This is a genomic window from Lysobacter sp. TAF61, assembly GCF_052113485.1.
Lineage (GTDB): Bacteria > Pseudomonadota > Gammaproteobacteria > Xanthomonadales > Xanthomonadaceae > Lysobacter_J.
This window is the reverse complement of sequence record NZ_JBFRDH010000008.1, coordinates 54,307-105,128: the sequence shown is the minus strand read 5'-3', so window position 1 is coordinate 105,128 and position 50,822 is coordinate 54,307. Positions and strand designations below refer to the sequence as shown.

At 68.2% G+C, this 50,822-nt stretch carries 42 protein-coding genes and 2 pseudogenes (1 of these 44 running past the window's edge); 25 read left to right on the top strand and 19 right to left on the bottom strand.

The window, feature by feature from the left end; translation table 11 throughout:
- Nucleotides 1–154: 154 nt before the first annotated feature.
- From AB4Y64_RS16985 to AB4Y64_RS16940, 10 genes are all read right to left on the bottom strand, one after another.
- Nucleotides 155–1,114 (bottom strand): carbon-nitrogen hydrolase family protein, encoded by a 960-nt coding sequence (locus tag AB4Y64_RS16985; protein ID WP_441817646.1) that lies wholly within the window; start codon nt 1,112–1,114, stop codon nt 155–157.
- Between the two features lie 34 nt (nt 1,115–1,148).
- Entirely contained in the window at nt 1,149–2,075 is a 927-nt protein-coding gene (locus AB4Y64_RS16980; protein WP_441817645.1) for an NmrA family NAD(P)-binding protein, read from the bottom strand.
- Nucleotides 2,076–2,162: 87 nt separating this feature from the next.
- Nucleotides 2,163–2,633, bottom strand: coding sequence for a MarR family winged helix-turn-helix transcriptional regulator (locus AB4Y64_RS16975; RefSeq protein WP_441817644.1), 471 nt, complete (start codon nt 2,631–2,633; stop codon nt 2,163–2,165).
- A 71-nt stretch (nt 2,634–2,704) separates the two neighbouring features.
- Nucleotides 2,705–3,937, bottom strand: a complete 1,233-nt coding sequence (locus tag AB4Y64_RS16970) for an MFS transporter (protein ID WP_441817643.1) — start codon at nt 3,935–3,937, stop codon at nt 2,705–2,707.
- A 103-nt stretch (nt 3,938–4,040) separates the two neighbouring features.
- Nucleotides 4,041–4,481, bottom strand: coding sequence for a carboxymuconolactone decarboxylase family protein (locus AB4Y64_RS16965; protein ID WP_441817642.1), 441 nt, complete (start codon nt 4,479–4,481; stop codon nt 4,041–4,043).
- A 92-nt stretch (nt 4,482–4,573) separates the two neighbouring features.
- Nucleotides 4,574–5,323: an SDR family oxidoreductase gene (locus AB4Y64_RS16960; RefSeq protein ID WP_441817641.1), complete on the bottom strand. Its 750-nt coding sequence runs from the start codon at nt 5,321–5,323 to the stop codon at nt 4,574–4,576.
- Between the two features lie 120 nt (nt 5,324–5,443).
- The gene (locus AB4Y64_RS16955; protein ID WP_441817640.1) at nt 5,444–5,905 is read right to left on the bottom strand and encodes a GFA family protein; all 462 of its coding nucleotides are present in this window, start codon (nt 5,903–5,905) and stop codon (nt 5,444–5,446) included.
- A gap of 22 nt (nt 5,906–5,927) precedes the next feature.
- Nucleotides 5,928–6,335 (bottom strand): GFA family protein, encoded by a 408-nt coding sequence (locus AB4Y64_RS16950; RefSeq protein WP_441817639.1) that lies wholly within the window; start codon nt 6,333–6,335, stop codon nt 5,928–5,930.
- Nucleotides 6,336–6,430: 95 nt separating this feature from the next.
- Nucleotides 6,431–8,245: a DNA helicase RecQ gene (gene recQ, locus AB4Y64_RS16945; protein ID WP_441817638.1), complete on the bottom strand. Its 1,815-nt coding sequence runs from the start codon at nt 8,243–8,245 to the stop codon at nt 6,431–6,433.
- Nucleotides 8,246–8,345: 100 nt separating this feature from the next.
- Nucleotides 8,346–8,879 (bottom strand): Dps family protein, encoded by a 534-nt coding sequence (locus tag AB4Y64_RS16940; protein WP_441817637.1) that lies wholly within the window; start codon nt 8,877–8,879, stop codon nt 8,346–8,348.
- A 96-nt stretch (nt 8,880–8,975) separates the two neighbouring features.
- On the opposite strand from AB4Y64_RS16940, the gene hrpA reads away from it, so the two are divergent.
- On the top strand, nt 8,976–12,935 hold the full coding sequence (hrpA, locus tag AB4Y64_RS16935) for an ATP-dependent RNA helicase HrpA (protein WP_441817651.1): 3,960 nt from the start codon (nt 8,976–8,978) through the stop codon (nt 12,933–12,935).
- Between the two features lie 21 nt (nt 12,936–12,956).
- On the opposite strand, the gene AB4Y64_RS16930 is transcribed toward hrpA, so the two are convergent.
- Both AB4Y64_RS16930 and AB4Y64_RS16925 read right to left on the bottom strand, forming a co-directional pair.
- Entirely contained in the window at nt 12,957–13,433 is a 477-nt protein-coding gene (locus tag AB4Y64_RS16930; RefSeq protein ID WP_441817636.1) for a hypothetical protein, read from the bottom strand.
- 50 nt (nt 13,434–13,483) lie between these two features.
- The gene (locus tag AB4Y64_RS16925; protein WP_441817635.1) at nt 13,484–13,984 is read right to left on the bottom strand and encodes a hypothetical protein; all 501 of its coding nucleotides are present in this window, start codon (nt 13,982–13,984) and stop codon (nt 13,484–13,486) included.
- Nucleotides 13,985–14,058: 74 nt separating this feature from the next.
- Between AB4Y64_RS16925 and AB4Y64_RS16920 the strand changes: the two genes are divergently transcribed.
- Nucleotides 14,059–16,236: a RelA/SpoT family protein gene (locus tag AB4Y64_RS16920; RefSeq protein WP_441817634.1), complete on the top strand. Its 2,178-nt coding sequence runs from the start codon at nt 14,059–14,061 to the stop codon at nt 16,234–16,236.
- Nucleotides 16,237–16,291: 55 nt separating this feature from the next.
- A complete protein-coding gene (locus AB4Y64_RS16915) occupies nt 16,292–17,971 on the top strand; it encodes a hypothetical protein (protein WP_441817633.1) in 1,680 nt (559 codons plus the stop codon).
- A gap of 29 nt (nt 17,972–18,000) precedes the next feature.
- On the opposite strand, the gene AB4Y64_RS16910 is transcribed toward AB4Y64_RS16915, so the two are convergent.
- Complete coding sequence (locus AB4Y64_RS16910) at nt 18,001–20,106, bottom strand: glycosyltransferase (protein ID WP_441817632.1); 2,106 nt, start codon at nt 20,104–20,106, stop codon at nt 18,001–18,003.
- Between the two features lie 134 nt (nt 20,107–20,240).
- Between AB4Y64_RS16910 and mrcB the strand changes: the two genes are divergently transcribed.
- The 7 genes from mrcB (at nt 20,241) to tsaB (ending at nt 28,843) form a co-directional block, all read left to right on the top strand.
- Entirely contained in the window at nt 20,241–22,655 is a 2,415-nt protein-coding gene (mrcB, locus tag AB4Y64_RS16905; RefSeq protein ID WP_441817631.1) for a penicillin-binding protein 1B, read from the top strand.
- A complete protein-coding gene (locus tag AB4Y64_RS16900) occupies nt 22,652–23,194 on the top strand; it encodes a tetratricopeptide repeat protein (protein WP_441817630.1) in 543 nt (180 codons plus the stop codon). The genes mrcB and AB4Y64_RS16900 overlap by 4 nt, the downstream gene beginning before the upstream one ends.
- Nucleotides 23,195–23,314: 120 nt before the next feature.
- Entirely contained in the window at nt 23,315–25,414 is a 2,100-nt protein-coding gene (locus AB4Y64_RS16895; RefSeq protein WP_441817629.1) for an ATP-dependent DNA helicase, read from the top strand.
- A gap of 268 nt (nt 25,415–25,682) precedes the next feature.
- On the top strand, nt 25,683–26,705 hold the full coding sequence (locus AB4Y64_RS16890) for a TauD/TfdA family dioxygenase (protein ID WP_441817628.1): 1,023 nt from the start codon (nt 25,683–25,685) through the stop codon (nt 26,703–26,705).
- A complete protein-coding gene (locus AB4Y64_RS16885; protein ID WP_441817627.1) occupies nt 26,702–27,619 on the top strand; it encodes an AEC family transporter in 918 nt (305 codons plus the stop codon). Before AB4Y64_RS16890 ends, AB4Y64_RS16885 begins: the two co-directional genes overlap by 4 nt.
- A complete protein-coding gene (locus AB4Y64_RS16880) occupies nt 27,620–28,021 on the top strand; it encodes a hypothetical protein (protein ID WP_441817626.1) in 402 nt (133 codons plus the stop codon). It abuts the gene before it with no gap.
- Between the two features lie 99 nt (nt 28,022–28,120).
- Complete coding sequence (tsaB, locus tag AB4Y64_RS16875; protein WP_441817625.1) at nt 28,121–28,843, top strand: tRNA (adenosine(37)-N6)-threonylcarbamoyltransferase complex dimerization subunit type 1 TsaB; 723 nt, start codon at nt 28,121–28,123, stop codon at nt 28,841–28,843.
- 68 nt (nt 28,844–28,911) lie between these two features.
- Here tsaB and AB4Y64_RS16870 read toward each other — a convergent pair whose 3' ends face one another.
- Both AB4Y64_RS16870 and gshB read right to left on the bottom strand, forming a co-directional pair.
- Entirely contained in the window at nt 28,912–29,790 is an 879-nt protein-coding gene (locus AB4Y64_RS16870; protein WP_441817624.1) for a TonB family protein, read from the bottom strand.
- Entirely contained in the window at nt 29,787–30,737 is a 951-nt protein-coding gene (gene gshB / locus AB4Y64_RS16865) for a glutathione synthase (protein WP_441817623.1), read from the bottom strand. The genes AB4Y64_RS16870 and gshB overlap by 4 nt, the downstream gene beginning before the upstream one ends.
- Nucleotides 30,738–31,110: 373 nt before the next feature.
- Between gshB and pilG the strand changes: the two genes are divergently transcribed.
- The 5 genes and pseudogenes from pilG to AB4Y64_RS16840 all read left to right on the top strand — a co-directional run.
- Nucleotides 31,111–31,509, top strand: coding sequence for a twitching motility response regulator PilG (gene pilG / locus AB4Y64_RS16860; protein WP_115843698.1), 399 nt, complete (start codon nt 31,111–31,113; stop codon nt 31,507–31,509).
- Between the two features lie 19 nt (nt 31,510–31,528).
- A complete protein-coding gene (locus AB4Y64_RS16855) occupies nt 31,529–31,894 on the top strand; it encodes a response regulator (RefSeq protein WP_115843696.1) in 366 nt (121 codons plus the stop codon).
- 8 nt (nt 31,895–31,902) lie between these two features.
- Nucleotides 31,903–32,463, top strand: a pseudogene (locus tag AB4Y64_RS16850) (chemotaxis protein CheW); the annotation flags it as partial.
- A gap of 68 nt (nt 32,464–32,531) precedes the next feature.
- On the top strand, nt 32,532–34,556 hold the full coding sequence (locus tag AB4Y64_RS16845) for a methyl-accepting chemotaxis protein (protein ID WP_441817622.1): 2,025 nt from the start codon (nt 32,532–32,534) through the stop codon (nt 34,554–34,556).
- A 103-nt stretch (nt 34,557–34,659) separates the two neighbouring features.
- Nucleotides 34,660–36,891, top strand: a pseudogene (locus AB4Y64_RS16840) (Hpt domain-containing protein); the annotation flags it as partial.
- A 784-nt stretch (nt 36,892–37,675) separates the two neighbouring features.
- Here AB4Y64_RS16840 and AB4Y64_RS16835 read toward each other — a convergent pair.
- Nucleotides 37,676–38,308, bottom strand: coding sequence for a pentapeptide repeat-containing protein (locus tag AB4Y64_RS16835; protein ID WP_441817650.1), 633 nt, complete (start codon nt 38,306–38,308; stop codon nt 37,676–37,678).
- Nucleotides 38,309–38,484: 176 nt separating this feature from the next.
- Here AB4Y64_RS16835 and AB4Y64_RS16830 point away from each other — a divergent pair, with 176 nt between their 5' ends.
- Genes AB4Y64_RS16830 through AB4Y64_RS16815 form a run of 4 tightly spaced genes read left to right on the top strand, consistent with a single transcriptional unit; the run spans nt 38,485 to nt 44,068 of the window.
- A complete protein-coding gene (locus tag AB4Y64_RS16830) occupies nt 38,485–40,860 on the top strand; it encodes a response regulator (protein WP_441817649.1) in 2,376 nt (791 codons plus the stop codon).
- Complete coding sequence (locus AB4Y64_RS16825) at nt 40,853–42,442, top strand: chemotaxis protein CheB (RefSeq protein WP_441817621.1); 1,590 nt, start codon at nt 40,853–40,855, stop codon at nt 42,440–42,442. Before AB4Y64_RS16830 ends, AB4Y64_RS16825 begins: the two co-directional genes overlap by 8 nt.
- 22 nt (nt 42,443–42,464) lie before the next feature.
- Nucleotides 42,465–42,986, top strand: a complete 522-nt coding sequence (locus tag AB4Y64_RS16820) for a chemotaxis protein CheW (protein ID WP_441817620.1) — start codon at nt 42,465–42,467, stop codon at nt 42,984–42,986.
- Nucleotides 42,983–44,068, top strand: coding sequence for an acyltransferase family protein (locus AB4Y64_RS16815; RefSeq protein ID WP_441817619.1), 1,086 nt, complete (start codon nt 42,983–42,985; stop codon nt 44,066–44,068). The genes AB4Y64_RS16820 and AB4Y64_RS16815 overlap by 4 nt, the downstream gene beginning before the upstream one ends.
- A gap of 47 nt (nt 44,069–44,115) precedes the next feature.
- Here the strand turns inward: AB4Y64_RS16815 and AB4Y64_RS16810 are convergent, their stop codons facing one another.
- On the bottom strand, nt 44,116–44,853 hold the full coding sequence (locus AB4Y64_RS16810; protein WP_441817618.1) for a 16S rRNA (uracil(1498)-N(3))-methyltransferase: 738 nt from the start codon (nt 44,851–44,853) through the stop codon (nt 44,116–44,118).
- Nucleotides 44,844–46,277, bottom strand: a complete 1,434-nt coding sequence (gene bioA / locus AB4Y64_RS16805; RefSeq protein WP_441817617.1) for an adenosylmethionine--8-amino-7-oxononanoate transaminase — start codon at nt 46,275–46,277, stop codon at nt 44,844–44,846. Before bioA ends, AB4Y64_RS16810 begins: the two co-directional genes overlap by 10 nt.
- A 68-nt stretch (nt 46,278–46,345) precedes the next feature.
- On the opposite strand from bioA, the gene nudE reads away from it, so the two are divergent.
- From nudE to AB4Y64_RS16785, 4 genes are all read left to right on the top strand, one after another.
- Nucleotides 46,346–46,897, top strand: coding sequence for an ADP compounds hydrolase NudE (nudE, locus tag AB4Y64_RS16800; RefSeq protein WP_441817616.1), 552 nt, complete (start codon nt 46,346–46,348; stop codon nt 46,895–46,897).
- Complete coding sequence (gene cysQ, locus AB4Y64_RS16795; RefSeq protein WP_441817615.1) at nt 46,894–47,715, top strand: 3'(2'),5'-bisphosphate nucleotidase CysQ; 822 nt, start codon at nt 46,894–46,896, stop codon at nt 47,713–47,715. Before nudE ends, cysQ begins: the two co-directional genes overlap by 4 nt.
- Nucleotides 47,712–48,590, top strand: coding sequence for a nucleoside triphosphate pyrophosphohydrolase (gene mazG, locus AB4Y64_RS16790; protein WP_441817614.1), 879 nt, complete (start codon nt 47,712–47,714; stop codon nt 48,588–48,590). Before cysQ ends, mazG begins: the two co-directional genes overlap by 4 nt.
- A gap of 111 nt (nt 48,591–48,701) precedes the next feature.
- Nucleotides 48,702–49,004: an Mpo1-like protein gene (locus tag AB4Y64_RS16785; protein WP_441817613.1), complete on the top strand. Its 303-nt coding sequence runs from the start codon at nt 48,702–48,704 to the stop codon at nt 49,002–49,004.
- Nucleotides 49,005–49,016: 12 nt separating this feature from the next.
- On the opposite strand, the gene AB4Y64_RS16780 is transcribed toward AB4Y64_RS16785, so the two are convergent.
- Nucleotides 49,017–49,358 carry a DMT family protein gene (locus tag AB4Y64_RS16780; RefSeq protein WP_441817612.1) on the bottom strand — a complete coding sequence of 114 codons (342 nt, stop codon included), beginning with the start codon at nt 49,356–49,358 and terminating at the stop codon, nt 49,017–49,019.
- 109 nt (nt 49,359–49,467) lie between these two features.
- Between AB4Y64_RS16780 and AB4Y64_RS16775 the strand changes: the two genes are divergently transcribed.
- Nucleotides 49,468–50,184, top strand: a complete 717-nt coding sequence (locus AB4Y64_RS16775; protein ID WP_158733290.1) for a response regulator transcription factor — start codon at nt 49,468–49,470, stop codon at nt 50,182–50,184.
- Between the two features lie 12 nt (nt 50,185–50,196).
- On the top strand, nt 50,197–50,822 hold the beginning of the coding sequence (locus AB4Y64_RS16770) for a sensor histidine kinase (RefSeq protein WP_441817611.1). The gene runs 646 nt beyond the window's last position; the window shows 626 of its 1,272 coding nt (coding positions 1–626); its start codon is at nt 50,197–50,199; the stop codon falls past the right edge of the window.

The window sequence follows — 50,822 nt, the reverse complement described above, 5'->3', positions numbered from 1 at the left end:
TTGTCGTCGATGATGCAAATCGACACGGAGCGCAGCGAGACATCCAAACCGGTGTAGTAGGTCATCTCATCTCTCCTGCCAAAGCCGGGGCTTTAGATTCTAGGGAGAGCTCGACCAAGCCTGGTCCGCCCGATTACCGATGCTTTTGGTGGTATCAGCTCGCCAGCGCCCCCGGTTGCCTCACCCGCTCGTGCACATTCGCAGCCGGCGTGCGATCGATTACCAGGCTCAGCAGCTCCGGCCGGTTGTAGTGCCCGGCAGCGTCCATCAGCATCTTGCGCTTGTCGATCAGGCTGAAGTCGAGGTCGGCGATGACTTCACCCTCGCCGGAGCGCAACGGTTCGCCAATCAGCATGCCGTCGGGGGCGACGATGGCCGTGAAGCTGCCGCCCGATATCGGGCCGATGTCGCAGCCGGTGTCCTTCATGATCTGCGCCTGCTGGTCCGCATCCAGCCAGGCGGTTGCGTTGACCACGAATGCCCCGGACTCCATGGCGTGCTGGCGGATGTTGATCTCCATCCGCTGCGCGAACGGTTCGCCGAAGGCCGATCCCGGGTACATCGACGAATGGATCTGTTCGCCGTCGGCCATCATCGCGTAGCGCGCCAGCGGGTTGTTGTGCTCGTAGCAGGCCAGCTGCCCGATCCGGCCGACGGCGCTGTCGACGGCGCGCAGACCCGATCCGTCGCCCTGGCCCCAGACCATCTTCTCGAAATGGGTGGGCGAGATCTTGCGCCGGCGCTGGATCAGCGTGCCGTCGGCGTCGAACAGAAGTTGCGTGTTGTAGAGCGTGCCGCCGTCGCGTTCGTTGACGCCGATCGACACGACCATGCCGGCTTCGCGGGCGGCATCGCCGATCGCGTCGGTCGCGGCGGAGGGCACCGTCACTGCCTGGTCGAGGAGCTTGAGGAACTCCGTTCCGCCCAGTATCTGTATCGGCGTTTGCACGGCCGAGAAGTAGGGGTAATAGGGCATGACGGTCTCGGGGAAAGTGGCGAACTGGACGCCCTTGAGGCCCAGCTCGCGGATCTTGCGCACGACTTTGTCGACGGTGGCTTCGCGGCTGTACAGCACGGGGCTGATCTGTACGGCGGCGGCTTTGATGATGGTCATGGTGGGGGTTGCCTGGAAGGTGCTGACGGGTCGGTTACGCGGCTTGTGCCCGCGCGAACTCGCTGGAATGAAGCTTCACGAACTCGACCATGCTGGTGGGCCGCTCGCCGGTGAGCTTGAGCAGATCGTCGGTCATGCGGTCATAGCTGCCTTGCTTGTGCAGGGTGGCCATCGTCGCGAGGTGGCTGAGGACGTGTTGCGGGACGCCGGCCTTCGCCAGTGCGTCGGTCCAGGCATCGAGTGGCACATCGCGGTAGGCGATGGTGCGGCCCAGCGCCTCCGAGAATGCGCGTGCGTAGTGCTCGACATCGGTGGATTCGTGACCGGTGAGGTTGTAGACCTGACCGATGTGCGGGGTGGGATCGTCGAGGATCGCCGCTACCGCGCGCGCCACGTCGAGCGACGAGATCGGCGAGGTGCGGCTGTTGCCCAGCGGCAGCGCCAGTTCGTCGCGTTCGCGCACGCCGTTTGCGGCAAGGCGCAGGAAGAAGCCTTCGAGGAAGACGGTGGGGCGCACGGTAACGACCGGCAGCCCTGACCATGCCAGCGCCTGTTCGGCCAGCCAGTGCAGCTTGTGCTGCGGGCTGTCGGTGGTCTGCGTGGCGCTCATCTGCGTGACTGTCATCTGCGACATGTTCACGAATGCCTGGACGCCGTGGTGGCGCGCGACGGCGGCGACGTTCACCGTTGCTTCCAGATAGGCCGGCGAGATGGACATGCCGAAGTAGAGCCGCGAGACGCCTTCGATGGCGCGGTGCATCGAGTCGAGGTCGGTCAGGTCGCCCAGCACCACCTCGGCGCCGAGCGCGCGCAGGGCCTGGGCCCGCTCGTCCTCGCGCCGGACGAGGGCGCGCACCTTGTGGCCCCGGGCGAGCAGGTCTGCGGTGACGGTGCGGCCGATGGCGCCGATGTCTCCGGCGGCTCCGGTGACGAGGATCGGGTTTTCGTTGGAAGTGTTCATGGTCGTGGGGTTCGGGGAGGGTCCAGTGGGGGAGGGAGTGCTCAGTGTCGGTGTATATACAACAATAAAAAACCTTGGCAGCCGGACTCAGCCCGACTCGACCGGCAGGTTTGCCGCGAGATCGACGATGGCGGTCGCGCCGTCATCGCCAAGGATGCGCCGGGCTTTGGCCTGGGCCGAGCGCCAGGCAGGCATCGCCGCAGCCAGCAGATCGCGACCGGCCTGCGAAATCAGGATCGGCCGGCTGCGGCCTTTGTCGGGCACGATTTCCTCGGCCCATCCCTGGTCCAGCACCAGCTGCAGGTTGCGGGTGGAGGTCGAGCGTTCCTGATGGTTGGCGCGACCCAGCTCGGCGCGGCTGGCGCCGCCCTTGCCGGCAATCAGCACCAGCAGCGAGAACTGCGAGGCGCTCACGCCGAACGGCCGTAATTCCTGGTCGAACAGGCTGGTGATCACGCGCGAGATGCGACGGGTCCGGGTCATCAGGCAAGCGCGTGTGACTTCCTCGACCAGTCCGGCGGCCACGGGATCAGTGCGATGGGGGGCTTTGGTCTTCATGGGGCCTACTATGGTGCATATACACCATCATGTCAACTCCCCCGGAACGCGCACCCCTGCCATCCGCGCCCTCACTCCTGCAAAACCGGCCTCAATCCGTCCCGGTCGCGCTGCCCGCGCGCGGTCGGGAACAGCATCGCGATCGCCGCGGCGGCCAGGCCCACGGCCATCGAGCCGACGTACAGCCATGTGTAGCTACCGAAGCGGTCGTACAGCCAGCCGCCCAGCAGCGGGCCGATCGCCATGCCGAAGCCGGACAGCAGGCTGGCCGCGCCCAGGACGGTGCCGAGGATGGCGGGGCTGAATGCGTCGCGCGCGAGAGAGGCATACAAGGGCATCGTGCCGCCGTAAGCCATGCCGAACACAATTGCGACGGCATAGAAGCCGTCGAGCTGGTTCACCTGCAGGTAGCTGACCGCCGCCACGGCCTGGATCAGCAACCCGGCGACCAGCACCGGCTTGGCGCCGACCTTGTCGGCGAGGACGCCGAACAGCAGTCGACCGCCGAGCCCTGCCGCGCCTTCCATGCTGTAGATGGTCACCGCAGCGGTAACGCTGAGGCCACAGCCGACGGCGTAGCTGACGGTGTGGAAGATCGGCCCGGAGTGCGCCGCGCAGCAGGCGAAGAAGGCGAGCCCGAGGACGATGAAAGCCTTCGATCGCAATGCCTGTTGCGCGGTCATCTGCTGAGTCGGGGCGACGACTTCATCGTGGCTGGCAATCGTAACGGGACGCACGAACCACACCGCCGGCAACGTCAGCGCCCAGGCCAGCAGCCCGACGATGAGCAGCGTGGTGCGCCAGTCGTAGTGGCTGATCAGCCACGCCACCAGCGGCGACATCGTCATCGGGGCGACACCGACGCCGGCGGAGACCAGCGATATCGCCAGGTTGCGGCGGCGCTCGAACGCCGCTGCCGTGGTCGCGATCACCGGCGCGAAGAAGCTCGCGGCGGCCACGCCCAGCAGCACGCCGTAGGCGAGCTGGAACTGCAGCAGGCTGGCGGCGCGGCTGGCCAGCACGCACGACAGGCCCAGCAGCAGCGAACCGGCCAGCACGACGATGCGTGGCCCGTAGCGATCGCTCAGCATGCCCCAGCCAAAACCGGCGAAGCCGCTGCTGATGAAGGCCAGGGTCATGGCGCTCGACAGGCCGGCCCGCGACCAGCCCGTGGCAGTGCCCATCGGCGTGAGCAGCACCGCCAGCGAAAAGATCGTGCCGATCGCGACACAGCCCATCAGTGCGCCAGCAGCCACGAGGGGCCAGTTGCGGTCGATGGAACGGGTGGAGGCAGGGCTGTTCATCGGTTGGAATCTCCCGGGACCTGCTTCGATGACGAAGCAGGGCGGGAGGAATCGACATCCGGTCGTGAAGCAGGGCGACCGCGGTGGCGGCCCTGCCGGCGGCTCAGGCCGGGGGGACGGACCGGAAGCCGATCGCCAGGCGGTTCCAGCCGTTGATGGCGTTGATCGCCACCGTCAGGTCGACCCGCTCGCGCTCGTCGAACTGCTGGCACAGCCATTCGTAGTCGGCATCGGGGGCGTGCGTGTGCGAGATCAGCGTGAGCGCTTCAGTCCAGGCCAGCGCGGCACGCTCGCGGTCGGTGAAGAACGGGGCTTCGCGCCACACCGAGACTGAGTAGAGGCGACGTTCGGTTTCACCGCGCTTGCGTGCGTCGCTGCTGTGCATGTCGACGCAGAAGGCGCAGCCGTTGATCTGCGAAGCGCGCAGCTTGATCAGGTCGAGCAGGCCGGGATCGATGCCCAGTTTGCCGACGGCGCCCTCCAGGGCAATCATCGCCTTGGCGGCATTGGGAGAGGCCTTGTAGAAGTCGAGACGGGGTTCCATTGCGGTACACCTGAAGTGAGGGACTCGGGTCGGGAAAGGTTACTGCGACGCCTTGCCGGGGAACGTGACAACTGCAGGGATGGACTGTTCCCTCAAAGTTGGCTCATGCCGCCGTCGGCGATGATCTCGGTGCCAACGATGAAGGCCGATTCCGGCGACGCCAGGTGCAACACGGTGGAGGCGATCTCGTCGGGAGTGCCGAAGCGTCCCAGCGGGATCTGTTCCTGGATCTGCGCGGCGGTGGTCTCCAGCGTTGCCGCGTCCAGGCCCAGCTTGCCGTAGATCGGCGTCGACACCGGGCCCGGGCTGACGACGTTGACGCGAACGCCGACGGGCAGCAGTTCGGCCGAGAGTGTCTTGGCCAGCGAAATCAGCGCGGCCTTGCTCGCGGCGTACACCGAGGTCTGCGGCATGCCGATGCGGGCATTGATGGAGCCGTTGATGACGATCGACGCACCCGGGTTCAGCAGCGGCAGCAGCGACTGGACCTGGAAGTAGGCGCCCTTGACGTTGGTGTCGAAGATCTGGTCCCACAGCGTTTCGTCGACGTCCTTGAAGGCGGCGAACTTGGCCGCGCCGGCGTTGACGAACACGGCGTCGAGGCGACGGCCGCTGTCGGCGATGGCGGTGGCCAGCGTGCGGGCGTCGGCGATGTTGCCCGAGTCGATGCGCAGCGCGGTGGCAGCCGAACCCAGCGTTGCCGATGCCTGTTCCAGCGTGGCTGCATCGCGGCCGGTGATGAAGACATGGGCGCCCTCGGCGACGAACGCCCTGGCTGCGGCCAAGCCGATGCCACTGGTGCCGCCGGTAACGAGAACAGATTTGCCGGTGAAGCGGTTCATGGTGATTCCTTCGGGAGCAGCCGATTGCTGCAGGGCCATACTGGTCGCGACCGCGGCGCTTTCCGTACCACCTTCCCGGCCAACTCGTTCGATGTCTTCGAACGTCTTCCGCAGAGCCTGTCAGGGGCGGTCGGGCTCCTCGGGGCCCTGCGCCAGGCTTGGCACCGCGTCGCTGCTGGCGGCGAATCGCGGCAGCTCGTCGCGCGTGTCGAACCAGGGCAGTCGCGATTGTGTCCATACATGGTCGTCGATACGCACCCGCGCCGGCGCGTCCAGGCTGCCAACCGCCACCTGCACGCGATCGCCGAGCACGTCCTCGCGCATTCCCAGCGTGCTGCCGCAGGTGGCGCAGAACGCGCGTTCTGCAAACTGCGACGAACGGAACCAGTCCGGCTGCCTGCCAGTCCAGGCGAACGATGCTGCGGGAAAGTGGACGAACGCCAGCGCCGGCGCGCCGGAATGGCGGCGGCAGATGTCGCAGTGGCAGATCACGCCGCGCAGCGGCTCGGCCGTCGCCCGGTAGCGGACCGCACCGCACAGGCAGCCACCTTCGTGGATCGAGTGTTCCGTGACGTCGGGCATCGGGTCGTCCTCAAGCGTTCGGTCAGGCGCCCACGCTGCTGCGCGGGTAATGCTTCGTTTCGGGGCTCAGCGTCTCCCAGGCGATCTTGTGCTCGATCCAGATCTCCTTGGTCGGCGCGTAGTCGTCGGGTGCCTCGAGCGTCGCCGTGGTGACGTCGATGGTGCTGCTGTCATTCCTGCGCTGGTAGGTCAGCGGCGTCCCGCACTGGCCGCAGAAGGTGCGTTCGATTCCAGGCGACGACTCGAACGCCACCGGCTGGCCCCGGGTGAAGCTGAAATCGCGCGTGCGCAGGACCACCCACGCCACCGTGGGCGCACCGCTTGCCTTGCGGCAACTGCGGCAATGGCAAAGGCTGCGCGCCCGCGGTTCGCCGGTGGCGCGGTAACGCACCGCGCCGCACAGGCAACCGCCGTCGATGGGATTGGCCATGGTGCCTCCGCTGAGGGGCAGAAGGGAGGTATAGCGGCGCCAGTGTGTGCCCGGTGTCGCCGCGGCACAAACGTCCCGTCAATCCGTGCGGGGCATCACGGCGCGCTGTCGAACAGGTGCTGCAGAACCGCCTCGCCATAGCGGTCCAGCTTGCTGCTGCCGATGCCGGGGATGCGCCCCAGTTCGTCGAGGTCGTCGGGTGCGGCTTCCGCGATTGCGCGCAGCGTGCTGTCGTGGAAGATCACGTAGGCCGGCACGTTCTGTTCGCGCGCGGTGGTGGCGCGCCATTGCCGCAGCGCATCGAAACGCAACTGCGAGTCGACGTCCAGCTCGATCATCTGCACCGTGGTCGCGCCACGCGCCTTGCGGCCGCGTGCGGGCTTGGGGGCTTCGTGACGGAAGCGCAGTTCGCGCTCGCCGCGCAGCACCGGGCCGCTGGCCGCGGTCAGGCGCAGTGCGCCGTGATGTTCGACATCGGCTTCGAGCAGGCCGTTGGCGACCAGCTGGCGGAACACGCCGCGCCATTGCCGCTCGTCGAGGTCGTTGCCGATGGCGAAGGTGCTCAGTGTTTCATGGCCCCATTGCCGCACTTTTTCGGTGTCGGCGCCGCGCAGCACGTCGATGACGTGGCCGGCGCCGAAGCGCTGGCCGGTGCGGTACACGCACGACAGCGCCTTGCGCGCGGCCTGGGTGCCGTCCCAGCTGCTCGGCGGCTCCAGACAGTTGTCGCAGTTGCCACAGGCGCCCGGGTGCGGTTCGCCGAACCAGCCCAGCAGCGCCTGGCGCCGGCACTGGGTCGATTCGCAATAGCCCAGCAGTGCGTCGAGCTTGCCCAGCTCCAGGCGCTTGCGCTCCTCGCCCGCTTCGCCCTGCTGGATCATCTGGCGCAGGTTGACCATGTCGCCCAGGCCATAGCTGAGCCACAGTTCGGCCGGTGCGCCATCGCGGCCGGCGCGGCCGGTTTCCTGGTAGTAGCCCTCGATCGACTTGGGCAGGTCGACGTGGGCGACGAAGCGCACGTCGGGCTTGTCGATGCCCATGCCGAAGGCGATCGTCGCCACCATCACCACGCCGTCCTCCTGCAGGAAGCGGCGCTGGTTGCCTGAGCGGAGCTTTGCGTCCATGCCGGCGTGGTAGGGCAGGGCCTTGATGCCGGCGGCCTGCAGCTGCTCGGCCACGCTCTCCACGCGCTTGCGCGAGAAGGCGTAGACGATGCCGCTCTCGTCGCGATGGCCCGCCAGGAAGTCCAGCAGCTGGCGCACGCCGGCGCCGTCCTTGTGGACCACGCGGTAGCGAAGGTTGGGGCGGTCGAAGGAGCTGACGAACTCGCGCGCGTCCTCCAGCGCCAGCCGCTCAGCGATCTCGCGCCGGGTCGGGGCGTCGGCGGTTGCGGTCAGGGCGATGCGCGGGATATCGGGCCAGCGCTCGTGCAGCACCGTCAGCTGGCGGTATTCCGGGCGGAAGTCGTGGCCCCATTGCGAGACGCAGTGGGCCTCGTCGATGGCGAACAGGCCGATGCGGGCCCGCTCGAGCAGCGACAGGAAGCGGCCGGTGAGCAGGCGCTCGGGCGCGACGTAGAGCAGGTCGAGCTCGCCGGCGAGCAGCTGGCGTTCGACGTCCGCGGCCGTGGACGCATCCAGGGTGGAATTGAGGTAGGCCGCGCGCACGCCGAGCTGGCGCAGGGCCTCGACCTGGTCCTGCATCAGCGCGATCAGCGGCGAGACCACCAGGCCGCAGCCATCGCGCAGCAGTGCCGGCAGCTGGTAGCACAGGGACTTGCCGCCGCCGGTGGGCATCAGCACCAGGGCGTCGCCGCCGCCGGTGACGTGTTCGACGATCTGCGCCTGTTCGCCGCGGAAAGCAGGGTGGCCGAAGGTGCGGCGGAGCAGATCGAGTGCGGGGTCGGACATGCGCCTAGTTTAGCGGGCGCGGCAGGGTCGCCTGTCGGAAAAACAGCAACCGGCCCTCACCCCAACCCCTCTCCCGCACGCGGGAGAGGGGTCATGGCTGTCACTCGAGCAGCGAGCGCAGCATCCAGGCGTTCTTCTCGTGGGTCTGCAGGCGCCGGGTCATCAGGTCGACGGTCGGGTCGTCGCCGCCGTCATCGGCCAGCTTGAGCACCTTGCGCGCGGTCCGGGCCACGGCCTCGTTGCCGACGGTGAGCTGGCGGACCATCTCGCGCCAGTCGGGCGCCTCGGTCAGGCCGGGCTCTTCCGGAATCGAGCTCAGGCGGATGAACTCGGCGTACGAGCCGGGGGCGTTGTAGCCGAGCGCGCGCATGCGCTCGGCGGTCTCGTCCAGCGCCGTCCACTGCTCGGTGTACTGGCCTTCGAACATCACATGCAGGCTGTTGAACATTGGCCCGGTGACGTTCCAGTGGAAGTTGTGGGTCTTCAGGTAGAGCGTGAAGCTGTCCGAAAGGAACCGCGACAGGCCCTCGGCGATCTTCTTGCGGTCGGCGCCGCTGATCCCGATATCAATGCCCGGGTGGCTGGGCGCGGGTGCTGGCGGGGTCTTGGACTTGGCGGTTTTCTGTTTGGCCACTGTTTTTCTCCCTTAGCTGAGCATTGCGGGCGACAATAAGCCGTGCCGACCGCGAAATGAAATGGTTTTTGGCTTGTACTTCGATCGATGAAATCAATGGACCCGGCGCAGTCTAAGCAGCCCGATGTCAGTAACGCGTTACGCCAGGCCCGGCGCGCCATCGATGGCGCGCTGAGCCGTGACCGTGGGCGGCTGCATGGACTGTGGTCGCGCTGGAGCGGCAAGCCGGCGGACGAGCGCGCACGCGAGGCCTTCGCCCAGGCCCTGAGTGCGTCGGTCGTGCAGCGCCAGTCGCGGGCGGCGGCGCTGCCGCAGGCACCGGTCGACCCGGGCCTGCCGATCGCGGCCGAAGCCGAGCGCATCGTCGAGCTGATCCGCAAGCACCAGGTCATCGTCATCGCCGGCGAGACCGGTTCGGGCAAGACCACCCAGCTGCCCAAGCTGTGCCTGGCCGCCGGCCGCGGCGCCGCCGGCATGATCGGCTGCACGCAGCCGCGCCGGATCGCCGCGCGTGCCGTGGCCCGCCGCGTCGCGGAGGAGCTGCAGACCCCGCTGGGCGGCGCGGTCGGCTACCAGGTCCGATTCACCGAGAATGTCGGCGAGCAGACCGCGGTCAAGTTCATGACCGACGGCATCCTGCTGGCCGAGATCCAGTCCGACCGCTGGCTGTCGCGCTACGACACCATCCTGATCGACGAGGCGCACGAACGCAGCCTCAACATCGATTTCCTGCTCGGCTACCTCAAGCAGCTGCTGCAGCGACGCCCGGACCTGAAGGTCATCGTCACTTCGGCGACGATCGACACCGAGCGCTTCGCCCAGCACTTCGGTGATGCGCCGGTGGTCAACGTCGAAGGTCGTGGCTATCCGGTCTCGGTGCGCTACCGCCCGCTGGGCGAAGGCGACGAAGAAGGAGGCGAGGGCGATCGCAGCGTCAACGATGGCATCGTCGCCGCCTGCGACGAGATCACCCGCGAGGACCCGCGCGGCGACGTGCTGATCTTCCTGTCCGGCGAGCGCGAGATCCGCGACGCCCACCAGGCGCTGGAACGACGCAAGTACCGCGAGACCGAAGTGCTGCCGCTGTATGCGCGCTTGTCGGTGCGCGACCAGGACCGCGTGTTCAATCCCGGGCCCAAGCGTCGCATCGTGCTGGCCACCAACGTCGCCGAAACCTCGCTGACGGTGCCGCGCATCCGCTACGTGGTCGATCCGGGCCTGGCCCGTGTCAAACGCTACAGCCCGCGCGGCAAGCTCGACCGCCTGCATATCGAACCGGTCAGCCAGGCCAGCGCCGACCAGCGCAAGGGCCGTTGCGGCCGCATCAGCGAGGGCACCTGCTACCGGTTGTATTCGGAGGCCGATTTCCTCTCGCGGGCGCGCTACACCGATCCGGAAATCCGCCGCGCCGCATTGGCCGGCGTGATCCTGCGGATGCTGTCGCTGGGCCTGGGCAACATCGAGGACTTCCCGTTCCTGGAACCACCCGATCCGCGTGCGGTCGCCGATGGCTGGCAACAGCTCGGCGAACTTGGCGCCGTCGACGAGGCGCGCCAGCTCACCGTCACCGGCAAGTTGATGTCGCGCCTGCCGGTCGACGTGAAACTGGCGCGCATGCTGGTGGCCGCCAACCAGCACGGCATGCTGCGCGAGATGCTGGTGATCGCGTCCTTCCTGGGCATCCAGGACCCACGGGAGCGTCCGTCCGACCAGCGCGGTGCGGCCGACAACGCCCACGCCCAGTTCGCCGATGCGAAGTCGGAATTCGTCGGCATCCTCAAGCTGTGGGATGCCTACCAGGCCGCGCACGAAGACCTCACCCAGTCCAAGCTGCGCGGCTGGTGCGAGAAGCACTTCCTCGGCTTCCTGCGCATGCGCGAATGGCGCGAGCTGCACCGCCAGCTCAAGCTGATGGCCGACGAACTGGACTGGGCGAGCGAGCCGCGCCACGCCGAATTCGACCAGGCCGCCTACGCGACCCTGCATCGCGCGCTGCTGGCCGGCCTGCCGACGCAGATCGGCTTTCGCAGCGAGCGCGGCCAGTACGACGGCCCGCGCGGTCGCAAGTTCCAGTTGTTCCCCGGCTCGCCCCTGGCGAAGAAGCCGCCGCCGTGGGTGCTGTCGGCGACGCTGCTCGACACCGAGCGGGTGTGGTCGCTGACCAATGCCGCGATCGAACCGGACTGGGTCATCGCCGAGCTGCCGCACCTGCTGGCGCGGCGCCAGCACGACCCGCGCTGGGCGCGCTCGCAGGGACGCGTGGTCGGCAGCGAGCAGATCAGCCTGTTCGGCCTGGTGCTGGCTCCCAAGCGGCCTGTGCACTACGGCGCGCTGTTTCCGGAAGAGAGCCGCGCGATCTTCGCCCGCGATGCGCTGGTCACTGGCGAAATCAACACACGTTGCGCCTTCCTGCCGCGCAACCTGGCGACGCTGGCCAAGGCGCGCGATGAGGAGGCCAAGCAGCGCCGCAGCGGGCTGGTGGTCGAAGACGAATGGATGGCGCAGTGGTACCTCGACCGGCTGCCGCCGCAGGTGCACAACGCGCACGCCCTCGATGCGTGGTACGGCAAGCTGCCGGCGGCGGAGAAGGCGGCGCTGGAGTGGTCGCTGGCGGACCTGATGGTGGTCGACGAGAGCGATGCGCAGCGCTTCCCGCCGTACCTGGCGTTGGGCAACGCGCGGCTGGCGGTGAAGTACCGGTTCGAACCGGGCGCCGGCGACGACGGCATGACCCTCGCCGTGCCGCTGCATCTGCTCAACGCGCTCGACCCGGTGCGGCTGTCATGGCTGGCGCCGGGTTTCGTCGCCGACAAGGCGGCGGCACTGATCAAGACGCTGCCCAAGACACTTCGCCGCAACTTCGTGCCGGCGCCGGATTTTGCCCGCGCCTTCCACGAGGCCCATCAGCAGCCGACGGCCGACAGCATCACCGGCGAACTGGCGCGTTTCCTTTCCAGGCTGGGTGGCGTCGCGGTTTCCGCGCTCGACTTCGACGAGACGGCACTGGAGCCGCACCTGCGCATGAACCTGAGCCTGCTCGAGGGCGATGGCAAGGGAGGCAAGGGCGGTAACGTGCTGGCCGAATCGCGCGACCTCGAGGAACTGCGCCGCCGCTTCGGCGAGCGCGCGGCGGCGGCCTTCGCGGCGCGCGCTGCCGACGGACTGGCGAAGCAGGGGCTGGTGACGTTCCCGGAAATGGCGATCCCGGTGTCGGTGCCCGGCGCCGGCGGCGTTCCGGCCTGGCCGGCCCTGCACGACGATGTCGACAGCGTGTCGCTGCGCGTGCATGCCGAAGCCGAGGTGGCCCGCCGCGAGCATCCGCGCGGCGTGCGCAGGCTGCTGGCGATCGCGCTGGCCGACAAGCTCAAGCAGGCGCGCAAGCAGTTGCCGGTGACGCCCAAGACCGGGCTGCTGTATGCCGCGATCGAGTCCGCGGCGCCGCGCAACGACGGATTGAAGGAAGGCGACCGCTTGCGGCTGGATCTCGTCGACGGCGCATTCGCGTCGCTGGCGGGCGAGGACGCCGACGGTGGCCTGGTCGACGTCCGCGACGCTGCCGCATTTGCCGCGCGCCGCGACGCGATCGCCAGGCAATTGTTCGCCGACGCGATGGAGCGACTGCGCCAGGCCGAGGCCATCCTGGGCGCGGTCGCCGAGGCGCGGGCAAAACTGGAATCGCCGTTGATGGGCTGGGCCAGCGGCAATCTCGACGACATGCGCGCGCACCTGGCGGCGTTGACGCCGCCGGGCTTCCTGCGCAATGTCCCGGCGCAGGCGCTGCGCGAGTACCCGCGTTATCTCAAGGCGCTGGCGCTGCGCGGCGAGCGTGCGCTGCGCGACCCGGTCCGCGACCAGGCGCGCATGCTCGAGATCAAACCCTTCGCCGACGCCCTGGCCAATGCAGTCGCCGAAGGTGTCGGCGATGCGCCCGAGTGGCAGGCGCTGCGCTGGGACCTGGAAGAACTGCGGGTGTCGCTGTTCGCCCAGGAGCTGGGCGCGCGCGGTGGCGTGTCGCCGAAGAAGCTGGCGCAGCGGCTGGCGCAGCTACGACGCTGACGGCGCGCCCAGAAGGCGCGCTCAGTCGACGCGCTGCACCTTCACGCGCGGCGCCTGGCCTTCCATCTCCATGTACCAGGCGCCGAGGAAACCCGGTGCGATGGTGACCTTCGGATTGCTGACCGGCTTGCCCAGGTAGAGGTTGCCGTCGATGACGCGCCAGCGCTGGCCGTTGTCGAGCAGCACGGTGTCGCCGCGCGACCAGGCGCGCACGTCGCCCTGCACGCTGGCGCTGAGCGCTTCGGCCGGCGGGCGCTTCTCGCGCAGGCCGGCCTGGGCCGTGCGATCGGCCACCGCGGCGTCGACCGCCGCGCCCTGGTCCTGGCTGAGCAGGTTGTTGAGCAGTGCCAGTTGCGCGGACGAGAGCGTGTCCAGGCCGGTGGCGTGCATCTGTTCGGCGTCGAGGCGCTGCTCCAGCGCGACGTACTCCTGGGCAGCATCGGCCGACGCCGACAGCACCGTGGCGGCAACGAAGAATCCGGCAAGCAACAAACGCATGGGAACGGGTCTCGGCTACGGGGAACGCGGGGGTGGCGTCTGGCGACGCCTCACTTCACCCGCTGCACCTTGGCGCGGGCGTTGAAACCTTCAATGGCCATGTACCAGGCAGAGCCAATCAGGCTGGGAGTGATCATCACGATCGGATTGGTGTTCTTGACGCCGGAGATGGTGACGTCGTCGATCTGCTGCCAGACCTGGCCGTTGTCGAGTGTATAGCTGCGGCCTTTGCCGAAGCCGGCGAAATTGGTGATCTTGCCGCCGATCGGCTCGCGCGAGGCGGCCGAGAAAAGCCCGCGATGGTCCTCTTCGGCGGCACTGTGCTTGGCGGTCTCGGCCGCCTTGGCGGTTTCGACCTTGACCTTGCCGTCGAGCCAGTCGTTGAGGTTGGACAGCTGTTCCGGGCTCAGTCGATCCAGGCCGGCGGCCTTGAACTGCTCTGGGGTCATCTGCTGTTCGATTTTCTGGGCGAATGCCGCGGTGGCGAGCGGCAGCATGGCGGCCAGCGCGAGCAAGCGGAGCGCGGGCAGGTAGGGGCGGGTCGAACGCATGCGCTGTTCCTCCAGACGGTTGCCCGCTAGTGTAGACCGCGTCGTCCCGGACCGTTCCACGCCACGCCCCCACCATGGCCACCGAGTCTCCACAGCTTGCCGCCGTGCTGGCGCATCCGATTGCCGCCGGCATCGCCGCGCCGTTGCGGCAGGCGATGGAGAAGGCCGCGAACGCGCCCGGCGCGCTGATCGATGCCGTCGATCCGCCACCGGTCGTGGCGAGCATGCTCGAAGCGCTGGTGCTGCTCGGCGCCGACGGCGACACCGCCGCTGCCGCGATCCTGCACGCCTATCCGGGCTGGCGGGCCGCATTGGGCCCGATCGAACGCGAGTTCCCGGCCGTCGCGCCGCTGATCGAGGGCCAGCGCGCCGCCGCCCAGGTCTGGGCGCTGCACGCCGAGCGCCACGGCCAGGCCGGCAACGAAGGCCTGCGTCGCCTGTTGCTGGCGATCGTCCGCGACCTGCGCGTGGTGCCGATCCTGCTGGCGCGCCAGCTGGCGCGGATGCGCCACGCCGAGCCGCTGCCCGACGACGAGCGCCGCGAGCTGGCGTTGCTCACCCGCGACATCCATGCGCCGCTGGCCAATCGCCTGGGCATCTGGCAGCTCAAGTGGGAGCTGGAGGACCTGGCCTTCCGCTACCTGGAGCCGCAGACCTACCAGCAGATCGCGCGCCTGCTCGACGAAAAGCGCGTCGATCGCGAGCGCTACATCGAACAGGTCAAGCACACCCTGCGCGAGGCGATGGCGGCGCAGGGCGTGGTGGCCGAGATCGCCGGCCGGCCCAAGCACATCTACAGCATCTGGAAGAAGATGCAGCGCAAGAACGTGCCGATCGGCGAGCTCTACGACCTGCGCGCGGTGCGCGTGCTGGTCGACGACCTGGCCGGCTGCTACGCCGCACTGGGCGTGGTCCACGCCACGTGGGCGCCGATACCCAGCGAGTTCGACGACTACATCGCCCGGCCCAAGCGCAACGACTACCGCTCGCTCCACACCGCCGTGGTCGGGCCGGAAGGCAAGACCCTGGAAGTGCAGATCCGCACGCACGAGATGCACCGCCAGGCCGAACTCGGCGTGGCCGCCCACTGGAAGTACAAGGAAGTCGGCAGCCACAGCGCCGACGCCGCCTTCGATCGCAAGATCGCCTGGATGCGCCGCCTGCTGGAAGGCTCGGCCGAGGGCGGGCGCGAGGACGGCACGCTGTCGGGCGAGTTCGATACCGAACTGGTCGAGGACCGCATCTACGCGCTGACGCCCAAGGGTGAGGTCATCGACCTGCCAACCGGCGCTACGCCGCTGGATTTCGCCTATCACGTCCATACCGAGGTCGGTCACCGTTGCCGCGGCGCCAAGGTCGACGGTCGCATCGTCCCGCTCGACCACAAACTGCGCACCGGCGATCGCGTCGAGATCATGACCGCCAAGACGGGCGAACCCCGCCGCGACTGGCTGATCGCCGCCAACGGTTTCCTCGCCAGCAGCCGTTCGCGCGACAAGGTCCGCGCCTGGTTCCACAAGCTCGACCGTGCCCGCAACGAGACCGCCGGCAAGGACCTGCTCGACAAGGAACTGCGCCGGCTGGGACTGCTCGGCGCCGACCTCGCTCCGGCGCGGGAGAAGTTCAATCTCGCCAGCGATGGCGAGGTGTACGTGCAGGTGGCGCTGGGCGACATCGGCCCGCACCAGGTCGGCCGCGCCCTGCTCGAGCACGAGCGCGCCGCGTCCGCCGCCGCTGCCGTCGCGAGCACGGCCACGGCCGGCAGCACGCTCACCACGCCGCCACCGCCGCGAAAGGTTCCGCGCAGAAGTACCGACTTCACCGTCGAGGGCGTCGGCAACCTGCTGGTGCAGCTGGCGCGGTGCTGCCAGCCGTTGCCGGGCGAGCCGATCGTTGGCTACCTCACCCGTGGCCGTGGCGTCAGCGTGCACCGGCCCGGCTGCGTGGCCTTCCAGCGACTGGCCGCATCGCAGCCGCAGCGCGTGCTGCCGGTGGAGTGGGGCCGTGCCGGCAGTGGCTACGAGGTCGACATCGAGGTGCTCGCGCTGGACCGCAAATGGCTGCTCAAGGAAGTCACCAACCTGATCGCCCAGGGCAACGCCCATGTGCTGAGCATCCGCAGCGACGTCGAGCGCAATGGCGCGCGCGTACGCCTGCGGCTGCGGCTGCGCGTGGGCGATTACGGCCAGCTGTCGACCCTGCTGGGCAAGCTGGCCTCGCTGCCTGGCGTGGAGCACGCGCAGCGTCGCTGAACGAATGGTGTCGGCTTTCTGCGTGCCGTCACCGTCATGAGGCTATGCTTGGCCGGTGACATCAGCTACGCCACATGAACCGGGAAATGCCAGTGTCGACGGCGCGGACAGCGTCCCGGCAGGGCGTGGCGACCGCATCGAGCCGCAATCGGCGCGCTGGGGCGACTGGAAGTGGGGCGACGACGAGCGCGGCGCCGAGAAAAACTGGCGCGACGACGGGCACGACGACTGGCAAGCATCCGGCCGTTGGGCCGATCGCACCGCCAGGCGCATGCGCTGGCGCGGCTGGGGCATCGGCGTCATGGCGGTGGTGTCGCTGGCATTGTTGCTGCTCCTGCTTCGCCAGCCGCTGTCGAACTGGCTGTGGCCGGACACGCGCGCGCAGCAACTGCAGGCTGACGCTTCGCAGGCACTGCAGCAAGGGCGGCTGACATCGCCCGATGGACGCGGCGCAAAGGAGCTCTACGCGGCCGCGCTCGCACTCGATCCCGACCGCAGCGAGGCCCGGCAGGGCATGGCCAAAGTCGGCCAGCAGGCCCTGATCCAGGCCGAGCGCGCGCTGGAACAGCGCGATTACCCATCAGCCCATCGCCAGATCGCGCTCGCGCGTGAACTGGCCGTGCCGCGTGCGCGCGTCGATGCGCTCGAGCAGCGCGTGCGCGAGCGCGAGGCCGGCGACTCCGGCGTCGACAAGCTCCTTGCCCAGGCCGCCGCCGCGCGCAAGGCCGGCCTGCTCGACGGTGGCGACAACGCCGCGTTGCCGTTGTACCAGCGCGTGCTGGCGCTGGAACCCAACCGCACCCAGGCGCTGGAAGGTCGCGAGGACACCCTGGCCGACCTGCTGCAGCAGGCCCAGGTTTCACTGGCGCGCGGCGATCTGGCCGAAGCCTCGGCGCGGATGCAGCGCGTGCAGGCCGCCGACGCCGGCCATGTCGATCTTCCCGATGCGCTTGCCGCACTCAACCGCGCGGCCGAACAACGCCGCGGCAGCGCCGACGCCGAGCTGCGCCGCGGCCGCCTGGCGCAGGCACTGGAAGGCTACCGCGCCGTGCTGGTGGCCATCCCCGGTGACGAACGCTCGCAGCGCGGCATCACGGCGGTGGCCAATGCCTACGCCGGGCGCAGCCAGCGCTACGCCGGCGATTTCCGTTTCAGCGATGCCGAGAAGGAGTTGCTCGAGGCGCGTCGCGTCGATGCCGACGCGCCCGGCGTGGCAGCCGCCGAACAGCGCCTGGCGCAGTCGCGGCAATCGCAGCAGCGCTACGGCCAGCACGTGCCGACGGCCGAACGCCAGCGCCGGCTCGATCAGTTGCTGGCCGACGCGGCACAGGCGGAATCGCGCGGCGACCTGCTGACCCCGCCCGGCGACAGCGCCTTCGACAAGCTGCGCGCGGCGCAGTCGATGGCGCCGCAGGATCCGAAAGTACGTTCGGCGATGACCCGCCTGCTGCCCGCGGCGCAGCGCTGCTTCGAATCGGAACTGCGTGGCAACCGGCTCAGCCGCGCACGCGAGTGTCTCGATGCGCGCGCCGTGCTGGAAGGCGATGGCCCGGCGTTGCGCGACTCGCGCCGGCGCCTGGCACAGCGCTGGATCGCCGTGGGTGACGAGCGGCTGGGCGCGGGTGAACTTCGCGCTGCGCAGGACGCGCTATCGGCTGCGCGCGAACTCGATCCGCAGGCCAGCGGCCTGGGTGAGTTCGCCGACCGCCTGCGCCGCGCTTCGGCCGCCAACTAGGCAGGCAACCGGCGGACCTGTCGGCTCGCTCAGTTGCCTGAGCCGAGCAACACCCGACGCACCACCTCGCGTGCGGCATCGAGCGAGAAATGCCGTTCGACATTGGCCAGGCCATTGCCGGCCAGCCGCTGCCACAACGCTTCGTCGCGATACAGCCGCAGCACCGCCGAGGCGAAGCCGTTGGCGTCATCGGCGACCAGCACGTCCTCGCCATCGCGCAGGTGCATGCCCTCGACGGCGCAGGCCGTGGCCACCACCGGCTGGCCATGGGCCATGCTGAGGTTGACCTTGCCTTTGACGCCGGCGCCGTAGCGCAGCGGTGCGACGGCGATCCGCGCACCGTCCATGTAAGGAGACAGATCGGGAACGTGACCATGGATGCGCACGCCCGGTTCGTCCGCGAGCGCGGCAATGTCGGCCGTCGGGTCGCTGCCAATGCAGTGGAAGACGATGTGCGGCGCCTGCGCGCGAATCAGCGGAAACACCTCGGTGACGAACCAGCGCACTGCATCGACGTTCGGCGGGTGGCGGAAGCCGCCAACGAACACCAGGTTACGGCGCTGTTCGAAGTCCTGGCCGCGGCCGTGGACATGGTGCAGGTTGGACAGGATGTCGACCTTCGCCGCCGGCGCATCGCGTGCCAGCAGGGTGCGCTCGACTTCGCTCACCACCAGGATCGCGTCGCTGCGCGCGATCATGTCCAGTTCCAGCGTGCGCGTGCGCTCGGAGGCTCGCATCAACGCCGGGTCGGACGCCAGCTCGGCACCGCGGCGTTCGCGCAGGTAGTGCAGGTCGACGGTGTCGAACACCAGGCGTGCCTTTGGCGCGTACTTGCGAAGCAGCGGCAACCATTCGCGCAGCACGTAGTGGCGGCATACGACGACAGTGTCGAAGCGATGGCCGTGATCGCGTATCCAGCGTGTCGGCGTGCCGAAGAATGGGGCGTACCAGACCTGCACGCCCAGCTGCTGCAGGCGCTGCGTATCGGCGCCGGCATGGTTGAGGTCGGCGGGCACGAAGGTGACGTGCGCTCCCTCATCCAGCAGCAAGTGCATCAGGTTGACCATGCGCAGCGACGCCGAATCGCGATCGGGCCTGGGCGTTGCGCTGTCGATGATGAGGACGCGACGCTGGCCGGGCGATGCCGAAGCCCGGTCGGCGGCCGTTCCATCGGGCCACTGTCGCGACAGCGCCTCGCGCCACTTCTCGGCGAAGGTGTGGCGATTGCGCACCTGATAGGCCTTGACCCCCTGGTGGACGCTGGTGCCGGCGGTCACGCCTTCCAGGTGCACGACCTGCGAGGCGGGCTGGTACAGCACGCGCCAGCCCGCATCGCGGACGGCGAAGGCGAGGTCGGTGTCCTCGAAGTACGCCGGTGCATAGCGTGAGTCGAATGCGCCGATGCGGGCGAACAAACTTCGCGGGATCGCCACTGCGGCGCCGGAGCAGTAGTCGGCGGTGCGCACGTGCGAGTAGCGCGGATCGTTGGGGCTTTCGAATCGGCCCAGGTTGTGGGCATTGCCATCGGCGAACACCAGCCCGCCGGCTTCCTGCAGACGCCCGTCCGGGTAGATCAGCTGCGCGCCGACCAGGCCGGTGCGTGGGTGCTGGTCGAACGTCGCCAGCAGCGTATCGAGCCAGCCCGGCTGCGGCAGCGTGTCGTTGTTGAGGAACACGAGGTAGTCGCCGCTGGCCAGCGCCGCGCCGTCGTTGCAGGCAGCGATGAAGCCGCCGTTCTGGCTGCGGCGGTGGTAGGTCAGGCCGGCAACCCGGGTCAGCGCGCTTTCGGTCTCGTCAGACGAACCGTCGTCGACGACGATGATCTCGACGCCAACCTCGGGCGGGTGCGCGGCAATCGCGCGCAGGCAGGCCAGCGTGTGGGCGAACTGGTTGTAGACCGGGATGACGATGCTGGCCCGGGGTTGCATCGCCCGCGGTACGGAAAAGGGAGCGAATGGCGCGCGATCGGGCAAGTACAGCTCGGGCCGGTGCGCCGCCGGGACCCGGTGGAAGTGGCGGGCGACGCGTTGCCAGGTGGCCTCGATGCCACGGGTGCGCAAGCTGGTCAGGCCACGCCGGAGCAAGCCGATGCCGCGATCAAAGAAGAACCGCACCTCGGTCCAGCTCAGGCCCATCGATCACTCGCCATTCTGAAGATTCCTTAACGCAGACTTTGCCGCGGCCACGCCCGTGCGGGGTGGCCGGCCGGCTGCGATAGACTCGCGGCCAAGAGGGCGCAGCCCTGACATTGTCCCATGCCGCCCCACTTATGCCAGCACGCCACACCATCGACTACGACGAAGACGAATCCACCGACGACAGCCAGCCCCCGCAGTGGCGGCGGCGTCTGGTTACCTGGCTGCTGGCCGCGGTCGGGCTGGGCTTGGGTTTCCTCATTCCCTACACGCTGTACCTGAATCACGAGGTCGGTGAGCGCTTCGGCCAGCTGCGCTGGCAGATTCCGACCCGGGTCTACGCGCGCCCGCTGGAACTCGCTCCGGGGCTGGCGCTCGATGCGACCACCCTCAAGACCGAGCTCGATGCCGCCGCCTACCACGCCGGCGACGGCGTCCGCGCCGGCAGCTATTCGCGCGACGGCGGCAAATGGCAGATCTCCAGCCGCGGCTTCAGCGACGTCGACGGCGCGGTTCCGGCGCGGCGGATCGAAGTGGTGCTGTCGGGCAGCCGCGTTGCCGGCGTGCGCGATGCCGACAAGAAGCGGCCGCTCAAGACGGTGCGGCTCGACCCGGCCCGTATCGCCACGCTGTACGGCCAGAAGCAGGAAGAGCGCCGCCTGGTGCGCCTGAAGGAAGTGCCCGAACTGCTGGTCACCGGCCTGCAGGCCGTCGAGGACCGCGACTTCAACAGCCACCACGGCATCGACGTGACCGGCATGCTGCGCGCGGCGTTCAAGAACGTTGCCGCCGGCCGCGCAAAACAGGGCGCGAGCACGCTGACCCAGCAGCTCGCCCGCAGCGGCCTGCTCGGCATCGGTCGCGAGCAGACCCTGACCCGCAAGGGCAAGGAGATCCTCTACGCGCTGCTGATCGAGGCCCGCTACGACAAGGGCACGATCCTGGAGGCCTATTTCAACCAGGTCTACCTCGGCCAGCGCGGCGCGCAGGCGATCCACGGCGTCGCCGCCGGCTCGGAATTCTGGTTTGGCCGCGACCTGGCCGACTTGAGCACCGAACAGATCGCACTGCTCATCGGCATCGTCCGCGGGCCGTCGTACTACGACCCGCGCCGCAATCCCGAACGTGCGCTTGAGCGGCGCAACTTCGTCCTCGGCGAGATGCGCGAAACCACGCTCATCGATGACGCCCAATACCAGCGCGCGCTGAAGGCGCCGCTGGGCGTGACCAAGGACCCCGGCAGCATCGCCGCCAACCGCTTCCCGGCCTACGTCGACCTGGTCCGCCGCCAGCTCGCCCGCGACTATCCCGCCGATGCGCTGTCCGGTGCCGGCCTGAGCGTGATGAGCGGCATGTCGCCATCGGCGCAGGCGATGGCCGAAGGCGCCGTCGCGCGCACCCTCAAGAGCCTGGACAACAAGCGGCGGCCGCCGCTGCAGACCGGTCTTGTGGTGACCGACGTGCACAACGGCGAAGTCGTCGCCGTGGTCGGCAGCCGCAGCGTCACCGAGCATGGCTTCAACCGCGCGGTCGAGGCGCAGCGCCCGGTCGGTTCGCTGCTCAAGCCGTTCGTCTACCTGCTGGCGCTGGCGCAGCCGGGCAAGTACTCGCTGGCCAGCTGGGTCGACGATGCGCCCGTCACGGTCGCGCTGGGCAAGAAGAAGAACTGGAACCCGGGCAACTCCGACGGCCGCAGCCACGGCACCGTGCGCCTGATCGACGCACTGGCGATGTCCTACAACCAGGCCACGGTGCGCGTGGGCATGCAGGTCGCGCCCGAGCGCATCGCCAGCCTGATCAAGACCCTGGCCGGCATCGAGGCCGAGCCCAACCCGGCGCTGATCCTGGGTGCGGTCGACCAGAGCCCCTACGCGATGGCGCAGCTGTACCAGTTCCTGGCATCCGGCGGCGAGATCCAGCCGCTGCATGCCGTGCGCGGCGTGCTCGACGCCAATGGCCGTGCGCTCAACCGCTACGACAAGGACCCCGCGCCGGCGCAGGAAGGCGACGCCATCGCCGCGCGCCTGATCACCATCGCGCTGCAGCAGGCGGTGTCGAACGGCACCGGCAGCCAGCTGGTCCGCGACGGCCTCGGCCGCCTCTCGCCGGCGGGAAAAACCGGCACCAGCAACGACGGCCGCGACAGCTGGTTCGCCGGCTGGACGGGCGATCACCTGGCGGTGATCTGGGTCGGCAATGACCAGAACCAGACCACCGGCCTGTACGGCGCCACCGGCGCGATGCGGGTGTGGTCGGGGATCTTCTCGCACTTGCCCAGTGCGCCGCTGAAGGTCGGCGACAAGGGCATCGACTGGCAGTGGACCATTGCCAGCAACACCACCGATCCCGATTGCATGGGCGCGCGCCGCTTCGCCTACGTCGCCGGCTTCGCTCCCGGCTACGCGCCGTGCCCGGCGCCGGAACCGGTGGCCGAGGAAGGCCAGGGCGGCTGGCGCGAGTGGTTCGGCTTCGGCCACAAGGACGAGGAAAAGCCGGCCGAGCCGGCCGCGGAGGCACCGCCGCCGCAGCAGCAGGAGAACCTGCCGTGACGAGGTTGAAGTCGCAGGCCACGACGCTGGCGCTGGCAATCGCGCTGCTGTCGGCCTGCAGCACCACGCCGCCGCCGACGCCGGTACCCGTGTTCGACGCGCCTGCCGCGGTCCGCGCGGTTCGCGCCACCGGCGGTGCAGCCAGCAGCGAACTGGACGTGCAGCCGCTGCGCGACCCGCAGGTCGAGGATCTGCGCAAGGACGCCGAGCAACTGGAGAAGGCGGGCCAGTATCCGCAGGCGGCCGCGGCGCTGGACCATGCCCTGCAGCTCAATCCGGACGACCCGGCGCTGCTGCAGGAGCGCGCCGAGGCAGCGCTGCTGAACGAGCAGTTCGACGATGCCGAACGCTTCGCCCGCCAGGGCCTGGACGGCGGCTCCAGGGTCGGGCCGTTGTGCCGCCGCCACTGGGAAACGATCGCCCAGGTCCGCCAGGCCAGGGCCAGGGCGCTTCCGGTGGAAATTCCTGACGCTCCCAGCGCCGCCGATGCCCGCCGTGAGCGCGACGCCTGCACCATCGCCGCACCGCCGCGATACTGAAATGCGAGCGACAATGGTGGGTGCTGGAAGCGGTGGCCTCGCAGGGTCGCCAGCAAGCCGGCCCCCTCATCGGATCGCACATGACTTTGCCTTGCCCCCGCACGCAGGACCGCCCAGCGCATGAGTAATCGCCTCAGCGAGGCGAGCCGTGCGGCCCTGGCCGACGGCGGCGAACTCTCGCGCAACATCCCGGCCTTCACCACGCGAATCGCCCAGCAGGATCTCGCCGCGGCGATCGCCGATGCCGTCGACAGCCGCGGCACGCTGCTGGCCGAAGCCGGCACCGGCACCGGCAAGACCTTCGCCTATCTCGTGCCGGCGCTGCTGTCGGGCAAGAAGACGATCGTCTCCACCGGCACCCGCGCGCTGCAGGACCAGCTCTACCACCGCGACCTGCCGCGCGTGCGCGACGCTCTCGGCATCGGACTGAAGACCGCGCTGCTCAAGGGCCGCGCCAATTATCTGTGCCACTACCGCATGCGCCAGGCGCAGGGCGAGCCGCGCTTCGCCACGCGCGAGATGGCCGCGCAGTTCCAGCGCATCGTTGCCTGGTCGGGGCGCACGCGCATGGGCGACCTGGCCGAACTGGACGCCCTGCCAGAAGACTCGCCGCTGCTGCCGATGGTCACCAGCACCACGGAGAACTGCCTGGGCAGCGAGTGCCCGTTCTTCGCCGACTGCTTCGTGGTGCAGGCGCGGCAACGCGCACAGGCGGCCGATCTGGTCGTGGTCAACCATCACCTGCTGCTGGCGGACCTGGCGCTCAAGCAGGAGGGTTTCGGTGAAATCCTGCCGGGCGCGCAGACCTTCGTCGTCGACGAGGCGCACCAGTTGCCCGAGTTGGCCGCGCAGTTCTTCGGCGAAGCGCTGAGTGCGCGGCCGCTGGTGGAACTGGCCCGCGATGCGCTGACCGAATGCAAGCAGGTGCCCTCGGCACTGGCCGCGGTGCAGGACCCGGCACGCGCGCTGGAGCAGAGCGTGCGCGCGCTGCGTGCGGCGATGGACGAGCTGCCGGTGCGTGGCACGCGCAGGCGCGCTGCCGAAGAACCGGCGGTCGAAGAGGCCTTCGACGGCTTGGCCGATGCTTTGCGCCAGTTGCACAACGTGCTGGCGCCGCTGGCACCGGCATCCCCGGGCTTCGACGCCTGCGCGGCGCGTGCCGTCGAGTTCGAAGGGCGGCTGCAGCGGTGGCGCGACGACTCGGCCGAAACTGGCGCGCAGGAAGGCGACGCGCAGGACGACGACGAGTTCGCCGACGACTTCGCCCAGCTCGACGCCGCCGCCGACGCAGCAGACGCCGCCGCAAAGGCCAAAGCCGCGAAGAAGAAACGCGACGACGGCAGCGTGCTCTGGTACGAGCTGACCGCGCGCGGGTTCCGACTCAGCCGCACCCCGCTCGACGTCGCAGGGCCACTCGCGCAGCACCGCGCGCAGTCGCATGCGGCCTGGATCTTCACCTCGGCCACGCTCGCCGTCGGCGGCCGCTTCGAGCACTACGCGATCAAGCTCGGCCTGTACCTCAAGGGTGACGATCCGCCGCAGACACTGCTCGTGCCGAGCCCGTTCGACTGGGAAAGGCAGGCGCTGTGCTATCTGCCGCGCGGCCTGCCCGATCCGACCGTGCGCAACTACAACGAGAGCATGGTCGAGAATATCCGGCCGGTGCTCCAGGCGTCGGGCGGGCGCGCGTTCGTGCTGTTCGCCTCGCACCGTGCCTTGCGCGAGGCGGCCGAACTGCTCAAGGGTGGTCCGTGGCCGTTGTTCGTGCAGGGCGAAGCGCCGCGACCGGTGTTGCTCGAACGCTTCCGCGCCTCCGGCAATGGCGTGCTGCTGGGTGCGGCCAGTTTCCGCGAAGGCGTGGACGTGGCCGGCGATGCGCTCAGCGTGGTGGTGATCGACAAGCTGCCGTTCGCCGCACCCGACGACCCGGTCTTCGAGGCGCGGCTGGACGCGATCCGCCGCAATGGCGGCAACCCGTTCCGCGATGAGCAGCTGCCGCAGGCGGTGATCGCGCTCAAGCAGGGCGCCGGTCGCCTGATCCGCAACGAGCAGGACCGCGGCGTGCTGGTCCTGTGCGACCCGCGCCTGACCAGCAAGACCTACGGCAGCGTCTTCCTCAACTCGCTGCCGCCGCTGCCGAAGACACGGCATGTGGAGGATGTCGGCGCGTTCTTCGCCGAAGTGCCGGAAGACGCCACCGCGGAGCCTGACGTCGAATAGGAGTCGCCGGCGCTGGGGTGGGGCGTAAGTGTCGGCATCCCTGAGTGTCGGCATCCTGTACCGATGAGATAGGGCTTCGAATTCGCGCTATTCGTGCCGGCTGACAGTGAGTTCGGAGGATTCCTATGGACTCTTCCCAGGCTGTCCGCAACCCTTATGGGCCGAGGTCGACTGACTGTTTTAGTTGGGCGATGGATGCCCCGGCAGCTGTCGAAAGACGGGTCCGTACAAGCCTGTACGGGCGAAAACCAAACATCATGGATGATGCATGGCTACCAGTTGTTGCAGTTTCAGGCTTACCGACTCGGAAAGAGAGCGCTTTCGCGAATCAATCGGCTCAATCCAGTACGATCCCAGCGGTGGCACCGCCTACGTAACTGACGTGAGAATTGCGGCGCAATCGGCGCTCCCGCGCCGGGTGGTCGATGCCCTTGCCGAGCAGCGCGCTTCGCTCAGTCCGCAGTCGCATCTGATCTTTGACAACCTTCCTGTCGACGAGGAAGTGTTTACCACTCCTAGCCCAAACAGATTCGATCCGTCCTGCAAGAGCGGCGTAGTGAGCGAGAACTCCGTGATGGCATTCGCAGCAACACTTGGCGAGCCATACTCCATCGCCTTCGAGGGACCGGAGGTGGTCAATAACTTGATTCCGGCGCCAGGATCAAGGGCGGAGTACACCGGTCTTGGCTCCGAGCTCGAGCTGGATTTTCACATCGAGAATGCCGCGCTAAAGTGCATGGGGGAGCGAAATTTCTCGCCGTTGGGGCTCGTACTTGCCGGGGTGCGTCATGACCCCAACGGACCAAGCACGCGGCTGTCCGACGCGCGATGCGCATTGGAGCGACTTTCGAGCGAGACTGTTGCGGAACTGATGAGGCCTTCGTACCGCATCAGAGTGCCTTATCGCTGGAGAGGGGCAGGGGAGGCAGGGTTGGAGCGAACCGGTCCTGTTCCGATTGTGAGCGGAAACCCAGACTTTCCCGAAGTGTATGCCGTGTTCTACGGAGACATGGTGGAGTCCATGGGTGAGCCATCCAGGCGGGCCCTGCAGCTGTTCCATGAACAGATAAAGGCCTGCTCCCTCGCGATCGACGTCGTTCCTGGACGTCTGCTCTACATCGATAATCGCTTCACCCTTCACTCAAGAGATGCCTTCCAGCCGACGTTCGACGCCTTCGGGAATCCATTGCGTTGGGTGCAGCGTGCATTCATCGCGTCGAATTTGTGGAATCACCGAAATCTTGTGCGGATTCAGAGGCGGGTTTTCATGCCTATCGAAGCGGCTGCATGATCGAGGTCATCGAAGCGGTCTTTCCGATCTTCTTGCTGATAGTTGCTGGCGCGATTACAAAGCGTTGCTTCATAGGCAGTGATGACTTCTGGTCGACGGCAGACAAACTGGTCTATTACCTGTTGTTTCCGTCCTTGCTTGTCCTTGACGTCAGCGGCGCCAGGTTCCTGGGTGGCGAAGCCTTCCCGGGAGTCGTTGCAGCCATTGGGGCAACGACGTTCGTTGCGTTGATCGCCTTTGCCGTGCAGGCGATCACAAGCCTCCCAAACAGCGTATTCACTTCGATCTTCCAGGGGGCCGTCCGCTACAACTCCTATGTCTTTATTGCGCTTTCGCAATCGTTGTTCGGAGAGGATGGAGTCGCCATTTCTGGCGTGTTCGTCGCCTACATGATCGTGTTGACGAACGTGATGAGCGTGATGGTTTTGAATCGCTATGGAACAGACGGGAGAAGGAGCATCGCCAACATGCTGGGCGCCCTGATCAGGAATCCTTTGATTGGCGGGGCACTCCTTGGTGTCGTCTTGAATGTATGTGACGTAAAGATCCCCGAGATTCTTGCGCAGTTGCTCCGCTATCTCGGCGGTGCGGCCACACCCTTGAGTCTGATGTCGGTAGGAGCGGGCCTCATCTTCGTGACACAGGTCCGCAAGATCGCGATCACTGTGTACTCGTCCGGATTGAAACTGTTGGTGATGCCGGCCATTACCCTCGCACTCCTCAAATTCCAGGGCGTGGCCGGCGTGTCGGGGAACGTAGCTCTGTTGTATGCGGCCGCCCCGTGTGCAGGGAACGCCTACATTCTGGCCCGTCAGATGGGGGGCGATGCAGAGGCAATGGCGTCGATCATCACGTGGACGACGGTCGGATCTGTTGTGACGATCACCCTCATCCTGAGTCTGGTAACGCTGTAGATGACCACTCCGGAACTACCACTGCTCGACTATTCGGCGTTGCTTGAGTTGGCAGCGCATACCTGCAGCATTTCCGTCGCCTGTGCATGCACCCGTCCCGTGCCTCGCGCTTGGACAAGCATGCCGCTGTCACTACCCAACACGCTGTTGGACGAGGTCGCGACGCTGCGCGGATCTTCGGCGGAAGAGTTGACGTTCGAGGAGTTCCATCCGGCTGGAACAAACTTCTGGTCCGAGGACGCTCCCATTGCCATGGGGTTCTACCCGTATAACGACTGCACGGTATGGTCGTGCAGGCGATGCGGCCGTTCATTCCTGTTCTACGTCGAGGGGGGAGGCTATTTCGTGGATCGACGAATCCGGCTTCTTTCCCTGGATCTGGTCAGGGCCGCCGAGACCTGAGTCGAACTGGACCCTTCGCCGGTGAAGGCCTGGCCAGCTCGGGGAGTCGTTCGGGGGCAGTAGAATGTTGTCATTCCCAGGTAGAGGCCCGGTTGACCCATGAAGCTCCTCGCCTTCGAAACCGCCACCGAAGCCCTCTCCGTCGCCGTGCTGGTCGACGGCGAGGTGCGCGAACGTTTCGAGCTGGCGCCACGCCGCCATGCCGAGCTGGCGTTGCCATGGGCCGATGAATTGCTGGCGCAGGCCGGCGTCGCGCGCTCGCAGCTCGATGCGATCGCCGTTGGCCGTGGACCGGGCGCCTTCACCGGCGTGCGCCTGGCGATCGCGGTGGTGCAGGGCATCGCCATGGCGCTCGATCGCCCGGTCGTGCCCGTGTCGACTCTGGCGGTATTGGCCATGCGCGCCGATCAGCGTTCCGTTGCCCGCGCGGACGAGGGAGCGCGCGTGCTCGCCGCGATCGACGCGCGGATGGGAGAGGTTTACTCGGCGGCATTCCTGGTTCGCGACGGCGATGCGCATTCCTTGTCGGCTGAATCCGTGTGCGCGCCAAACCTGGTGACGCTGCCTGATGCATCGCGCAACTGGCTCGGCGTGGGCACCGGTTTCGGCGCGGCCGAGGGCGCCCTGGCGCAGCATCTGGGCGGTCGCGTCATCGCCGTCGATCCGACGCAGTTGCCACATGCAGCCGATGTCGCTCGCCTGGCGGCGCATGCGTTTTCACGTGGCGAAGCGGTCGCGCCGGAACGGGTCGAGCCGGCCTACCTGCGCAACAACGTCGCGTTGACGATTCGCGAGCAGCAGGCATTGCGCGACTCGCGCTGACGCACTGTTCCCGGTCAGCGCACCGGTGATTCAACGCACCGGTGATCGGCGCGCGTCCATTCCACCGGTCATTCGTCGACCAGCGTGCCGCCCGGCAGGAAGTTCCACGTCCGCGTCACGTGCAGGATGTCCGGGTTTTCCTCGGTCCTGGGCAGCGGCGGGTAGGGCTCGGCGAGCTTGGCGATGCGCAGCGCCGATGCGTCCAGCAGCGGTACGCCGCTGGTCTTGACGATGTCGGCGCGCTCGACCGAGCCGTCGCGACGGATCGCCACGCTGATCACCACCTGGCCGGCGAGATGGCGGCGGCGGGCCTCGTCGGGGTAGTTGAGGTTGCCGACGCGCTCGACGCGGTCGACCCATTCGCGCAGGTAGCCGGCCCAGGTGTATTCCTGCGTGCTGGCCGAGACGAACTTGCGCGTCGGCCGCTTGGCGTAACGCTCCGAGCGCATGTGGATCTCGGCGGCCAGGCGCGCCATCTCGATGTCGTGCTCGATCTTTTCCTGGCCGCGCGGCAGCGGGCGTTCGCTCGGCGCCGGCGTGGTGCGGGCGGTGGCCGTGACGGTTTCGCCGCGGCTGCTGGTGACCACCCGTGCCTGCGGTGCCGGCTGCGGCGCCGGCGACTGTGCGCGCAGCGGGCGCGGCGCCAGGCCGGTGGTGGCCTGCGGCAACGGACCGGACTGGGCCTCGCGCGGGCGCGTGCTCTTGTCGTGCTCGCCACCGCCCTGGTTACTGGCCTGGGCGAGGAAATCCGCCTGTTTCGGCGTCAGCGCCGAGGTGGTCTGGGTCAGGATCACGTCCAGCGTCGGCATCACCGGCGCGGCTTTCTCCAGCGTCCAGCCCAGGCCGAGCAGGAGGATGCCGTGGACCATCAGCGACAGCACGAAGGTGGCGCTGACGCGACCGTTTTCGGCGTCGCCATAACTCTGCGGTGCGACCACAGCGCTCATGCAGCCAGGCGAGCCTCGATCGCGTCGAACATCAGCCCGGCGATGTTCAGGCCGTACTGCGCATCGAGCTCACGGATGCAGGTAGGGCTGGTGACATTGACCTCGGTGAGGTAGTCGCCGATGACGTCCAGGCCGACGAACAGCATGCCGCGACGCTTCATTTCCGGGCCGACTTCGGCCGCGATCCAGCGGTCGCGATCGCTCAGCGGACGGCCTTCGCCGCGACCGCCTGCGGCGAGGTTGCCGCGGAATTCATCGCCCTGCGGGATGCGCGCCAGGCAGTAGTCGACCGGCACGCCGTCGACCAGCAGGATGCGCTTGTCGCCATCGCTGATCTGCGGCAGGTAACGCTGCGCCATGGCCAGGCTGTGGCCACCGGCGGTCAGCGTTTCCAGGATCACGTTGAGGTTGGCCTCGCCCGCGCGCGCGCGGAAGATCGAGCGGCCGCCCATGCCGTCGAGCGGCTTGAGCACCGCCTCGCCGTGCTCGCCGACGAAGGCCTTGAGCGCGGCGTTGTCGCGGCTCACCAGGGTCGGCGGGCAGCACTGCGGGAACAGCAGCGCGGCCAGTTTCTCGTTGTAGTCGCGCAGGCCCTGGGGGTCGTTGACGACCATCGCGCCGGCCAGCTGGGCCAGGCCGAGCACCTGGGTGTCGTGGATGTATTCGTTGTCGACCGGCGGGTCCTTGCGCATCAGCACCACCTGGCCCGGGCCGAAGGTCAGCGTGCTCCAGTCGCCCAGTTCGAACCAGCCGGCCTTGTCGTCGCGCACCTTCAGCGGCGCCACTTTCGCCAGCGCCGTACCGTCGCGCACGGACAGCCCACCGGGTTGCACGTAATGCAGGCGATGGCCGCGGCGCTGCGCTTCCAGCAGCATGGCGAAGGTCGAGTCCTTGGCGATCTTGATCGACCCGATGGGGTCCATCACGACGACGATGTCGAGCGGCATGGCGGCACTGCTGGAAAGAATGCGGCAGATGGTAGCAGCCCGCCCGCCGCCCCCGGCCAGCCCGGTGGGCCGGACTGCGGCCCTGTGCCCGCCGTCCATCCGGACTGGTACCTGCGTCGCGGCTCGGGAACGGGGTCGTCGGCAGCGGCGGGGATCTGGGGTATACGCATCCCACGTGCCCGAAAGTCGCCCCGCTGGCCGGTCCCCCGACCCCCTGCTGTTCGATCTGGAAGCGGTTCCCGGCTTGACCGGGCCCGTGGCGCGTTCAGCATGCCCGCTGAAAAGTTTGCTTGACAGCTACGGCGCGGCTTGGAATAAAGACAGCTGGCGAAGTGCCCGCAGACGCGCGGCATTCGCACGGGGGAAATCGAAAATGCTAGACGAGGTCCGCAACGGCAGCCTCGGCGGTCTGAAGGTCATGGTGATTGATGACTCCAAGACCATCCGCCGAACCGCCGAAACGCTGTTGAAACGAGAAGGCTGTGAAGTGGTTACCGCCACCGACGGCTTCGAGGCGTTGGCGAAGATCGCCGACCAGCAGCCACAAATCATCTTTGTCGACATCATGATGCCGCGCCTGGACGGCTATCAGACCTGCGCCCTGATCAAGAACAACCATCTGTTCAAGGGCACGCCGGTCATCATGCTGTCATCGAAGGACGGGCTGTTCGACAAGGCGCGCGGGCGCATCGTCGGCTCCGAGCAGTACCTCACCAAACCATTCACCCGCGAAGAACTGCTCGACGCGATCCGAACGCACGTAAACGCCTGACCGGGGGGTAAGGCAACAAATGGCACGTATTCTTCTTATCGAGGACTCGCCGACCGATACGGCGGTCCTTACCCAGCTTCTTGAGCGCAATGGCCACCAGGTGCTGGCCTCGGGCAATGCCGAAGACGGCATTGAAACCTGCAAGCGCGAGAAGCCCGACCTGGTGATGATGGACGTCGTGCTTCCGGGCATGAACGGCTTCCAGGCGACCCGCGCGCTGTCGCGCGATGCCGACACCAGCACCATCCCGGTCCTGATCGTCAGCACCAAGGGCATGGACACCGACAAGGCGTGGGGTATGCGCCAGGGTGCCCGCGACTACATCGTCAAGCCGCCGCGCGAAGACGAGCTGATCGCCCGTATCAACGCCTTGCTGGGTGCCTGACACAGATGTTGCATTCGCCGTTCGATGTGCTGGTCGACTACGAGCGCCGCAGCCTGGCGCACGTGGTCGGTCTGCCCGAGCAGCTCGACGCGCCGGGCCTGTGGCGCGGCGTCGGTTACCGCATTGGTGACCGTCGCCTGGCCTCCGGCTTCGGCGAGGTGCTGGAAATCCTCCCGCTGCCGCAGGTCACCCCGGTGCCTGGCGCGCAGCCCTGGCTGCTCGGCCTGGCCAACGTCCGCGGCAGCCTGCTGCCGATCGTCGACCTCAAGCAGTTCCTGGAGGGCCAGCGCACCGTGCTGCATGAAAGCCAGCGGATCCTGCTGGTTCGCCAGCCCGGTGGCGACGTCGCCGTGCTGATCGACGAGCTCTACGGCCAGCGCAGCTTCCTGGAGCAGCAACTGGTCGAGGTCGAAGTCGAGCCGGTGGCCGAAGAGGGCACCGACCTGGCGCTCGCAGCTGGCCGTTACAGCCATTTCATCGAGCGCGCCTACCGCCTCGACAACCATACGTGGGGAATCTTCAGCCTGGATCGGCTGGCCCGCACGCCTGAATTCCGCCAAGCGGCCTCTGACATGCCGCGCACTGACATGTCGCGGTCCGAGAGCCGCTCCAGCAGCAACATTACCGAGGTCGAATCATGAGTGTCACTGCGATTGATAGCGCTGCCGGCAAGGGCCGTAGCCTTGGCGTCAACACCTGGCTGATCGTGCTGGGCATTTCGGTGCTGATCTTCGGCCTCAACACCGGTTACGCAACGTGGAAGGCGGCCCGGCTCGGTGGCGCCAGCTCCTCGGCCTCGGACCTGCAGGTGAACTCGCAGAAGCTCGCCGTGCAGGGCTCGGAGGCGGTCAGCGGTAACGCCGCGGCCTTCACCGCGTTCAAGGAAACCCGCGGCCAGATCGTCGCGGACGTGGAGCAGCTCAACACCAACTTCGGCGACACCGCCGGCGTCTCCGGTGCGATCAAGACCGTCGCCGACACCTGGGGCCCGCTCGGCAAGAGCGCCGACCAGGTGATCTCGAGCGAGACCGCGGTGCTGGCCCTGGCCGGCAACGCCGACAGCTTCACCAGCCGCGTGCCGCAGCTGCAGGCCCGCCTGGACGAACTGGTGCGCGCGATGTCGGCCTCCGGCTCGCCGTCCTCGCAGGTCTATATCGCCCTGCGCCAGGTGGTGCTGTCGGGCAAGATGAACGAACGCATCACCCAGATCCGCGCCGGTGGCAGTGGCGCTGCGCTGGCGGGTGAGGCCCTGGGCCGCGACGCCGCCGTGTTCGGCAACGTCCTGACCGGCCTGCGCAAGGGCGACGCCGCCTTCGGCGTGACCCCGCTGGGCAACAGCAACGCCCTGGCTGCACTGGCCCAGGCCGAGACGCTGTGGCTGGAAATGAAGAAGGACCTGGACGCCATCCTGTCCAGCTCGCAGAACCTGTTCCGCGCACAGGCCGCGGCCGAAGCGATCACCGGCGGCTCCAACAAGCTGCTGGCCGACAGCCAGAGCCTGTTCCGCGCCTTCACCGCGTTCGGTTCGCTCAAGGACACCAGCTTCGCCGGCAACCTGTGGATCTCGATCCTGTCCGGTGGCGCGGCGCTGCTCGCGATCGTCTTCCTGGTGTTCTCGCTCAACAGCCAGCAGAAGAAGCGCTACCTGACCACCAAGGAACTCAACGACCGTAACCAGGAGGCGATCATGCGCCTGCTGGACGAGATGGGTTCGCTCGCAGAAGGCGACCTGACCGTAAAGGCCACCGTCACCGAGGACATGACCGGCGCCATCGCCGACTCGATCAACTTCGCCGTCGAGCAGCTGCGCAGCCTGGTGCAGACCATTACCGATACCTCGGTGCAGGTCGCCGCCAGCGCCCAGGAAACGCAGGCCACCGCCATGCACCTGGCCGAGGCAGCAGAACACCAGGCGCAGGAAATCAACTCCGCCTCCAGCCGTATCAGTGAAATCGCGGCCTCGATCAACCAGGTGTCGCGCAACTCGGCCGAATCGGCGGACGTGGCGCAGCGCTCGGTGCAGATCGCGACCAAGGGCGCGGGCGTGGTGCGCCAGACGATCGCCGGCATGGACTCGATCCGCGACCAGATCCAGGAAACCTCGAAGCGAATCAAGCGACTGGGTGAAAGCTCGCAGGAAATCGGCTCGATCGTGGAACTGATCAACGACATTTCCGAGCAGACCAACATCCTGGCGCTGAACGCGGCAATCCAGGCGGCTTCGGCCGGTGAAGCAGGCCGCGGCTTCGCGGTCGTGGCCGACGAAGTGCAGCGACTGGCAGAACGCGCGTCCAACGCCACCAAGCGAATCGAAACGCTGGTCCAGACGATTCAGTCCGACACCAACGAAGCGGTCAGCTCGATGGAGCAGACGACCTCGGAAGTGGTCGCCGGTGCACGACTGGCCGAGGACGCGGGTACCGCACTGGGCGAGATCGAAAAGGTGTCGTCGGACCTGTCCAACCTCATTCAGGGCATCTCGACCGCTGCGCAGCAGCAGTCCAGTGCGGCATCGAACATCACCGCGACGATGAACACCATCCAGTCGATTACCGCGCAGACCTCGCAGGGTGCGAACCAGACGGCGGCGTCGATTGGAAACCTGGCGCAACTGGCCGCCGACCTGCGCCGCTCGGTCGCCGACTTCAAGCTGCCGGCCTGACAAGGACGAGGTCGATGAACAGGTTCAAATACGGCCGCCGGGACATGCCCGTCATGGGCATGCGCCACGGCACGCGCCGGGTCATCCCTGCGTGGGGTGAGCGATGACGGTGATGCGCGAAGCAATCGATACGACCACGCTGGGCTGGATCAAGCCGGAGCTTGACGAGACCCTGCGCCTGGCGCAGCAGGAAATCGAGGCCTATGCCGAGGATCCTGCCGACACCAGCCGCATGCGCCACTGCGCCGACCAGCTGCACCAGGTGCACGGCACCCTGCGCATGGTCGAGCTGTACGCACCGGCGATGGTCGCCGAGGAAATGGAGCGCCTGGCGCTGGCGTTGCAGCAGGGCAAGGTCGCCGACCGCGACGAGGCCTGTGCGGCGCTGATGCGCGGCGTGGTCCTGCTGCCAGACTACCTGGAGCGCCTGCAGGGCGGTCACCGCGATATCCCGATCGTGCTGCTGCCGCTGCTCAACGAACTGCGCGCCACGCGCGGCGAGGCGGGCCTCAACGAGAGCGTGCTGTTCGCGCCGGACCTGGACCGTCCGTTGCCGTCGAACCTGGTGTCGTCACCGGCCCAGCGCAGCACGCCTTCGCACAACACCTCCGGCCATCTGGCCGCATTGCGCGATGCCCTGGCCACCTGGCCGGAAGAGGGCAGCCCCGCGCATCCCGACAAGCTGGCAGGCGCCGTTGACGGCCTGCTCGCCGAAGTGGTGCTGGAGCCGGTCCGGCGCATGCTCTGGGTGGCCTCCTCGGTCGCCGGTGCACTGCGCGACGGCGCCCTGCCGGCCACGCGCGCGCTGCGCCAGGCCTTCGGTGGCGTCGAGCGCGAAGCGCGCCTGATGCTGGCCGACGACGGTTTCGCCGCGCCGCGCAGCGAGCCGGCCGCCGAACCGACCCGCCAGTTGCTCTACCACGTCGCCCACAGCGATGGCCGCCACCCGGCACTGGACGACCTGCGCCATACCTTCGAACTCGACTCGCACCTGCCGAGCGAGTCCGAACTCGAGCATGCACGCGGCAGCCTCAGCGGCCGCAATCGCGCGCTGCTCGACACCGTTGCCGCGGCGATCAAGGAAGACCTGCTGCGGGTCAAGGACGCCCTCGACCTGCACCTGCGCACCGGCCAGACCGATGTCGCCACCCTGCTGCCGCAGGTGGAAGCACTGACCCGCGTCAGCGACACGCTCGGCATGATGGGCCTGGGCGTTGCCCGCACCGTCGTGCTGCAGCAGCGCGACGCGATGCACGAGATCGTCAGCGGACGCCGTCCGGCCGATGAGGGCGCGCTGCTCGATGTCGCCGGCGCACTGCTCTACGTCGACGCTTCGCTGGACGACCAGGTCTCGCGCCTGGGCCTGCCCGACGAACAGGCCGACGACGACCTGCTTGCCGGTGAGGCGCGCAAGGTCCTCGACGTCGTGGTTCGCGAGGCCATCGCCAACTTCGGCGATGCCCGCCAGGCGTTCGTCGCCTTCGTCGAAACCAACTGGGACCACGCCGAGCTGGCCGAAGTGCCGCGCGTGCTGGACGAAGTCGGCGGCGCGCTGCGCATGCTGGAGCTCGTGCAGCCGGCCGACTACCTGACCGGCGTCAAGCGCTACACCGAGGTCGAGCTGATCGGCCGCAAGCGCGTGCCCAATGGCCAGCAGCTCGACACCCTGGCCGATGCACTGGCCAGCCTGGAGTACTACCTCGAGGCACTGCGCGAGCAGCGCCCGAACCGCAACAACATCCTCGACATCACCCGCCAGAGCCTGGAATCGCTGCGCTACTGGCCGCTGCCGGAATTCGACATCGCCGCGACGATGGCGCCCAGTTCGCCGATCACGCGCGAAGAGCTGGCCAACGTTCCGGACTTCGAACTGTCCGACACGATCACCCTGGGCACGGTCGCGATGCCGGCTTCGGCCGAGCCTGCCAAGGTCGCCGAGGTTGCCGCAGCGGCTGCACCGGCGCCGGTCGTGGTGCACGCCCCGATCGCGACCACGCCGCAGGCGATCGCCGCCGGTGGCTTCGAGCACAGCGACGACATCGACGACGAGATCCGCGAGGTGTTCCTCGAGGAGCTCGACGAAGAGATCCGCCATCTGGGCGACCTGCTGCCGGTCTGGCACGGCGCGCCGGAAGACAGCGAGCGGCTGCGTCCAATCCGCCGCGTGTTCCACACCCTCAAGGGCAGTGGCCGCCTGGTGGGCGCCAAGACCCTGGGCGAGTTCAGCTGGAAGATCGAGAACCTGCTCAACCGCGTTCTCGACGGCACCCGTCCTGCCAGCCCGGCGGTCATGGGCCTGGTGGGGCATGCCTACACCGCGCTGCCGCAGCTGCACGCGGCGCTGCGCAACGAAGGCACGATCACGGCCGACCTGGCCGGCATGGAAGCCCATGCCGACCGCCTGGCCGAAGGCGACGAAAGCCTGTACACGCCGGCCGCGGCCGGTGCTGCGGCGGTGGTTGCCGACGAGCCGGTGGTGGCCGAAGAGCTGACGCTGGAAGCCGTCAGCCTCGACGTGCTCGCCGAAGAACCCGAAGTCGAGGTCGTCGAGGTCGTCGAGGCCGTCGAGGCCGTCGAAGTCGAGATGGCGATCGAAGAGCTGGCTCCGGTGGTCGCCATCGAGCCGGGCACGCCCGCCTCGGTCGACGCGGTGCTGCTGGAGATCCTCGATGCCGAGGTCAGCGGCCACCTGGTGACGATCGAACAGTGGCTGGCCGAAGCCAACCACGGTCCGCGCCTGGTCGACGACGGCCTGCAGCGCTCGTTCCATACGCTCAACGGCGCGTTCGCGATGACCGAAGTGCCGGTCATCACCGAGATCACCGGTCCGACCGAAATCTACGTCAAGCGCCTGCTTGCCTCGGCCACGCCGGCCAGCGGTGAAGGCGTGGCGGCGATGGCCGATGTTGCCGACGCGATCCGCCGCACCCTCGCCACGCTGAAGACGCCGGCGCCGCGCGTGCCTGCATTCGAAGGCCTGGCCGCGCGCATGCGCGCCCTGCGCGACAGCCTGCCGGACGCACGCCAGTCGATGCCGGTCAACATCGAGCCGGTCGACACTGACATCGCCATGGACGATGGCGACGAGATCCAGCTGACGTCGTTCGACCTGAGCGAGTTCACCGACCTGGCGTCCGACGTCGGTCCGGATTTCCTCGCCGAGCCGTCGCAGGCCGCGCGCGTGGAAGCCGAACTGGCCGAGGCGCGCCGCATCGAAGCCGAACGCCTTGCGATCGAAGAGGCCAATGTCGGCCAGATCGACGTCGAGCGCGTGCCGGCCGAACGTTTTGGCCTGGAGCAGAACGAAGCCGAGCGCCAGGCCATGGCGCAGCTCGAGCAGGAAGCGCGTCTCGAGGCCGAGCGCCTCGAAGCCGAACGCCTCGAAGCCGAACGCCTCGAAGCCGAACGCCTCGAAGCCGAACGCCTCGAAGCCGAGCGTCTCGAAGCCGAGCGTCTCGAAGCCGAACGCCTCGAAGCCGAGCGCCTCGAAGCCGAGCGTCTCGAAGCGGAGCGCCTCGAAGCCGAGCGCCTCGAAGCGGAGCGTCTCGAAGCCGAACGCCTCGAGGCAGAACGCCTCGAAGCAGAGCGTCTCGAAGCAGAACGCCTCGAAGCCGAGCGTCTCGAAGCCGAGCGCCTGGCAGACGAAGAGCGCGAGTACGCCCGCCTCGAAACCGAATACGCCGAAGCCGAACGTGTCGCCCGCGAACAGCAGGCGGCAGCGATCGAGGCCGCGTCGATTGGCCTGGCCGCATTCGCCGATGCGGGTGCGCCGGGCGCCAACGAATCCGACGGTGGCGAAGACGAACCGGCTGGCCACGAGCCGCAGGCCGAAGTCGCGCACGCCGATGCCGCCAGCGACGAACAGGAACCGGCCGTTGCCGCACTGATCGCGCATGCACTGGCCGGCAGCGACGACCCCGACGAAGCGTTGGACCTGAGCGGACTGGATCCGGAACTGGTCGACATCTTCGTCGAGGAAGCCAGCGACCTGCTCGACCATTCCGACGGCCTGCTGGCGCAACTGCGCCAGGCGCCGGGCGATCGCGAGCCGGTGGTGGGCCTGCAGCGCGACCTGCATACCATCAAGGGTGGCGCGCGCATGGCCGGCATCATGGCCGTGGGCGAACTCGGCCACGCCATGGAATCGCTCCTGGAAGCGGTCGCCGAACAGCGCTGCGAGCTCGGACGCGATGGCGTGCCGCTGCTCGAGCACGGTTTCGACCGCCTCCATGCCATGGTCACCCGCGTTGGCGAACGCCGCGCGATCGCCATGCCGGACGAACTCATCGCGCAGTTCGACGCACGCGCCCGCGGCCAGTCGTACGTTCCCGCGACGCCGGTCGAACCGGCCAAGCCGGCCGCGACCACCGTCACGGCGGAACCGCCGCAGCACGTCGAACTCAAGCCGCTGTCTGCACCGATCAGCGATGCCCCGGCGGGCGACGAAGACGACATCGGTGTTCGCGCGCCGCAGGAGCAGGTGCGCATCCGCGCCGACCTGCTCGACCGTCTCGTCAACTACGCCGGTGAGGTCGCGATCTACCGCGCCCGACTGGAACAGCAGCTCGGTGCCTTCCGCGGCGCCATCGCGGAAATGGCAGCGACCAACACGCGTATGCGCGACCAGCTGCGCCGCCTGGAAATCGAAACCGAAGCGCAGATCGTCGCCCGCTACCAGCGCGAAGGCGATCTGGCCGAGCAGGCGTTCGATCCGCTCGAGCTCGACCGCTTCTCCAACCTGCAGCAGCTGTCGCGTGCACTGGCCGAGTCGGCCGCTGACCAGACCAGCCTGCAGACCACGCTCGACGACCTGACCCGCCAGTACGAAACCCTGCTGCTGCAGCAGTCGCGCGTGAGCTCGGAACTGCAGGAAGGCCTCATGCGCACGCGCATGGTGCCGTTCGACGGCCTGCTGCCGCGTCTGCGCCGCGTCGTCCGCCAGGCCTCGGGCGAACTGGGCAAGCATGTCCAGCTCAAGCTCGACGGCACCCAGGGCGAACTCGACCGCAACGTGCTCGAGCGCATGACCGCGCCGCTGGAACACATGCTGCGCAACGCGGTCGCGCATGGCCTGGAAACGCCGGACAAGCGCCGCAAGGCGCACAAGCCGGAAGAAGGCACGATCCGCATCGCGGTCCGCCGCGAAGGTTCGGAAGTGGTGCTGGAAGTCGGCGACGACGGTGCCGGTCTCGACCGCGCCGCGATCCGCCGCCGTGGCGAAGAGCGCGGCCTGGTGCCCGCTGGCGCGACGCTGTCCGATGCCGCCCTCGATGCACTGATCCTGGAACCGGGCTTCTCCACTGCAGATGCGGTGAGCCGCCTGTCCGGTCGCGGCGTCGGCATGGACGTGGTCGCCAGCGAAGTGCGCCAGCTCGGCGGCACGCTCGACATCCATTCGGTCCCGGGCAAGGGTGTCAACTTCACCCTGCGCCTGCCGCAGACGCTCGCGGTCACCCAGGCCGTGTTCGTCCGCATCGGCGAGACCACCTTCGCCGTGCCGATCGCCTCGGTCCGCGGTGTCGGCCGCATCGCCCGCGACCGCCTCGACATGGCCGATGCGACCTACCGCTACGGCGGCGAGGACTACTCGGTCCATGATCTGGGCGCGCTGGTCGGCCACGGCACCGCCAAGGCCGAAGGCCACCTGCAGATGCCGCTGCTGCTGATCCGCTCCGGCGATCTGCGTGCCGCGGTCTGCGTCGACCAGGTCGTCGGCAACCGCGAAATCGTGGTGAAGGCGGTCGGTCCGCAGGTCGCTTCGGTGCCGGGTATCTTCGGCGCGACCATCATGGGTGACGGCCGCGTGGTCGTGATCCTCGACGTCGCCCCGCTGGTGCGCCGCCAGATGCTGCTGCCGCGCGACCACGTGCCGGTCGTTGCCGCACCGGTCGAACAGCGCCGCGTGCCGCTGGTGATGGTGGTCGACGACTCGGTGACGATGCGCAAGGTCACCGGCCGCGTGCTGGAACGCCACAACTTCGAGGTCCTCACCGCGAAGGATGGCATCGACGCACTCGAACGCATGACCGACCGCGTGCCGGACCTGATGCTGCTCGACATCGAAATGCCGCGCATGGACGGTTATGAGCTGGCCACCGCGATGAAGGGCGATTCGCGCCTGCGCGGCGTGCCGATCGTCATGATCACTTCGCGTACCGGCGACAAGCATCGCCAGCGCGCGTTTGAAATCGGCGTGGAGCGTTACCTCGGCAAGCCGTACCAGGAGCCGGAACTGATCCGCAACGTCTACGAACTGCTCGGCATCAATGCGCCGGGCGCGGGGGCATCGCGCAATCATGAGTGAGTCTTCGCGTCGCGCGGTGCTGCTGGCGCGACCGGGCGCGGCGTGTGAACGCCTGCGCTCGGCGCTCTCCGACGCCGGTGCCGAACTGGTGCTGGAGGCCGACCCGACCACGCTCGATCCGTCCGCGCTCGGCCTGGCCGCGCCGCAGGTGATCGTGGTGGCGCTGGACGCGGCCACCGAGGATGCGATCGAACGTTTCGACCCGGTGCTGGGCGATCCTGCGGTCGAAGTCATCTATGAGGAGGCGGCGCTTGCCGCCAGCCGCGAAGGCTGGGACCTGGCGCGCTGGACGCGGCACCTGGCCGCGAAGCTGCAGGGTCATGGCAACGTGTTGCCGCCGGGCCACGAGCCGGAAGGCGACGGTGAGGAGTTCGGCGCCGGCACGGCCGTGCCCGAAGCCGCGACCGCCATTGCCGAAGCACCGCTCGCGCTTGCACCGGAACCGGTCGCACCGGAACCGGTCGCAGCGGTGCCTGAGCCCGAGATGGCGCCGGCCCCGGTCGCAGTCGAGACGATGCACCTGAGCCCGTTCGACCCGGTCGCCGCGGAGCTTCACTTCGAAGCGCCCATGGCGGTCACCGCCACGCCGGCGCTGCTGGACGAGCAGGCACTGGACGCGATCGACATGCCGCTGCTCGACGAGCCGGGCATGGTGTCGACCGACGACGATGCGCTGGTGATCGAGCCGTTCGAATCCAGCTTCGACTACGAAATTTCGCCGGCCCAGGCGCCGGTCGCCGTCGAACTGCTCGACGACCTGCAACTGCTCGATACCGTACAACCGGTAGCCATGCCGCAACACGCAACGCCGGCCGAACCGGTGCTGCTGTTCGAGGCAAGCCGCTCGCTCGACATCGCCAGTGACGACAGCGCGCCGATCACCACGCCTGCGGCCCCGGCCGCTGCCGCGCCGTCGGCTCCGGACTGGTCGTTCGCCGACGAGAACTCCGGCGCCGCCGCCAGCACCGAAAGCCGCGCCGCCAACAACCGTTTCCAGCGCGACCTGGGCGACCTCGAGACCCGCATCTCCGCACTGGAGCTGGTCGAAGACCGCACCACCGTGCACAGCAACGGCGCCGTCCTGGTGCTCGCCGGCATTGGCGGTCCCGACGCGGTGCGCCAGCTCCTGGGCGCGCTGCCGGACACGTTCCCGCGCCCGGTGCTGGTGCAGCAGCGCCTCGATGGTGGCCGCTACGACCGGCTGGTCGCGCAGATGCAGCGCGCCACGCCGTTGCAGGTTCGCCTGGCCGAACCGGGCCTGCTGGCGATGGCCGGTTCGATCTACATCCTGCCCGCCGAGATCGGCATCTCCGTCAACGAGCACGGCATCCGTTTCACCGAAGGCGAGGGCGACGTGATCGCCTCGCTGCCGTCGGCCGATTCGGCGGTGTTGCTGCTCAGCGGCAGCGACCCGGCCCGTGTCGACGCAGCCATGAACCACTCCTGGGCGGGCGCACTCGTGGCCGGCCAGGCGACCGACGGTTGCTATGACGCGGCCGCATCCACCGCATTGATCGCGCGCGGCGGCGTCGCCGGGCAGCCGGTCGAACTGGCCGAACGTCTGATCGCACGTTGGCGTTGAGCCGGCAGACAGGACCTTACAGATGCCGCATCGAAACCATTCCAATCATTCCGGCGGCAAGCACGCCGCCTCGGTTCCGGTTGTCGAAAACGACATCCGGGGCGTGTTGATCCAGGTTGCCGGCGGCCGCCTGCTGCTGCCCAACGCGACCATCGCCGAAGTGCTGTCGTACGCCGAGCCCGAACCGCTGGCCGACGTGCCGGACTGGCTGCTGGGCCGCATGCGCTGGCGCGGCTGGCAGCTGCCGCTGGTGGCATTCGCACGACTGGCCGGCCTGGCCGACGAACGCGGTGGCCTGGGCAGCAAGGTGGTGGTGCTGCGTGCGCTCGGTGGCAACCCGCGTGCGCCGTACTTCGCCATGCTGACCCAGGGCTTCCCGCGCCTGGTCACCGTGTCGCGCGACACCCTGGTGGTGGTGGACGACGCCAACGAGCTGCCCAACGGCGTGCAGGCGCGGGTACTGCTCAACGAGGATGCGGCGTTCCTGCCTGACCTGGAGTCGATCGAGGCCCAGGTCGGCGCGGTGCTGGTGCAGGCGGCTTGACCACAACGACCGTGGCAGCGCCGACGCGCTTTGCCTCGGTGGATGCGCTGCGTGGCATCACCGTTGCGGCGATGCTGCTGGTCAACAACCCCGGCGACTGGGGCCATGTCTACGCGCCACTGGAGCACTCGGCGTGGAACGGCTGCACGCCGACCGACCTGGTCTTCCCGATGTTCCTGTTCATCGTCGGCGTGTCGATCACGCTGGCGTTGATGCCGCGCCTGGAGCGTGGCGACGCGCGCGCCGCACTGACGCGAAGCGTACTGACGCGCGCCGCGCGCATCGTCGGCCTGGGCCTGCTGCTGCATCTGTGCGCGCTGTGGGCTTTCGACCTGGCCCACTACCGCGTGTTTGGCGTGCTGCAGCGGATCGGTCTGTGTTTCGCCGCGGCGGGCATGCTCGCGCTGTACACGCGGCCGCGCACGCAATGGCTGGTGCTCGCCGGCCTGCTGCTGGGCTACGGGGCATTGCTGGCGGCCGGCGGCAGCTACGAACCCTTCGTCAATATCGCCAGCCGCGTCGACCACGCGCTGCTGGGCGTGCACGTGTACCAGATCGATCCGGCCAGCGGCCGCGGTCATGATCCCGAAGGCCTGGTGAGCACGCTGGGCGCGCTGGCGACCACCGTACTGGGCATCCGCGCCGGCGACTGGTTGCGGCGCGGTGATTCGCGCGCGCTGTGGCTGGCCGGTGCAGTCGCCATGGCACTGGGTCTGGCCTGGTCGTGGTGGCAACCGCTCAACAAGAACCTGTGGACGTCGTCCTATGTGCTCTGGACCGGCGGCATCGCCTGCTGGGTGCTGGCGCTGGCGCACCGGTTGGTCGATCGCCAGGGACTTCCCGCACTGGGCAGGGCCTTCGGCGTCAACGCGATCGCCGCCTATGCGGGCTCGGCTTTCATGCTGTACGCGCTGGTCGCTTTCGGCTGGCTTGAGCCGCTGTACCAGCACGCGTTCGCCGCTTGGATGACGCCGCGCTTCGGGCCGTTCGTGCCGTCGCTGGCGTATGCGATCGCGTTCGTCCTGGTGTGGTGGCTGGTCGTGCGCGTGCTCGACGCGCGAAAGATCTACTTCAAGATCTGACCGTCATCCCGAGATTCGTCATCCCCGCGGAGGCGGGGATCCATGCCCTACTGCAGGTCGCCGAACCGCGCCTGCAACGCCGCAACCGCCGCCAGGCCCGCGCTTTCGGTGCGCAGGATGCGCGGGCCCAGCCGCAGCCCCTGGAAGCCTGCTGCGCGCAGCTGCTCGCGATCGAGCGGCGACCAGCCGCCTTCCGGACCGATCGCCAGGTACACCGGCGCGCTGATGTCCGGCGACAGGCCGGTGAATGACAGCTCGCCTTCCGGGTCCAGGATCAGGCGCAGGCCGCCCGCAGGCAGCGCTGCCAGCGTGGCTGCCAGCGTGACCGGCGCGGCGACCGCGGGCACGGCGGCACGGCCGCTCTGCTCGCACGCCGACGACACCACGCTGCGCCAGTGCGCAAGCCGCTTCTCCGCGCGGGCCTCATCGAGTTTCACTTCGCTGCGCTGCGACCACAGCGGATGGAATGCGGCGGCGCCCAGCTCGGTCGCCTTCTGCAGGATCAGGTCCATCTTCTCGCCGCGCGCCACGCCCTGCAGCAGCACCAGCCGCAATGGCGACTCGCGATCGACCTGGCTGGACGCATCGATCGCCACGCGCAGCTCGCGCTTGCCCAGGGCGATGATCCGCGCCGCGTAGTCGTGGCCATCGCCGTTGAACAGCACGCAGGCGTCGCCAACGCCCAGGCGCAGGACCCGGCCGAGATGGGCTGCCGCGCTTTCGGGCAGGACGACTTCGCTGCCGGCCGCCAGCGGCTGGTCGACGTGGACACGTGTCATGCGCATGAAGTGGCCTCGTCGATGGCGGCGCGGGTGGTGTCGGCAAGCAGTTGCAATGCCCGCTCGTCGACGCAGTACGGCGGCATCCAGTACAGCACGTCGCCGAGCGGTCGCAGCAGCACGCCGCGGTCGAGCGCGGCGCGGTAGGCGCGCAGGCCGACACGCGCGGCAGGCTCGAAGGCGGCCCCGCGTTTGCCGCCGGGCGTCAGTTCGAAGGCGACGATCATGCCGGCCTGGCGCACATCGGCGACATGGCGGTGGTCAGCCAGTGGCGCGGCCAGGGCCGTCATCCGCGCCGCGGTGTCGCGGTTGCGGACGATCACCTGGTCGCTGGCGAAAATGTCCAGGCTGGCCAGCGCGGCGGCACAGGCCAGCGGGTTGCCGGTGTAACTGTGCGAATGCAGGAACGCCTTCTCGCGCGAATCGTCGAGGAAGCCGTCGTAGATGGTCTGCGTGGCCAGCACCGCCGCCAGCGGCAGGGCGCCGCCGGTCAGTCCCTTGGACAGGCACAGCAGGTCCGGCTGGACGCCACTTTGCTCGCTGGCGAACAGCGTGCCGGTACGTCCGAAGCCGACCGCGATCTCGTCGCAGATCAGGAACACGCCATGGGCATCGCACAGTTCGCGTACGAGTTTGAGGTACGCCGGGTCGTGCATGCGCATGCCGCCTGCGCATTGCACGCGCGGTTCCAGGATCAGCGCGCAGACCTCTTCACCGTGCTGCTCGAGCACGATGCGCAGGGCATCGGCGGCGCGGCGCGCACGATCGGTCGGGGTCTCGCCTTCCTCGCACAGGTAGGCGTCAGGCGAGGGTGCGAACAACGCTTCGGCCAGCAGCGGCGCATAGACGCGCCGGTACAGCGGGATGTCGCCGACTGCGAGCGCGCCCAGGGTTTCGCCGTGGTAGCCGTTGTCGAGCGCGATGAACTTGGTCCGGCGCTCGACGCCGCGATTGCGGAACCAGTGGAACGCCATCTTCAGCGCGACCTCGACGCCGGCCGAGCCGTTGTCGGCGTAGAACACCTTGCTCAGCGGTTCGCGCCCCGGTTCGCGCGGGGCGATGGTCAGCAATCGCTCGGCCAGCTCGACTGCCGGCGCGTGCGAGCAACCGGCGAGGATGACGTGCTCGAGCGTCATCGCCTGTTGCGCGATGGCGGCGGCGATTCGCGGCTCGGCATGGCCGAACAGGTTGGTCCACCAGCTGCTGATCGCGTCGAGGTAGTGGCGGCCGTCGCGGCCGACCAGCCACGCGCCTTCGCCGCGTGCGATCGGCAGCAGGGGCAGGGTGTGGGGATGCTCGCGCATCTGCGTGCACGGATGCCACAGCACCGCCAGGTCGCGGGCGCGCCAGGCATCGGCATCGCCTGCATGTGCACCTGCCCCGACACCGGCCTCTGCTAGCATCTGGTCATCGTGAGTCTTCTTCTGCATCCCTCCATTATCCCGCCTGGCGGCGCGCGCTGCAGCGCCGCGACCGGGGCCTGCCACGGAACCAGGCCATGAGCCGCCGGCTGCCGACCATCCACAGCGTCACCGAACACGACGCCGGCCCGTACCGGCTGGAACGACTCGACCTGGAGTTCGCCAACGGCGAGCGCCGCCACTACGAGCGCCTGCACGGGCGCGGCCACGGTGCGGTGGTGGTGGTGCCGCTGCTGGACGCCGATACCGTGTTGCTGGTGCGTGAGTACGCCGCAGGCGTGCACCGCTACGAGCTGGGACTGGTCAAGGGCAGGATCGACGCCGGCGAGACGCCCGAGCAGGCCGCCGACCGCGAACTCAAGGAAGAGGCCGGCTACGGCGCGCGCTCGATCACCGTGCTGCGTTCGCTGACCCTCGCCCCGACCTACATGAGCCACCAGGCGCACCTGGTGCTGGCGCGCGACCTGTACCCGGAGCGATTGCCGGGTGACGAGCCCGAGGAGCTGGAAGTGGTCCCCTGGAAGCTCGACGACCTGCACCAGCTGATCCTGCGCGAGGACTTCTCCGAAGGCCGCAGCATCGCCGCCCTTTTCATTGCCCGCGAGTGGCTGAGGACGCACCAGACATGACGCCGAACACGATTCCTGCCGAGGTGCGCGAAGGCGTGATCGCGCTGGCACACGACGCCGCCTCCGCCATCCTGGGCATCTACGACAGCGACTTCGCCGTCGAGCACAAGGACGACAATTCGCCACTGACCGCGGCCGACCTGGCTGCGCACCGCTGCATCGTCGATGGACTGGCGCGGTTGACCCCGGACATCCCGGTGATCTCCGAGGAATGCGCCGACGTGGTGCCTGCGGCGCAGCGCAGGCAGTGGCAGCGGCTGTGGCTGGTCGATCCGCTCGACGGAACGCGCGAGTTCGTCAAGCGCAACGGCGAGTTCACCGTGAACATCGCACTGATCGAAGACGGCGTCGCCGTGTTCGGCGTGGTGCAGGCGCCGGTGACCGGCACGCTCTGGCATGGCGGCGCCACGCTGGGCGCGTTTCGGCGTGAAGGCGGCCATGAGCAGGCCGTGCGCGTACGCGCGCCGGCGACTGCCCCGTTGCGCGTGGCGGCCAGCCGTTCGCACCGCGATTCGCGCACCGAATCGTTCATCGCCCGCATGGGTTCGGCCGAGCCGCTGGGCCTGGGCTCGTCGCTGAAGTTCTGCGCCCTCGCCGAAGGCCGGCTGGATATCTACCCGCGCTTTGGCCCCACCAGCGAGTGGGATACCGCCGCAGGCCAGTGCGTGCTCGAAGGCGCCGGTGGTGCAGTGCTCGACCCGCAGGGCCGCCCGTTCCGCTACAACCAGCGCGAGGCCATCCTCAACGGCGACTTCATCGCCCTGGGCGACACCGCGCTGCCGTGGCGGCAGTGGCTGGGCGAGTGTGCCAGGCCATGACCGCCCCTGCACAACGCGTCTCTGGACAACACGTCTCAGGACAGCACGTCTGTGCACACCAGGCCATCGAGCGCCTGCTCGCCATCATGGCCCGGCTGCGCGACCCGCAGACCGGCTGTCCGTGGGACGTGGAGCAGGACTTCGCCAGCATCGCGCCGTACACGATCGAGGAGGCCTACGAGGTCGCCGACGCGATCGATCGCGGCGATCTGGACGACCTCAAGGACGAACTGGGCGACCTGCTGCTGCAGGTGGTGTTCCACGCGCGCATGGCGCAGGAGCAGGGCGCCTTCGAGTTCGGCGACGTGGTCGCCGCCATCAGCGACAAGATGGTACGGCGCCATCCCCACGTGTTCGCTGATGCCGCCGTCGAGGACTCCGAAGCGCAGACCCTCGCCTGGGAGGAGCACAAGCGCCGCGAGCGCGAGGACAACGGCCATCCGGACACGTCCGCGCTCGCCGGCATCGCCCGCGGCCTGCCCGAGTGGCAGCGTGCGGTGAAGCTGCAGAAGCGCGCCGCGCGGGTCGGCTTCGACTGGCCCGAGGTCACCCCGGTGATCGCCAAGCTGCATGAAGAGATCGAGGAGGTGCGGGCCGAGTTCGCCGCGCTCGACGCCGATCCCGACGATGCCGCCGCGCGCGACCGCCTGGAGGACGAGATCGGCGACGTGCTGTTCGTCTGCGCCAACCTCGCGCGCCATGCCAAGGTCGACGTTGGCGCTGCGTTGCGCCGGGCCAACCACAAGTTCGAGCGTCGCTTCCGGGCGATGGAATCACTGGCGCAGGCCGACGGCTCCGCACTGGAAGGCCAGTCGCTGGAAGCCCAGGACCGCTACTGGGAGCGAGCCAAGGCCGCGGAGAAGTCAGGGGAGTAGGGACGGGCCTGCGCGTCGGCACACGGGCTTTGCCCGGGACGGGCTTGCCGGCGTACGGGAGCCGGTGCACGATCACCGCTGCAGGCCAACGGGGGCCCTGGGAGTCACAACGTGCAGCGCTTCGCCAGCTTCCGCGAGTTCTACCCGTACTACCTCAGCGAGCACAGCCATCGCACCAGCCGGCGTCTGCATTTCGTCGGCAGCTGCGGCGTGCTGGTGCTGCTCGCCCTGGCGATCGTCCAGCGCAATGGCTGGTGGCTGCTGGCCGCGCTGCTGTGTGGCTATGGCTTCGCCTGGGTCGGCCATTTCTTCTTCGAGAAGAACCGCCCGGCGACGTTCCGCCATCCGATCTATTCGTTCGCTGGCGACTGGGTGATGTTCAAGGACATGCTCAGCGGCAGGATCAGGTTCTAGGCCGTACCTGCGTCATTCCAGGAAGATCAGCCAGGCCGCCACCGCGATCAGGGCGAAGCCGGCCCAGTGGTTCCATTTCAGCGGTTCGCCCAGGTACCAGGCCGAGAAGCCGGCGAACACCAGCAGGGTGATCACTTCCTGCATGCCCTTGAGCTGAGGCGCCGAATAGACCGCGCTGCCAATTCGGTTGGCGGGCACCATCAGGCAGTACTCGAAGAAGGCGATGCCCCAGCTGACCAGGATCGCCGCCATCAGGGGAGTCGACTTGTACTTCAGGTGCCCGTACCAGGCAAAGGTCATGAACAGGTTCGAGCCAAGCAGCAGCAGGATGGGGTAAATGCGTTCAACGGGCATGGGGATTGTCGGCCGTAGGGATTGTGTTCAGCTTAAACACCGCGCCTTCACGAAACATGCACACGGTCATCGGCAGCCTTCACAAAGCTGAAGGGTTGGAGGGGTTTGCATGCAGGGTACCGGCACAAGGGACGGCGGTCTGGTCCTGATCGTGGAGGACAACCGCAACATCTCGGAGATGGTCGGCGAATATCTGGAGGGCCGTGGCTTCGAGGTGGACTATGCCAGCGACGGCCTTGATGGCTATCGACTGGCGACCGAAAACAACTATGACGTAGTGGTACTGGATCTGATGTTGCCACGCATGGACGGCGTGGAGTTGTGCAAGAAGCTGCGCGAGGAGGCGCGCAAGTCGACGCCGGTGCTGATGCTGACCGCGCGCGACACGCTCGACGAGAAGCTCACGGGGTTGGGGGCAGGGGCGGACGATTACCTGACCAAGCCATTCGCCATCCAGGAACTGGAAGCACGGTTGCGCGCGTTGATCCGGCGCGAACGTCGCCAGGTGGGTGGTGAAGTGCTCAAGGTCGCCGACCTGGTGCTCGATCCGGCCAGCCTGCGCGTGACCCGCGGTGGCAGCGAACTGCAGCTCTCGCCGATCGGCCTGCGTCTGCTGACGATACTGATGCGCGAATCGCCACGCGTGGTCAGCCGCCAGGAAATCGAGCGCGAGATCTGGGGCAACGGCCTGCCCGATTCGGACACTTTGCGCAGCCATCTCTACAACCTGCGCAAGACCATCGACAAGCCGTTCGACAAGCAACTGCTGCACACGGTGCAGAGTGCCGGCTACCGCGTTGCCGATATCTCGCAGCCACCCGAGTAACCAGCCAGCGCCATGCGGCACGGACTTCCGCGCAGGATCAAGCTTGCGTTCATCACGCAGGCGTTGATCGGCAGCATCGTGATCACGGTGGGCATCCTGCTCGCCGGCGTGATCGTGCGCCAGGAAGTCATCGAGCAGCGCGTGCGACAGGAAGCGCAGGCGTTCTGGAAGGCGTACGCCGCCGACCCCAACCACAGCCTTCCGAGCAGCTCGACGATGTCGGGCTACGTGGTGATCCCCGGCCAGGTCAATCCGAAGCTGCCGGCCGAATTGAACGGCCTGGGCCCGGGCGTGCAGCGCCTGCCCGACAGCCGCAGCCTGGTGTATGTCGACCGCCGCCCGCAGGGAACGCTGTACCTGGTGTTCTCGGCGTGGATGGCCGACCAGTCGGTGCTGATGACCGGGCTGGTCTCGCTGCTGCTCTCACTGATCACCAGCGGTGTGCTGATCTGGCTGACCTACCGGACCTCAAAGCGACTGGTGACGCCGGTGAGCTGGCTCGCCAACCAGGTCGCGCACTGGGACCCGCGCGACCCCGACGCCAGCGCGATCGCGCCGGCGCGGTTGCCCGCCGACGCCAGCGACGAAGTGCGCAAGCTGTCCAAGGCGCTGACCGGGCTGTCGGAGCGGGTCAGCGA

Excerpts from the sequence above, each read along its gene's own strand:
- AB4Y64_RS16985 (WP_441817646.1), bottom strand. The coding sequence starts at position 1,114 with ATGACCATCATCAAAGCCGCCGCCGTACAGATCAGCCCCGTGCTGTAC.
- AB4Y64_RS16980 (WP_441817645.1), bottom strand. The coding sequence starts at position 2,075 with ATGAACACTTCCAACGAAAACCCGATCCTCGTCACCGGAGCCGCCGGA.
- AB4Y64_RS16975 (WP_441817644.1), bottom strand. The coding sequence starts at position 2,633 with ATGAAGACCAAAGCCCCCCATCGCACTGATCCCGTGGCCGCCGGACTG.
- AB4Y64_RS16970 (WP_441817643.1), bottom strand. The coding sequence starts at position 3,937 with ATGAACAGCCCTGCCTCCACCCGTTCCATCGACCGCAACTGGCCCCTC.
- AB4Y64_RS16965 (WP_441817642.1), bottom strand. The coding sequence starts at position 4,481 with ATGGAACCCCGTCTCGACTTCTACAAGGCCTCTCCCAATGCCGCCAAG.
- AB4Y64_RS16960 (WP_441817641.1), bottom strand. The coding sequence starts at position 5,323 with ATGAACCGCTTCACCGGCAAATCTGTTCTCGTTACCGGCGGCACCAGT.
- AB4Y64_RS16955 (WP_441817640.1), bottom strand. The coding sequence starts at position 5,905 with ATGCCCGACGTCACGGAACACTCGATCCACGAAGGTGGCTGCCTGTGC.
- AB4Y64_RS16950 (WP_441817639.1), bottom strand. The coding sequence starts at position 6,335 with ATGGCCAATCCCATCGACGGCGGTTGCCTGTGCGGCGCGGTGCGTTAC.
- recQ (WP_441817638.1), bottom strand. The coding sequence starts at position 8,245 with ATGTCCGACCCCGCACTCGATCTGCTCCGCCGCACCTTCGGCCACCCT.
- hrpA (WP_441817651.1), top strand. The coding sequence starts at position 8,976 with ATGGACCCGGCGCAGTCTAAGCAGCCCGATGTCAGTAACGCGTTACGC.
- AB4Y64_RS16930 (WP_441817636.1), bottom strand. The coding sequence starts at position 13,433 with ATGCGTTTGTTGCTTGCCGGATTCTTCGTTGCCGCCACGGTGCTGTCG.
- AB4Y64_RS16925 (WP_441817635.1), bottom strand. The coding sequence starts at position 13,984 with ATGCGTTCGACCCGCCCCTACCTGCCCGCGCTCCGCTTGCTCGCGCTG.
- AB4Y64_RS16920 (WP_441817634.1), top strand. The coding sequence starts at position 14,059 with ATGGCCACCGAGTCTCCACAGCTTGCCGCCGTGCTGGCGCATCCGATT.
- AB4Y64_RS16910 (WP_441817632.1), bottom strand. The coding sequence starts at position 20,106 with ATGGGCCTGAGCTGGACCGAGGTGCGGTTCTTCTTTGATCGCGGCATC.
- mrcB (WP_441817631.1), top strand. The coding sequence starts at position 20,241 with ATGCCAGCACGCCACACCATCGACTACGACGAAGACGAATCCACCGAC.
- AB4Y64_RS16895 (WP_441817629.1), top strand. The coding sequence starts at position 23,315 with ATGAGTAATCGCCTCAGCGAGGCGAGCCGTGCGGCCCTGGCCGACGGC.
- AB4Y64_RS16890 (WP_441817628.1), top strand. The coding sequence starts at position 25,683 with ATGGCTACCAGTTGTTGCAGTTTCAGGCTTACCGACTCGGAAAGAGAG.
- AB4Y64_RS16885 (WP_441817627.1), top strand. The coding sequence starts at position 26,702 with ATGATCGAGGTCATCGAAGCGGTCTTTCCGATCTTCTTGCTGATAGTT.
- AB4Y64_RS16880 (WP_441817626.1), top strand. The coding sequence starts at position 27,620 with ATGACCACTCCGGAACTACCACTGCTCGACTATTCGGCGTTGCTTGAG.
- tsaB (WP_441817625.1), top strand. The coding sequence starts at position 28,121 with ATGAAGCTCCTCGCCTTCGAAACCGCCACCGAAGCCCTCTCCGTCGCC.
- AB4Y64_RS16870 (WP_441817624.1), bottom strand. The coding sequence starts at position 29,790 with ATGAGCGCTGTGGTCGCACCGCAGAGTTATGGCGACGCCGAAAACGGT.
- gshB (WP_441817623.1), bottom strand. The coding sequence starts at position 30,737 with ATGCCGCTCGACATCGTCGTCGTGATGGACCCCATCGGGTCGATCAAG.
- pilG (WP_115843698.1), top strand. The coding sequence starts at position 31,111 with ATGCTAGACGAGGTCCGCAACGGCAGCCTCGGCGGTCTGAAGGTCATG.
- AB4Y64_RS16855 (WP_115843696.1), top strand. The coding sequence starts at position 31,529 with ATGGCACGTATTCTTCTTATCGAGGACTCGCCGACCGATACGGCGGTC.
- AB4Y64_RS16845 (WP_441817622.1), top strand. The coding sequence starts at position 32,532 with ATGAGTGTCACTGCGATTGATAGCGCTGCCGGCAAGGGCCGTAGCCTT.
- AB4Y64_RS16835 (WP_441817650.1), bottom strand. The coding sequence starts at position 38,308 with ATGCGGCCAGGCCAATCGACGCGGCCTCGATCGCTGCCGCCTGCTGTT.
- AB4Y64_RS16825 (WP_441817621.1), top strand. The coding sequence starts at position 40,853 with ATGAGTGAGTCTTCGCGTCGCGCGGTGCTGCTGGCGCGACCGGGCGCG.
- AB4Y64_RS16820 (WP_441817620.1), top strand. The coding sequence starts at position 42,465 with ATGCCGCATCGAAACCATTCCAATCATTCCGGCGGCAAGCACGCCGCC.
- AB4Y64_RS16810 (WP_441817618.1), bottom strand. The coding sequence starts at position 44,853 with ATGCGCATGACACGTGTCCACGTCGACCAGCCGCTGGCGGCCGGCAGC.
- bioA (WP_441817617.1), bottom strand. The coding sequence starts at position 46,277 with ATGCAGAAGAAGACTCACGATGACCAGATGCTAGCAGAGGCCGGTGTC.
- nudE (WP_441817616.1), top strand. The coding sequence starts at position 46,346 with ATGAGCCGCCGGCTGCCGACCATCCACAGCGTCACCGAACACGACGCC.
- cysQ (WP_441817615.1), top strand. The coding sequence starts at position 46,894 with ATGACGCCGAACACGATTCCTGCCGAGGTGCGCGAAGGCGTGATCGCG.
- mazG (WP_441817614.1), top strand. The coding sequence starts at position 47,712 with ATGACCGCCCCTGCACAACGCGTCTCTGGACAACACGTCTCAGGACAG.
- AB4Y64_RS16780 (WP_441817612.1), bottom strand. The coding sequence starts at position 49,358 with ATGCCCGTTGAACGCATTTACCCCATCCTGCTGCTGCTTGGCTCGAAC.
- AB4Y64_RS16775 (WP_158733290.1), top strand. The coding sequence starts at position 49,468 with ATGCAGGGTACCGGCACAAGGGACGGCGGTCTGGTCCTGATCGTGGAG.